General features: G+C 61.7%; 51 protein-coding genes and 3 pseudogenes. 41 read left to right on the top strand and 13 right to left on the bottom strand.

Going from position 1 to position 51,711, the window contains the following annotated elements; genetic code table 11:
• A pseudogene (locus tag ATY75_RS34070) lies at positions 1-129 on the top strand (trehalose utilization protein ThuA); the annotation flags it as partial.
• 104 nt (positions 130-233) lie between these two features.
• Complete coding sequence (locus ATY75_RS21140; RefSeq protein WP_088939060.1) at positions 234-1,271, top strand: Gfo/Idh/MocA family oxidoreductase; 1,038 nt, start codon at positions 234-236, stop codon at positions 1,269-1,271.
• 48 nt (positions 1,272-1,319) lie between these two features.
• Here the strand turns inward: ATY75_RS21140 and ATY75_RS21135 are convergent, their stop codons facing one another.
• The 6 genes from ATY75_RS21135 to ATY75_RS21110 all read right to left on the bottom strand — a co-directional run bounded on the left by ATY75_RS21135 (position 1,320) and on the right by ATY75_RS21110 (position 7,002).
• Positions 1,320-1,712, bottom strand: coding sequence for a DUF4112 domain-containing protein (locus ATY75_RS21135; protein ID WP_088939059.1), 393 nt, complete (start codon positions 1,710-1,712; stop codon positions 1,320-1,322).
• A 42-nt stretch (positions 1,713-1,754) separates the two neighbouring features.
• The gene (locus ATY75_RS21130; RefSeq protein ID WP_088939058.1) at positions 1,755-2,828 is read right to left on the bottom strand and encodes an alcohol dehydrogenase family protein; all 1,074 of its coding nucleotides are present in this window, start codon (positions 2,826-2,828) and stop codon (positions 1,755-1,757) included.
• 14 nt (positions 2,829-2,842) lie between these two features.
• Entirely contained in the window at positions 2,843-4,222 is a 1,380-nt protein-coding gene (locus ATY75_RS21125; RefSeq protein WP_088939057.1) for an aspartate aminotransferase family protein, read from the bottom strand.
• Positions 4,223-4,251: 29 nt separating this feature from the next.
• The gene (locus ATY75_RS21120) at positions 4,252-5,748 is read right to left on the bottom strand and encodes an NAD-dependent succinate-semialdehyde dehydrogenase (protein ID WP_088939056.1); all 1,497 of its coding nucleotides are present in this window, start codon (positions 5,746-5,748) and stop codon (positions 4,252-4,254) included.
• A 120-nt stretch (positions 5,749-5,868) separates the two neighbouring features.
• Complete coding sequence (locus ATY75_RS21115; protein ID WP_088939055.1) at positions 5,869-6,366, bottom strand: Lrp/AsnC family transcriptional regulator; 498 nt, start codon at positions 6,364-6,366, stop codon at positions 5,869-5,871.
• A 33-nt stretch (positions 6,367-6,399) separates the two neighbouring features.
• A complete protein-coding gene (locus tag ATY75_RS21110; RefSeq protein ID WP_088939054.1) occupies positions 6,400-7,002 on the bottom strand; it encodes an amino acid synthesis family protein in 603 nt (200 codons plus the stop codon).
• A gap of 307 nt (positions 7,003-7,309) precedes the next feature.
• On the opposite strand from ATY75_RS21110, the gene ATY75_RS21105 reads away from it, so the two are divergent.
• From ATY75_RS21105 to ATY75_RS21065, 9 genes and pseudogenes are all read left to right on the top strand, one after another.
• Complete coding sequence (locus tag ATY75_RS21105) at positions 7,310-9,112, top strand: helix-turn-helix domain-containing protein (RefSeq protein WP_088939053.1); 1,803 nt, start codon at positions 7,310-7,312, stop codon at positions 9,110-9,112.
• Between the two features lie 164 nt (positions 9,113-9,276).
• Positions 9,277-10,269, top strand: a complete 993-nt coding sequence (locus tag ATY75_RS21100; RefSeq protein ID WP_088939052.1) for a flavin reductase — start codon at positions 9,277-9,279, stop codon at positions 10,267-10,269.
• A gap of 1 nt (position 10,270) precedes the next feature.
• The gene (locus tag ATY75_RS21095; protein ID WP_088939051.1) at positions 10,271-11,785 is read left to right on the top strand and encodes an aldehyde dehydrogenase; all 1,515 of its coding nucleotides are present in this window, start codon (positions 10,271-10,273) and stop codon (positions 11,783-11,785) included.
• Between the two features lie 40 nt (positions 11,786-11,825).
• On the top strand, positions 11,826-12,908 hold the full coding sequence (locus ATY75_RS21090; RefSeq protein WP_088939050.1) for an LLM class flavin-dependent oxidoreductase: 1,083 nt from the start codon (positions 11,826-11,828) through the stop codon (positions 12,906-12,908).
• A 2-nt stretch (positions 12,909-12,910) separates the two neighbouring features.
• Positions 12,911-13,720 carry an alpha/beta fold hydrolase gene (locus ATY75_RS21085; protein ID WP_088939049.1) on the top strand — a complete coding sequence of 270 codons (810 nt, stop codon included), beginning with the start codon at positions 12,911-12,913 and terminating at the stop codon, positions 13,718-13,720.
• Positions 13,713-14,102, top strand: coding sequence for a carboxymuconolactone decarboxylase family protein (locus ATY75_RS21080; protein ID WP_088939048.1), 390 nt, complete (start codon positions 13,713-13,715; stop codon positions 14,100-14,102). The genes ATY75_RS21085 and ATY75_RS21080 overlap by 8 nt, the downstream gene beginning before the upstream one ends.
• Before the next feature lie 143 nt (positions 14,103-14,245).
• Positions 14,246-15,079 carry a transporter substrate-binding domain-containing protein gene (locus ATY75_RS21075; protein WP_088939047.1) on the top strand — a complete coding sequence of 278 codons (834 nt, stop codon included), beginning with the start codon at positions 14,246-14,248 and terminating at the stop codon, positions 15,077-15,079.
• A 61-nt stretch (positions 15,080-15,140) separates the two neighbouring features.
• Positions 15,141-16,115, top strand: coding sequence for an amino acid ABC transporter permease (locus ATY75_RS21070; protein ID WP_088939046.1), 975 nt, complete (start codon positions 15,141-15,143; stop codon positions 16,113-16,115).
• Positions 16,112-16,854, top strand: a pseudogene (locus ATY75_RS21065) (amino acid ABC transporter ATP-binding protein). The gene ATY75_RS21070 and the pseudogene ATY75_RS21065 overlap by 4 nt, the downstream one beginning before the upstream one ends.
• Before the next feature lie 179 nt (positions 16,855-17,033).
• On the opposite strand, the gene ATY75_RS21060 reads toward ATY75_RS21065, so the two are convergent.
• The gene (locus ATY75_RS21060; protein ID WP_088939045.1) at positions 17,034-17,531 is read right to left on the bottom strand and encodes an Lrp/AsnC family transcriptional regulator; all 498 of its coding nucleotides are present in this window, start codon (positions 17,529-17,531) and stop codon (positions 17,034-17,036) included.
• Between the two features lie 100 nt (positions 17,532-17,631).
• Between ATY75_RS21060 and ATY75_RS21055 the strand changes: the two genes are divergently transcribed.
• The 10 genes from ATY75_RS21055 (at position 17,632) to doeB (ending at position 27,237) form a co-directional block, all read left to right on the top strand.
• Positions 17,632-19,017 (top strand): PLP-dependent aminotransferase family protein, encoded by a 1,386-nt coding sequence (locus ATY75_RS21055; RefSeq protein ID WP_088939044.1) that lies wholly within the window; start codon positions 17,632-17,634, stop codon positions 19,015-19,017.
• A 122-nt stretch (positions 19,018-19,139) separates the two neighbouring features.
• Positions 19,140-19,925, top strand: a complete 786-nt coding sequence (gene ehuA, locus ATY75_RS21050) for an ectoine/hydroxyectoine ABC transporter ATP-binding protein EhuA (protein ID WP_088939043.1) — start codon at positions 19,140-19,142, stop codon at positions 19,923-19,925.
• A 59-nt stretch (positions 19,926-19,984) separates the two neighbouring features.
• Positions 19,985-20,833 carry an ectoine/hydroxyectoine ABC transporter substrate-binding protein EhuB gene (ehuB, locus tag ATY75_RS21045; protein WP_088939042.1) on the top strand — a complete coding sequence of 283 codons (849 nt, stop codon included), beginning with the start codon at positions 19,985-19,987 and terminating at the stop codon, positions 20,831-20,833.
• Between the two features lie 79 nt (positions 20,834-20,912).
• Positions 20,913-21,572, top strand: coding sequence for an ectoine/hydroxyectoine ABC transporter permease subunit EhuC (gene ehuC, locus ATY75_RS21040; protein ID WP_088939041.1), 660 nt, complete (start codon positions 20,913-20,915; stop codon positions 21,570-21,572).
• 4 nt (positions 21,573-21,576) lie between these two features.
• Entirely contained in the window at positions 21,577-22,236 is a 660-nt protein-coding gene (gene ehuD, locus ATY75_RS21035) for an ectoine/hydroxyectoine ABC transporter permease subunit EhuD (RefSeq protein WP_088939040.1), read from the top strand.
• 1 nt (position 22,237) lies between these two features.
• Complete coding sequence (gene eutA / locus ATY75_RS21030; RefSeq protein ID WP_088939039.1) at positions 22,238-23,017, top strand: ectoine utilization protein EutA; 780 nt, start codon at positions 22,238-22,240, stop codon at positions 23,015-23,017.
• A gap of 4 nt (positions 23,018-23,021) precedes the next feature.
• Positions 23,022-24,023 carry a hydroxyectoine utilization dehydratase EutB gene (gene eutB, locus ATY75_RS21025; protein ID WP_088939038.1) on the top strand — a complete coding sequence of 334 codons (1,002 nt, stop codon included), beginning with the start codon at positions 23,022-23,024 and terminating at the stop codon, positions 24,021-24,023.
• A complete protein-coding gene (eutC, locus tag ATY75_RS21020) occupies positions 24,020-25,012 on the top strand; it encodes an ectoine utilization protein EutC (protein WP_088939037.1) in 993 nt (330 codons plus the stop codon). The genes eutB and eutC overlap by 4 nt, the downstream gene beginning before the upstream one ends.
• A 28-nt stretch (positions 25,013-25,040) precedes the next feature.
• Positions 25,041-26,222, top strand: coding sequence for an ectoine hydrolase DoeA (gene doeA, locus ATY75_RS21015; RefSeq protein ID WP_088939036.1), 1,182 nt, complete (start codon positions 25,041-25,043; stop codon positions 26,220-26,222).
• A 7-nt stretch (positions 26,223-26,229) separates the two neighbouring features.
• Positions 26,230-27,237 (top strand): N(2)-acetyl-L-2,4-diaminobutanoate deacetylase DoeB, encoded by a 1,008-nt coding sequence (doeB, locus tag ATY75_RS21010; RefSeq protein WP_088939035.1) that lies wholly within the window; start codon positions 26,230-26,232, stop codon positions 27,235-27,237.
• 24 nt (positions 27,238-27,261) lie between these two features.
• Here the strand turns inward: doeB and ATY75_RS21005 are convergent, their stop codons facing one another.
• Positions 27,262-29,079, bottom strand: coding sequence for a methyl-accepting chemotaxis protein (locus ATY75_RS21005; RefSeq protein ID WP_088939034.1), 1,818 nt, complete (start codon positions 29,077-29,079; stop codon positions 27,262-27,264).
• A 265-nt stretch (positions 29,080-29,344) separates the two neighbouring features.
• Between ATY75_RS21005 and ATY75_RS35135 the strand changes: the two are divergent.
• The 11 genes and pseudogenes from ATY75_RS35135 to ATY75_RS20950 all read left to right on the top strand — a co-directional run.
• Positions 29,345-29,880: pseudogene (locus ATY75_RS35135) on the top strand (DUF1217 domain-containing protein); the annotation flags it as partial.
• A gap of 118 nt (positions 29,881-29,998) precedes the next feature.
• Complete coding sequence (locus ATY75_RS20995) at positions 29,999-31,750, top strand: PAS domain-containing methyl-accepting chemotaxis protein (protein WP_088939033.1); 1,752 nt, start codon at positions 29,999-30,001, stop codon at positions 31,748-31,750.
• 365 nt (positions 31,751-32,115) lie between these two features.
• Entirely contained in the window at positions 32,116-32,955 is an 840-nt protein-coding gene (locus ATY75_RS20990) for a transporter substrate-binding domain-containing protein (RefSeq protein ID WP_064844028.1), read from the top strand.
• A 66-nt stretch (positions 32,956-33,021) separates the two neighbouring features.
• Positions 33,022-33,684, top strand: coding sequence for an amino acid ABC transporter permease (locus ATY75_RS20985; RefSeq protein ID WP_064844026.1), 663 nt, complete (start codon positions 33,022-33,024; stop codon positions 33,682-33,684).
• 4 nt (positions 33,685-33,688) lie between these two features.
• Complete coding sequence (locus ATY75_RS20980) at positions 33,689-34,348, top strand: amino acid ABC transporter permease (RefSeq protein WP_071088179.1); 660 nt, start codon at positions 33,689-33,691, stop codon at positions 34,346-34,348.
• Positions 34,349-34,358: 10 nt separating this feature from the next.
• Positions 34,359-35,129, top strand: coding sequence for an amino acid ABC transporter ATP-binding protein (locus ATY75_RS20975; RefSeq protein WP_064844024.1), 771 nt, complete (start codon positions 34,359-34,361; stop codon positions 35,127-35,129).
• Positions 35,130-35,330: 201 nt separating this feature from the next.
• Positions 35,331-36,083, top strand: a complete 753-nt coding sequence (locus tag ATY75_RS20970) for a GntR family transcriptional regulator (protein WP_143535328.1) — start codon at positions 35,331-35,333, stop codon at positions 36,081-36,083.
• Complete coding sequence (locus tag ATY75_RS20965; protein ID WP_088939032.1) at positions 36,077-36,862, top strand: transporter substrate-binding domain-containing protein; 786 nt, start codon at positions 36,077-36,079, stop codon at positions 36,860-36,862. Before ATY75_RS20970 ends, ATY75_RS20965 begins: the two co-directional genes overlap by 7 nt.
• A gap of 79 nt (positions 36,863-36,941) precedes the next feature.
• Positions 36,942-37,613 carry an amino acid ABC transporter permease gene (locus ATY75_RS20960; protein ID WP_088939031.1) on the top strand — a complete coding sequence of 224 codons (672 nt, stop codon included), beginning with the start codon at positions 36,942-36,944 and terminating at the stop codon, positions 37,611-37,613.
• Positions 37,610-38,269: an amino acid ABC transporter permease gene (locus ATY75_RS20955; RefSeq protein WP_088939030.1), complete on the top strand. Its 660-nt coding sequence runs from the start codon at positions 37,610-37,612 to the stop codon at positions 38,267-38,269. Before ATY75_RS20960 ends, ATY75_RS20955 begins: the two co-directional genes overlap by 4 nt.
• Entirely contained in the window at positions 38,247-38,972 is a 726-nt protein-coding gene (locus ATY75_RS20950) for an amino acid ABC transporter ATP-binding protein (protein WP_064844014.1), read from the top strand. Before ATY75_RS20955 ends, ATY75_RS20950 begins: the two co-directional genes overlap by 23 nt.
• A gap of 139 nt (positions 38,973-39,111) precedes the next feature.
• Here the strand turns inward: ATY75_RS20950 and ATY75_RS20945 are convergent, their stop codons facing one another.
• From ATY75_RS20945 to ATY75_RS20930, 4 genes are all read right to left on the bottom strand, one after another.
• A complete protein-coding gene (locus ATY75_RS20945; protein ID WP_088939029.1) occupies positions 39,112-39,483 on the bottom strand; it encodes a type II toxin-antitoxin system RelE/ParE family toxin in 372 nt (123 codons plus the stop codon).
• Positions 39,483-39,740, bottom strand: coding sequence for a CopG family transcriptional regulator (locus tag ATY75_RS20940; protein WP_088939028.1), 258 nt, complete (start codon positions 39,738-39,740; stop codon positions 39,483-39,485). The genes ATY75_RS20945 and ATY75_RS20940 overlap by 1 nt, the downstream gene beginning before the upstream one ends.
• A 254-nt stretch (positions 39,741-39,994) precedes the next feature.
• Positions 39,995-40,729 carry a PspA/IM30 family protein gene (locus ATY75_RS20935; RefSeq protein WP_088939027.1) on the bottom strand — a complete coding sequence of 245 codons (735 nt, stop codon included), beginning with the start codon at positions 40,727-40,729 and terminating at the stop codon, positions 39,995-39,997.
• The gene (locus ATY75_RS20930; RefSeq protein WP_064844007.1) at positions 40,726-41,172 is read right to left on the bottom strand and encodes a YjfI family protein; all 447 of its coding nucleotides are present in this window, start codon (positions 41,170-41,172) and stop codon (positions 40,726-40,728) included. Before ATY75_RS20930 ends, ATY75_RS20935 begins: the two co-directional genes overlap by 4 nt.
• A gap of 105 nt (positions 41,173-41,277) precedes the next feature.
• Here ATY75_RS20930 and ATY75_RS20925 point away from each other — a divergent pair, with 105 nt between their 5' ends.
• From ATY75_RS20925 to ATY75_RS20900, 6 genes are read left to right on the top strand one after another with little or no spacing between them, the layout of a single operon-like run.
• Positions 41,278-42,333 carry an ion channel gene (locus ATY75_RS20925; RefSeq protein ID WP_064844005.1) on the top strand — a complete coding sequence of 352 codons (1,056 nt, stop codon included), beginning with the start codon at positions 41,278-41,280 and terminating at the stop codon, positions 42,331-42,333.
• Positions 42,330-42,989, top strand: a complete 660-nt coding sequence (locus tag ATY75_RS20920; protein ID WP_088939026.1) for a YjfK family protein — start codon at positions 42,330-42,332, stop codon at positions 42,987-42,989. The genes ATY75_RS20925 and ATY75_RS20920 overlap by 4 nt, the downstream gene beginning before the upstream one ends.
• A 33-nt stretch (positions 42,990-43,022) precedes the next feature.
• Positions 43,023-43,424 carry a DUF350 domain-containing protein gene (locus tag ATY75_RS20915; protein ID WP_054185218.1) on the top strand — a complete coding sequence of 134 codons (402 nt, stop codon included), beginning with the start codon at positions 43,023-43,025 and terminating at the stop codon, positions 43,422-43,424.
• A gap of 13 nt (positions 43,425-43,437) precedes the next feature.
• Positions 43,438-44,040, top strand: coding sequence for a DUF1190 domain-containing protein (locus tag ATY75_RS20910; protein WP_088939025.1), 603 nt, complete (start codon positions 43,438-43,440; stop codon positions 44,038-44,040).
• 1 nt (position 44,041) lies between these two features.
• On the top strand, positions 44,042-45,199 hold the full coding sequence (locus ATY75_RS20905; protein ID WP_088939024.1) for a glutathionylspermidine synthase family protein: 1,158 nt from the start codon (positions 44,042-44,044) through the stop codon (positions 45,197-45,199).
• Positions 45,200-45,240: 41 nt separating this feature from the next.
• Positions 45,241-46,122, top strand: coding sequence for an alpha/beta hydrolase-fold protein (locus ATY75_RS20900; protein WP_190241397.1), 882 nt, complete (start codon positions 45,241-45,243; stop codon positions 46,120-46,122).
• 26 nt (positions 46,123-46,148) lie between these two features.
• Here the strand turns inward: ATY75_RS20900 and ATY75_RS20895 are convergent, their stop codons facing one another.
• Entirely contained in the window at positions 46,149-47,243 is a 1,095-nt protein-coding gene (locus ATY75_RS20895; protein WP_088939022.1) for a LacI family DNA-binding transcriptional regulator, read from the bottom strand.
• A gap of 329 nt (positions 47,244-47,572) precedes the next feature.
• Between ATY75_RS20895 and ATY75_RS20890 the strand changes: the two genes are divergently transcribed.
• The 3 genes from ATY75_RS20890 (at position 47,573) to ATY75_RS20880 (ending at position 51,220) form a co-directional block, all read left to right on the top strand.
• On the top strand, positions 47,573-48,535 hold the full coding sequence (locus ATY75_RS20890; protein WP_064843990.1) for a sugar-binding protein: 963 nt from the start codon (positions 47,573-47,575) through the stop codon (positions 48,533-48,535).
• A 78-nt stretch (positions 48,536-48,613) separates the two neighbouring features.
• Positions 48,614-50,155 (top strand): sugar ABC transporter ATP-binding protein, encoded by a 1,542-nt coding sequence (locus ATY75_RS20885; protein WP_088939021.1) that lies wholly within the window; start codon positions 48,614-48,616, stop codon positions 50,153-50,155.
• A gap of 39 nt (positions 50,156-50,194) precedes the next feature.
• Positions 50,195-51,220: an ABC transporter permease gene (locus ATY75_RS20880; RefSeq protein WP_088939020.1), complete on the top strand. Its 1,026-nt coding sequence runs from the start codon at positions 50,195-50,197 to the stop codon at positions 51,218-51,220.
• Positions 51,221-51,711 lie beyond the last annotated feature (491 nt).

The following is a 51,711-nucleotide window of genomic DNA, read 5'->3' as shown; positions in this document are numbered from 1 at the left end:
GCCTTTAACCCGCAAGGCGCGTTGACTGGTATTACCGACGCCCCAAATGTGCCGGTAGAAAAGGCGCTGGAGCCGATCGTCGAACGCGGCCCGAAACTGCACCAGGCCGGCGAAGCCGGTTACCGCTAAGAGATGAGACGCCGTGGGCGCGAGCGGCCTCGCTCGGCCGCGCAAGACGCCGCGATGATCTCGCGGCCGCTCACGCTTTGATGGATAACCATGAGGATAAAAGAATGCGCTTGATCATTCTCGGTACCGGAGGATGGGCAAATACCCATGCCATGCATTTTTCGGAAATCGCCGGCGTCAAACTTGTTGCCGCCGTCGATACGGACGAGGTCCGGCTGCGGGCCTTCGCGCTCAGGCATGCTATCCCGCTGACGTTCACGTCGCTCGATGACGCCATTGCCTGGGGAGAGTTTGACGCCGTCACTAATGTCACGCCGGATCGCGCGCATTATTCCACGACGATGAAGTTGCTTGGCGCCGGCAAGCATGTGCTCTGCGAGAAGCCGCTGGCGGTCAACCATCGCGAAGCCAAAGAGATGGCCGATGCCGCCGCCGCGTCCGGCAAGGTCACGATGGTGAACCTGACCTATCGCAATGTCGCGCCGCTGCAAGCCGCGCGAAAAATGGTGCTGGACGGGCGTCTCGGCGCCATCCGCCATTTCGAAGCTTCCTACCTGCAGAGCTGGCTGGTCTCGAAGGCCTGGGGCGACTGGACCAAGGAATCGCAATGGCTCTGGCGGCTGTCGACGAAGCACGGCTCAAACGGCGTGCTGGGCGATGTCGGTATTCACATCCTCGACTTCGCGGTCTTTGCCGCCGGAAGCGACGTCAAGGCGGCGGCATCGCATCTCAAGGTGTTCGACAAGAGCCCCGGGAACCGGATCGGCGAGTATGAGCTCGACGCCAATGACAGCTTCCTGATGATGGCCGAACTCGAAAACGGTGCGGCCGGCGTCATCCATGCGACGCGCTGGGCGACCGGCCATCTCAACGAATTGCGCCTGCGTCTGCACGGGGACAAGGGCGCGCTGGAGGTGGTGCACACGCCTGAAGGCTCGACTCTCAGGGTCTGTGAAGGCGCCGATGCCGACAAGGCGATCTGGCGCACGATCGACGTCAAACCGGTCCTCACGAACTTCCAGCGATTTGCAAACGCCGTGCAAAAGGGGCTGCCGGACGAGCCGGGTTTCGGCCATGCCGCCAAGCTGCAATTCGTCCTCGATCACGCCGTGAAAACTGCGGGTGCTTTGACCGAGCTTTAGCCAAAGACGCTCCGGTTCAGCGCCGCTTCTGCAGATTGCTCGACTTCGTCAGATGTGCCGGTTCAACTCGTCCTCGCTCACGCCGAAGTGGTCGAGAATGATGCCGACGTTGCGGCGGTGAGACTTGAAATAGACATCGAAAATATCGCCGATCAGGGGAACGGTGCCGCAGGCGGCATCGACGCCGAGATTGACCGCCATGCGGGCGAGTTTCTGGGTGGGAAGGCCGAGCCGCCTTGCCTCGTCGATGATGAAAAGCCCGATCAGTGATCCGGCAATGTCGCCGACGGCCGGGATGAGACCGAGGACCGAATCCGCGCCGATCCGCACGCCAACGACCGGCAATCGAACCGCCGTATCCATCAGACGGGCTATGCCGGCGGCGCGCCGAATTCGCCCCAGTTCGGTAGCGGTGAGGTATGTCGTTTTGCCCGTGTCCATGGCCGTGAAACGCCGCAAAGCCGATAAGGTTCGCCTGCGCCGCTATCTCTGGTCGGGAACCACGACCAGTTTGCCGACGAAGTTCTTCGCCATGAAATCGGTCTGGGCGCGGTGGAATTCCGATAGCGGGTAGACGCCACCGACGAGGGGGCGAATTTTCCGGCTTTCGATATAACCGACGAGCCGGCGGAAATCGGCGCGGCTTCCCTGGCTCGAGCCGTGCAGCTCCAGCTGCTTCAGATACATGATCCTGAGGTCGAGCTGGACGACCGGGCCGGCGATGGCGCCGGCGGTGGTATAGCGGCCTTCGGGGCGCAGGATCTTCAGGAGGTCATTGAACAGCGGCCCGCCGACGAGATCGGCGACGACATCGATCGGCTGGCCACGGCTTGCCGAATGGACGGCTTCGACCAGATCACCCTTGCCGCGGGTCACCACAGCTTCGGCGCCGATCTCAAGCATCGCCGCCTCCTTGCCGGGACCGGCGACGGCGATCGGGATGGCGCCGCGGGCACGCGCAAGCTGGATGATGGCCGAGCCTACGCCGCCCGAGGCGCCGGTCACGAGGACGCGCTCGCCGGCGGCAAGCCGCGCCCGCTCCAGCATGCGCTCACCGGTCAGATAGGCGCAGCAGAAGGTAGCGAGTTCGACATCGGTCAGATCGGTTGCGACGACATGGGCGTTTTCGGCGGGCAGCGCCATATATTCGGCGTAGCCGCCGTCGCGGCCATGGCCCATGTAGTCGATGTCGGCGAGGCTGTCGTCGTCGCGGTTGTAGGTCGAGAAGTCGACCATGACGCGTTGGCCGATGCGTTTTGGGTCGATCCCGGCACCGACGCCGACGATGTGACCGACCGTATCGGTGCCCTGGATGCGCGGAAAGGTCAGCGTGTTGCCTTGCCGGCGCCAGCTGGAGACGGCGGAGGGATCGTCCTCGGTGCCGTAGGCGCCCTGGCGCACCCAGACATCGGTATTGTTCATGCCGCAGGCGGTGACGCGGATCAGCACCTCGCCCTCCGCCGGCGTTGGGACGGACACCTCCCTGTCATAGACGAGCTTGTCCAATCCGCCGTGGCCGGTCAGCAATACGGCGGCCATCTTTTCCGGGATCGTCATGCCGGCCGTTCTCCTCAGATGCTCTTGAAAACCGTTTCGATCGCGTCCGCTGCGGCCTTCACCACGATGTCGGCCTCCTCGCGCGTCAGGCAGAGCGGCGGGGCGAAGCCGAGAATGTCGCCCTGCGGCATGGCGCGGCCGATGACGCCGCGTTCGAGAAGGGCGGCTGCGACCTGCGGGCCGATCTTGCGACCGGCATCGAAGAGTTTTCGGTCGTCCTTATCTTCGACGAATTCGATTGCCGCCATCAGGCCGTCGCCACGGACGTCGCCGACGTTGCGATGGCTGCCCACCGCTTTTGCCAGTTCCGAGCGGAAATAGGCGCCGGTCGCGCCGGCATTCTCGACGATGCCGAGTTCATCGATCAGTTCGAGATTGGCAATTCCGGCGGCAGCACAGATCGGGTGGGCGGAATAGGTCCAGCCGTGGCCGATCGCTCCCAATTCATCGGAACCCCGCACCAGCACCTGCCACATCTTCTCCGAAACGATGCTGCCGGAGAGGGGAGCATAGGCCGAGGTCAGGCCCTTGGCGATGGTGATCAGATCCGGCTTCATGCCGTAATGATCCGAGCCGAACATCGTGCCGAGACGGCCGAAGCCGGTGACGACCTCGTCGGCGACGAGCAGGATGTCGTATTTGTCGAGCACCGCCTGGATCTTCTGCCAATAGCCTTGCGGCGGCGGCACGATGCCGCCGGTGCCGAGGATCGGTTCGCCGATGAAGGCAGCGATCGTCTCGGGACCTTCGGCGAGGATCATCTCTTCCAGCCGGTCGGCGCAATATTGCGAGAACTGCTCCTCGCTCATCGAACGGTCGGGCCGGCGGAAATAATAGGGTGCTTCGGTATGAAGGATCGGCGCGCGTGGCAGGTCGAAGGCATTGTGGAAGAGCGCCAGGCCGGTGAGGCTGCCGGTCATGACGCCGGAGCCGTGATAACCACGCCAGCGCGAGATGATCTTCTTCTTCTCCGGCCGGCCGAGGATGTTGTTGTAGTACCAGATGAGCTTGATGTTGGTCTCGTTGGCGTCCGAGCCCGCAAGACCGAAATAGACGCGGCTCATGCCAGCAGGCGCACGATCGATGATCATCTTCGAAAGCGCAATCGAGGCTTCCGTGCCGTGGCCGACATAGGCGTGATAATAGGCGAGATTCTTCGCCTGTTCGGCGATGGCGTCGGCAATCTCCTGACGGCCGTAGCCGACATTGACGCAATAGAGCCCGGCAAAGGCGTCGAGGCTTTTACGTCCCGTCGTATCGGTGATGTAGACGCCTTCGCCGCCGGCGACAACGCGGGTCGGCGTCTCGCCGCGCGCATGCATGCCCATGTGGGTCGAGGGATGGAAGAAGTGATCGCGGTCCCAGGCGGTGAGTTCGTTGCTTTTGTCGAGCATGTTCTATCCTCTTCTTAAAGTGCAGCGGATCAAGCCGCCGTGTCGATGCAGAGATATTTGAGCTCGGTGAAGGCTTCGAGCCCGTGGCGTGAGCCCTCGCGGCCGAGGCCGGACTGCTTCCAGCCGCCGAAGGGAATGGGGCCGCCGGTGATCTTCACGCGGTTGATCGCCACCATGCCATATTCCAGCGCCCGCCCGAGGCGCATCTGCCGGGCGCCGTTCTCGGTGACGATATAGGCGACAAGGCCGTATTCGCTATCATTGGCGCGGGCAACGACCTCGTCTTCGGTGTCGAAGGTGGTCAGTGCCGCCACAGGCCCAAATGTTTCTTCGCGCATGATCAGCGCATTTGCCGGCACATCCGTCAAAAGCGTCGGCTCGTAAAACAGCCGGCCGGCCGTGTGGCGGCTGCCGCCGGTGACGAGCCGGGCGCCGCGCGCCAGCGCGTCGGCGACCTGTTCCTCGACCTTGACGACGGCGCGCTCATGCATCAGCGGCCCGATCTCGCTTCCATTCTCAAGCCCGGCGCCGACCTTCAGCGCGGCGATGCGGGCGGCAAAGGCCTTGGCGAAGGCATCGGCGATCGGTCGCTGAACAAAGATGCGGTTGGCGGCAAGGCAATCCTGGCCGGATGTGGCGAACTTGGCGTCGATGGCGATCTCGACCGCCTTGTCGACGTCGGCGTCGTCGAAGACGATCAGCGGCGCGTGGCCGCCGAGTTCCATCACCAGCCGCTTCAGGGTGGGGGCGCATTGGCTGACAATAAGCTTGCCGATGCTTGTCGAACCGGTAAAGCTCAAAGCACGTACCCGGATGTCGTCACAGAGAGCGCCCACAATCGGCGCGGCTTGGCCGGTAACGACATTGAAGACACCGGCAGGAATGCCGGCCCGTTCGGCCAGTTCGGCCAGGGCAAGCGCTGAAAGCGGTGTCTCGGAGGAGGGGTGGGCGACGACCGTGCAGCCGGCTGCAAGGGCTGCGGCAGCCTTGCGCGTGACCATGGCGGAGGGAAAATTCCAGGGCGTGACGATGCCGACAACGCCGAGCGCCTCGCGCCGGACGATCATTTCCGCGTCCGGCAGATGGCTGGTGACGCCTTCGGCGTTCAGCCGCTTGCCCTCTTCGGCATACCATTCGAGGAAGGAGGCGGCATAGTCGATTTCGCCGCGCGATTCCGAAAGCGGCTTGCCCTGCTCGAGCGTCATGATCAGCGCCAGATCCTCCTTGGCCGCGAGCATCAGTTCGTGCCACTTCCGCAGGATCGCCGCCCGGTTCTGCGGCAGCATGGCACGCCAGGCGGCAAAAGCCTCTGACGCGGCATCGATCGCCGCCTCTGTCTCGTCGGTGCCAAGGCTTGCAACCCACGCCAGCGTCGCCGAGGAGGCCGGATCGGTAACCTCGAAACTTTCGCCGGTTTTGCCGGCGATCCAGCGGCCGCCGACATAGGCGAGATCGCGCAGGAGATGGCGGTCGGAAAGTCGCGACAGCGCATCATGGTAGGCGGGGCGGGCAAAAACGGCAGTCATGTCCAGTCTCCTCGTGGCGGTGACGTAAAGTGTTCCACAGGAGCGGACCAGAGATTGTCTTTTGGCGATGGCGAAAAGAGAGAAATGGTCTAAAGCACGGCCGCGGGATAGAGAGATTGTCTACGACGCGCTCCGGTCCTCGCCGGATGCGGTGAAGGAAGCGACCGGAAGCACTGTTTCCTCCTTCACCGTTTTGGTGACGATGTAGGTGAAGTAGCGGTCGATGCCGAGTTCGCGGTCGAGAAGCCCGTCGACCAGCCGCTGATAGGCGTCGATATCGGCCGTCATGATCTTCAGGATGTAATCGACACCGCCGCCGACCGACCAGCAGGCGACGATCTCCGGGATTGCGGCAACGGCGCGTTCGAAGCGCTCGAAATCGGCCTGGCGATGATTGGCGAGCGTCACCTCCATCATGACGCTGGCAACCGGCGCGATGCGCCGTGGAGCGATGCGGGCGTGGTAGCCGGTGATCACGCCTGCCTTTTCGAGCTTGCGCAGCCGCATCCAGCATGGCGTCGGCGACAGCCCGGCCTTTTCGGCCAGCGCCAGCTTGGTGATGCGGCCGTCGCGCTGGACGGCGTCGAGAATGCGCAGGTCGATGGCGTCGAGCTTCATCCCACCTCCCGCCAAGATCAGCACCTGCGCTCGTCAAATGCCCGAGAAGGTCACGGCCTTTTTCGCTTCCATCTCTGCGATATCCTGGAAGCGGTCGGCGATGCGCGCATGGGCGCGGCCGCTATCCGAAGCGCCGATCGCCACTATGATCTCGTCGGGACCAGGCGCATCGGCAATCTGGAAATTGGCAGTCAGAAAATGCGATCGCTTGCCGTTTTCGTTCTTGTGCATCATCGGCAAGCAAAGGAGAGCCCCCGGTGCATTGCGCGTGTTGGCAAATTCGAGATAGTTCGTGCCGCCGATCGCTTCGCGGAAAGGATTGCCGAAACGCAGCGTGTGGATCATTGCCGAGGCATGCTCGATTTCGCCATTGATTCCGACCGCCGCCGCTTTCCCACAAGCCTCTATCTGCTCGGGGCCTATCTGGCGCAACAGCCGACCGGTCATTTCGTGGCTGAGCTCCCCGGCAATGCGGATGATCTCTGGCCTGAGATCTTCGACAAAGCCGCGGCCGGCCCAGGGATTTTGGATCACGGCTGAGACCACGACGATATTGACGGGGCGTGACGCGGCCCTGCCGCCTTCGACGAGGGTCTCTTCCAGGAAGGTGGTGAATTTTCTGATGCCGAGAGTCATGTGAAAAACCGCTGAAAATGAAAACTTGCGCTAGGCTACAGCGGCGGCGGAAAATTTCTTCCTATGTCCGAAGGAAGAGCTTGCGGAAAGATCCTGCGAAAGGAAGCAGGACACCAGTCCCCAGACTTGCTGTGCCAGACAATGCCTTTGCGGAAATCGGCGGCGGCGCAACGGCGATGCTCAAGATTGCCGGGTATGACGTCCTATTTTTCGCCGGAAGACAGATCGATTGTTTCCTATGAAAGCAAGTAGCTTTGTCCGCTGGGGGCGCGCATAATCGCTGACGGATGTCAACGAGGCGAAACGATTGGATCAGAAGTCCCGTGTACTGTCGCTGCGAGACGTCGCCAGTCAGATCAACAGCGGCGGCGATCTCCAGGCCGTTCTGCAGCAACTGATTGCCGCCGCCTGCCGTCATGCCGACTGGGCGTTGGGATCGATCATGAGCATCGATGCCGCGCATGGTTACGCCTATGTCATCGTACGCTACGATCCGACACTGATAGAACGTCAGCTGCCGGACAAATGGGAACTGGCGACAAGCCCGTCTTTAATCGCGCTGCAGCGAAACGAGCCCGTCTATATCCCCGATGCGCGCGAGTCCGCCGAGTTTCCCGGCTATCGGGCGGAAGCCTTCGATCGCGACTACCGCACAGTCTTGGTCTTGCCCATGAACTGCAAGGATGCGGAAGGCCGGCCGATGGTCCTCAGCGTCATCGCCCGGCAGATCACCAAAGTGTCGGAGGACGATCTTGCCTTCCTCGGCACCATCATCCATCTGGGCGCAATCGCCGTGGAGCGCGAACACCGGCTTGAAGCCGAGAAGCAGTCGGCGCAGCGGCTCGAGCGAGCCCTGAAAGCGCATACGTCGCTGCTCGAGCATGTGCTAAGCGACGGCTCGGTCGCACCGCTTTCGGCGATGGTCGGAATGATGCTGCCGAACCCGACGGTGGTGATCGACTTCACCGCCAATCAGGTGATCGCCGGGCGCCCGCCGAACGCGCTATATGACGAGACCTCCTGGCCGGAAGCCGCTTCCACGACGCTCGCCCGGTCGCTGATGAAGGCGGCGCGTGATGCGATCGAACACGGCACGACGAATGCGGCCAACCTTTTTCTCGACGACGGCACACAACGTTGCCGGATCTCCGCTCGCATCGAGGCGCTGATGGTCGACAATCAGCTGGTCGGAGCGCTGATCATCTTCCCGACCTCCCGGGAATTCAGTGATCTCGACTTACTGATGCTTGACAGCGCCAAATTCGCGCTGAGCGTCCAGATGATGCGCAGCTTCATCCGGTTCCGTTTTGAAACCCGGACGCAGACCGAGCTGTTCTTCGAAATCGTCGAGGCCCGGTGGCGGGACGCCCGCGATGTCGCGCAACGGGCTCAGCGGCTCGGATTGAGCTTCGCCGTCCCGCAGCAAATGATCGTCGTCGATTTCCCCGATAAGACAAAGGCCTTCGGCGGGGCGTCCGTCGATGTCGAACACACGCTGACGCGCATTATGCAACAGGCCTCGGTGCAGGCGAACCTGATCGCGATCGACGGCGGTGTCGTTTGCCTCATGCCCTATGACACGAGCAAGCGTCAGGAGCGCACGGCCAAGCTCACCCGCCGCATCGCCGAGGAACTCGGCCGCTATTTCGGCGAGGCGCCCGTTGTCGTCTCAAGCAACCGCTGTGATACGCTATCCGACTACCCGGCGGCTTGGGAGCGGTGCGGCCGCATGATCCGCATCGGCCGTTCCTTTGGATTGACCGGTGCTATTTCAGCTCAGGACTTTGGGCCGCTTCCGATGTTGGTTGCGGCCTCGGAAGCCGGCGACGTGCGTAGTTTTGTCCAGGAAAGTGTCGGGGCTATCGCCGAGCACGATCGCGAAAACGGGACGCCCTATATGGAAACGCTCTCCACCTATCTGCAGGAGGGGTGCCGCAGCCAGGCCTGCGCCGATACGATGGGCCTGCATGTTACGACGCTGCGTTACCGGCTCTCGCGCATTCAGGAGCTTTTCGGCGTCGATGTCGAGACTCCAGAAAAGCGCTTTGCCGTCGAATTGGCAATCCGTCTGCACGGCGTAATCGACAATCGCTCGACCGCCCAAAGATAGTTCTCCACCCCTTTTATACGCTCGCTCGAGGCTCTGCCCCCTCGCACCGTTTTGTCTCCTCTGGATCGAGGCAGAAGTTTTCCACCCCATCCTACGAAGCCAGGGAAGAACGGCCGAAGCGGCAGCGATAGCCTTCTTTCAACAAGCAGAGGAGGCTCGAAGGCATGGTGGAGACAGCGGCAAGGACGGATGCCCCGATCGACCCGATCGCACTGCGCCGGGCCTTCGGAACCTTCGTGACGGGCGTGACCGTCATCACCACGCGCGACGAGGACGGGACCCCGCGCGGCATGACCGCGAATTCGTTTACCTCAGTGTCGCTCGATCCGCCGCTGCTTCTCGTCTGCGTCGCGAAGGCGGCCTCCAGCTATCGGGCCTTCACCAATGCCGGCTGCTTTGCGGTCAATATCCTTCATGAAGGTCAGGTCGATATCTCAGGCACATTCGCCTCGAAGTCTCCAGACAAGTTCCAGTCGGTCACCCACGATCACATCCATACCGGCGCGCCGGTTCTGACCGACAGTCTGACATGGTTCGACTGCACCAGCTACAGCGCCGTCGATGCCGGCGACCATACGGTTCTCATCGGCCAGGTCCGCGCCTTCGGCACCAGCCCGACCGCGCCGCTCGGCTTCTGCCGCGGCCGTTACGCCAGCGTCAAGGATCCGCTGCCGGCGGGCTGGCTTGCCTCGCACGGGATGATCATCGGCTACTTGATCGAGGCCGGCGACGGCCTGCTGCTGCGCTCGGACGGGAGGGGCGGCTGGGTGCTGCCATCGGCACGCCGCCGCAAGGCCGACAGCCAGCTGGTGGTCGAGGGCGGCGATGCGCTGCGCCTCGTACCGGAAGAGACCTTCCTCTATTCCGTCTTCGACGTTGCCGACAGCGATCCCGGCTATCTCGTCTATCGCGCCCGGTTGGCAGGCGAGGGGGAAGAGGTCAACCTGCCTGCCGATCTCCGCTTCTTCGGCATCGACGATCTGCCCTATGAGGCGATCGCCACCCATGAACTGCGCTCCATGTTGCGCCGCTATGTGCGCGAGCGGCAGGCGGGCCGCTTCGGCATCTACATGGATTCCGACGATGGCGGCCGCGTCGCGATGATCGACGGCGAAGCCCGTGCCTGGCTCCAAGCCTCCCAAGACCAAGGACAGTGAGATGAAGACGACAGTCAGCTCCATCGAAGGTTCGCGACAGGGCCTGTTCATCAACGGCGAATTCGTGGCGCCGAAGGCCGGCAACTACATTGCCAGCTACGACCCGACCACCGGCAAGCGCTGGTATGATCTGGCCGAAGCCGATGCCGATGATGTCGACGCTGCCGTTGCCGCCGCGAACGCCGCCTTCCGCAATTCCGCCTGGCGGCGGATGACGCAGACCGATCGCGGCGCGCTTGTCCGCCGCCTCGCCGAACTGGTGCGGGCCAATGCCGACACGCTCGCCGAAATCGAAACGCGCGACAATGGCAAGCTTCTCAAGGAAACCCGGGCGCAGATGCGTTCGATGCCGGACAGCTATCACTATTTCGCCGGCATGGCCGATAAGCTGCAGGGCGACACGATCCCGATCAACCGGATGGACACGCTGAACTTCAATCTGCGCGAACCGCTCGGCGTCATCGGGATGATCACGCCCTGGAATTCGCCGCTGATGCTGCTCACCGGCACGCTGGCCCCCTGCCTGGCGATCGGCAATACCGTCGTCATCAAGCCGTCGGAGCATGCCACCGCCTCGACGCTGGCGCTGGCCGAACTCATTCACGAGGCAGGCTTCCCCGCGGGGGTCGTCAATGTCGTCACCGGCACCGGCAAGAGTGCCGGTGAGACACTGACCCGCCATCCCGGCGTTTCGAAATATGTCTTCACAGGCAGCACCGCCACCGGCCGCCGCATCGCCGGCAACGCGGCGGCGAACCTCGTGCCCTGCTCGATGGAGCTCGGCGGAAAGTCGCCGCATGTTGTGTTCGGCGACGTCGAAATCGAGCATGCGGTCAACGGGGTCGTCTCGGGCGTCTTCGCCGCGGCCGGACAGACCTGCGTTGCCGGTTCGCGCTGCTTCGTCGAGGCCGGCATCTACGACAAGTTCATCGATGCGCTGGTCGCCCGCACGGGCCGCATCCGCGTCGGCCTGCCGACCGCTGACGATACCGATATCGGCCCGCTGGCGCTTTCCGACCAATTGCAGAAGGTCGAGGGCTATGTCGCCTCCGGCGTCAAGGAAGGCGCCAGGATCGCCGCTGGCGGACGCCGCCCGCAGAAGGAAGGTCTGGCGAGCGGCGGCTGGTACTACGAGCCGACGGTGATGGTCGATGCGCAGAACGATATGGGCTTCATGCGCGACGAGATCTTCGGCCCTGTCGTCGGCGTCATGCCGTTCCGCGATGAGGCGGAGATGATCGCTGTCGCCAACGATAGCCATTACGGCCTCGCCTCCGGCATCTGGACCAAGGATATCGACCGAGCGCTGCGCTTCGCCAACCAGATCGAGGCGGGCACCGTCTGGGTCAATACCTACCGCTCGGCCTCCTTCATGTCCGCCAATGGCGGCTTCAAGGAGAGCGGTTACGGCCGGCGTGGCGGCTTCGAGGTGATGCACGAGTTCTCGCGGTTGAAGAACGTCATCATCGATTATTCCGGGATAATGCAGGACCCCTTCGTCATCCGTCTGAAGTGACGGCACAGAAGAAAATACAGCCCGAACGGGAGGCTAGCAGATGAAATTCGCAGTATCGCTGACCATGGAGCGCTTCTCGCCCGATGTTTCGATGTCGACGGCCATGAACAACCTCCTTCACCTGGCACGGATGGCTGACGAGGGTGGCTTCGAGACCCTGTGGACCGCCGAACATCACACGATCGAATGCACGATTTCGCCGAACCCGTTCCAGACGCTGGTGTGGCTGGCGCAGCATACGCAGCAGATCCGCCTCGGCACCTCGACTCTGGTGGCGCCCTACTGGAGCCCGATCCGGCTGGCCGGGGAATCGGCGCTCTGCGACCATCTCACGAACGGCCGCCTGGAATTCGGGATCGCCCGTGGTTCTTACCAGTACGAGTTCGATCGGATGGCAGGCGGCATGCCTCAGCAGGAAGGCGTCGCCTACATGAAGGAGATCGTGCCGGCGGTGAAAAAGCTCTGGGCCGGCGATTATGCCCATGATGGTCACTACTGGAATTTCCCGACTGCCACCTCCGTGCCGAAGCCGCTGCAACGGCCGCATCCGCCGATTTGGGTTGCGGCGCGCGATCCCGGCACCTTCGACTGGGCGATCGCCAACGGCGCCAGCATCCTCTCGACGCCGCTTTCGGCGCCGGCAGCCGAGATCCAGGTTCTCTCCGACAAGTTTCACAAGGCGGTTGCCGATCATCCTGAGGTCCCGCGTCCGCGCTTCATGATGCAGCGCCGCACCTGCGTCTACGACAAGCCGGATGGCTGGGAGACCGCCGTCAAGCACAGCATGGATTACGGCCGTGCTTTCGAAAACCTGATGCAGAATATCGGCACGGTGCGCGAAGGTTTCCCCGAAGCCGTGCCCTACGAGGCTGTGAAGGGCAAGGACAACTACAATCCGGACAATATCCGCAAGAACCTGATGTTCGGTACGCCCGACGAGGCGATCGAGAAGCTGCTGGTGTTCGAAGCCGCCGGCGTCGATCAATATTGCCTCGGCCTGACCTTCAATCTGCCTTTCGAACTGCAGAAGCGGACGCTGGAGCTGTTCATCAGGGAAATCATGCCCTTTTTCGCGGCGCGCGAGCAAGAGAAGGAACAGAAGCGCAAGGCAGCGGCGAACTGATCATGGGAGAGGCACAGCGCCATACCGTCGGAGACGTGACGCTCAACTACCGCATCGACGGCAGCGGCGATCCGCTCGTCTGCATCCACGGCGTCGGATCCTATCTCGAAGCCTGGTCGGGTGTCGTTCAACGTCTCAAGGACCAGTTCACGGTCCTGACCTTCGATCTGCGCGGCCATGGCCATTCGAGCCGGATCAAGGGCCGCTATGAGATCGACGATTTCGTCGACGAGGCGCTGGCGCTGGCCGACAAGGCTGGGTTCCAGACCTTCAATCTCGCCGGCTTCTCGCTCGGCGGCCTGATCGCCCAGCGTCTGGCGCTGACCCACCTCGATCGGCTGCGCAAGCTGATGCTGCTGTCGACGGTCGCCGGCCGCACACCGGAGGAACGGACGCGAGTGCTGGAGCGACTGGCGGCACTGCAGGCAGGGACGCCTGCCGACCACCACAACGCCTCGCTGTCGCGCTGGCTGACCGAAGAATTTCAGGAGAACAACCCCGCGGTGATCGCGCGGCTTCGTGAGCGCGATGCGGAGAATGATCCGGACTGTTACGCCGCCGCCTACCGGGTGCTGGCGGAGACGGATTTCGGCGGCTTCCTCGACCAGATCCGCTGCCCGACGCTGATTGCAACGGGCGAGGAGGATGCCGGATCCAATCCACGCATGGCCCGCTACATGCACGAGCGCATCCCGGGCTCGACGCTCAGCATCCTGCCCGGATTGCGCCACTCCATCCTGATCGAGGCGCCGGAAACGGTTGCGAATTTGATGCGCGGCTTCCTGACCCATGAGGAGACGAACCATGGATGAGATGCTCAGAAAGAGCGGCGAGGCCGTCAGGCGCAAAGTTCTCGGCGACGACTATGTTGACCGGGCGATGAACAATGCCGACAGCTTTTCCGCTCCTTTCCAGGACGTTCTCAACGAATATTGCTGGGGTGCGGCCTGGACCGACCAAGGGCTCGATCTCAAGCAGCGTAGCCTTCTCAATCTCGGCATGCTGGCGGCGCTTAACCGCATGCATGAATTCGCCATCCACTTTCGCGGCGCCATTCGCAACGGGCTGACGGACGACGAATTGCGGGCAGCTCTCGTGCAAATCGCAGTCTATTGCGGCATTCCCGCCGGCGTAGAAGCCTTCCGGGTTGCCCGCTCCATTCGCGACGAGATGCGCCAGAAAGGAGAGTTCTGACTTCCCCGGTTTGAAGGAACGAGCGGTCTGCCGCTGCTTCCGATCGCCGGAAGACGAAAATGTCTCTTCGACTGCAAGATTGCATGACGGTGCGGGAATGAGCCCGGGCCAAAACCAAGAATGACAATAAAGGGAACTATCGCATGAACAGACTGACCAAGATGACTGCGGCCGCCGCGTCACTCGCTATTGTGCTGGCTGCCGTTCCGGCCAATGCCGGCGCCGTGCTCGACCGCGTGATGGCGGCCAAGGATCTGAAGGTTGCGACCGACGCCAACTGGGCGCCGCAATCCTTCATGAACGACAAGAACGAACTTGACGGTTTCGACATCGACGTTGCCAAGGATATCGGCAGGCGTCTCGGTGTGAAGGTCGAATTCGTAACCCCCGGCTGGGACATCATCACGGCCGGCAATTGGGCAGGTCGCTGGGACATGCATGTCGGTTCGATGACGCCGACCAAAAAGCGTGCCGAGATCTTCGACTTCCCGGCCGTTTATTATTACACGCCGGCTGCGGTTGCCGCGCACAAGGACAGCAAGGCGACCAAGCTCTCCGATCTTGATGGCAAGGTCGTCGGGACCACGGCCACCTCCACCTTCGAAGCCTATGCGAAAGGCGATCTGACGCTTGATGCCGCCGGTGCGCCTGCCTTCAAGTACGAGTTCAAGCCGAAGGAAGTGAAGTCCTACGCCAACTCGACCACCGCCTTCGATGATCTGAGACTCGGTGACGGCACCCGTCTCGATGCCGTCGTCTCGTCGCTGCCGAGCATTCTCGATGCCGTCAAGGCCGGTTACCCGATCAAGCAGATCGGCGACCCGGTCTTCTACGAGCCGCTCGCCGTTGCCATCGAACACGGCGATAAGGCGTTCAATGACAAGATCGCCGAAGCCGTGAAGGGCATGCAGTCCGACGGCACGCTGAGCAAGCTTTCGGTAAAATGGTACGGCGTGGACTACACGGTCGTAAAATAACCGCCGCCAGAATCAGACGGTCCGGACAGCCGGACCGTCGATTTGCCGCAAGGGGCAAGAAATGCTTTATCCCGATACAGTCGAATCCGAAGTACTCGTCCATAAGCCGTGGTTCGTCGCGACGCTGTTTGCCGTGGCGCTGGCGTTTTTCCTGATGTTCAATATGACCGGTACAACGATGGGCGAATTGATGCGTCCCGTCATCGGCGATCCCGCTGCCAGCGGCTTTTACGGTCGTTTCGCCATCGCTTTCGTCATCGCCTTGCTGTTCGTTTTGAATGTCGTGCTGATCGGCTTTGCGTCCCTGCGGGTGCAGATCGCCATTGTCTGGCTGGAACTGCTCGGCCTCTTTTTGGCGTTCTTTGCGACATTCCATCTGAGCCTGCCGTTCATCGCCGAAAAACTGCCGTTCATGATCACCCAGGGCCTGGTGACGACGATCTACGTCTCTGCGGTCTCGATCGTGATCGCCTCGGCAATTGCCATATTGGGTGCTGTCGCCAAGCTCTCGACCAACGGCTTCGCCTATGCGATTGCCAGTTTCTACACCTCGTTCTTCCGTGGCCTTCCGCTGTTGATGCAGGTCTATCTGATCTATCTCGGCTTGCCGCAGCTGGGCTTCGTCATCGACGCAGTGCCCGCCGGTATTCTTGCGCTCTCGCTCTGCTACGGCGCCTATATGACCGAGATCTTCCGTTCGGGCATTCAGAGCATCGATCGCGGCCAGTGGGAGGCCTCACGCTCGATCGGCTTCGGCTTCGGCATCACCATGCGCAAGATCATCCTGCCGCAGGCGCTGCCCGTCATCATTCCGCCGACCGGCAACCAGTTCATCTCGATGCTGAAGGACAGCTCGCTGGTCTCCGTCATCGGCGTCTGGGAACTCATGTTCCTGGCCCGCACGCTGGGCCAGAAGACCTTCCAGCACATGGAAATGCTGATTTCCGCCGCCATGCTCTACTGGATCATGTCGATCTGCCTTGAGCTTATCCAAGCGCGTATTGAACGTCATTATGCCAGGAGCAAAGTCCGATGAACGGCGACAAGATCATTGAAGCGAAAAACGTTTCGAAGTGGTACGGCGCCTTTCAGGTGCTGAAGGATATCAATCTTACGGTCAGCAAGGGCGAGCGGATCGTCGTCTGCGGTCCTTCGGGATCCGGCAAGTCAACGCTGATCCGCTGCTTCAACCGGCTGGAGGCGCATCAGGAGGGGGAGATCACCGTCAACGGCATCACCCTGCACAACAAGATGCGCAATGTCGGCGACGTCCGGAAGAATGTCGGCATGGTGTTCCAGCACTTCAACCTCTTCCCGCATATGACGGTGCTGATGAACTGCATGGTCGGGCCGATGTGGATCAAGGGCGTGCCGGCGGCCGAGGCGAAGAAGACGGCGCTGAAATTTCTGGAGCGCGTGCGCATCCCCGAACAGGCCAACAAATATCCGATCCAGCTGTCGGGCGGCCAGCAGCAGCGCGTCGCCATTGCCAGGTCGCTCTGCATGCAGCCGGCAGTCATGCTGTTCGACGAGCCGACCTCGGCGCTGGATCCCGAAATGGTCTCGGAGGTGCTCGAAACCATGACCGGTCTTGCCAAGGACGGCATGACCATGGTTTGCGTCACCCACGAATGGGCTTTGCCCGCGCCGTTGCGGATCGGGTGATCTTCATGAACACAGGCCAGATCGTCGAGCAGGGGGCGCCAGAAGAATTCTTTGACAATCCGCAGCATGAGCGCACCAAGCTGTTCCTCAGTCAAATTCTTAAGCACTAGCAACATGCGGCGGAAGCGCGGCTGGTCCGAAGACTGTTGAGCGATCATCCTGTGCCGCGTTCCTCGCTGCAGATTACGCCACGCTCAGGCAGCGTCGGCAGATTATAGGATCTCTCGTCGCGATGTAACTTGGCGACGGACACGCCTGCAGTTCCCATCCGGACTGGCAGAGAGATTGTCTACGACACGCTCTGGTCCTCGTCGGATCCGGTGAAGGAAGCGACCGGAAGGACTGTTTCCTCCTTCACCGTCTTGGTGACGATGTAGGTGAAATAGCGGTCAATGCCGAGTTCGCGGTCGAGAAGCCCGTCGACCAGCCGCTGATAGGCGTCGATATCGGGTGCGATAATTTTCAGGATATAATCGACGCCGCCGCCGACCGACCAGCAGGCGACGATCTCCGGGATTGCGGCGACGGCGCGCTCGAAGCGTTCGAAATCGGCCTGGCGATGATTGGCGAGCGTCACCTCCATCATGACGCTGGCAACCGGCGCGATGCGCCGTGGAGCGATGCGGGCGTGGTAGCCGGTGATCACGCCTGCCTTTTCGAGCTTGCGCAGCCGCATCCAGCATGGCGTCGGCGACAGCCCGGCCTTTTCGGCCAGCGCCAGCTTGGTGATGCGGCCGTCCCGCTGGACGGCGTCGAGAATGCGCAGGTCGATGGCGTCGAGCTTCATGGTGCTTTCTTTAGAAAGAAATCATTTCAAACGCAGCGAAAAGACAATGGGAGCGCATTTTTGCATTGTCAATTGAACTGATTTTTAGCAGTGTTAAATCATGACAAAGTGGCGCCCCGATCCCTCGCAACTCCGCCGGCCGGCCTACCTCTCGCTCGCCGAGCAGATCGCCAATGCGATCACTGACGGCAAGCTCTCCGACGGGGCGCAATTGCCGCCGCACCGCAAGCTGGCGGATGAGTTGCATCTGTCCGTGCAGACGGTGAGCCGCGCTTATGACGAGCTCAGCCGCCGCGGGTTGATATCGGGCGAGATCGGCCGCGGCAGCTTCGTCCAGACCAGGCCGCGCGAGCCGGAGCCGCCTTATCTGCCGGAACGGCTGGGCGAGGTGATCGATCTGTCGATCCTCAAGCCGGTCTGCGAACAGATCCATCTGGAAAGGCTGCGCCAGGCCTTCGGCTGGCTTTCGGAAAACCTGCCCTCCAGCTCGGCCCTGTCGTTCCGGCCGAACATGGTCTTTCCCCGTCACCGCGCTGTCGCCACCGAATGGCTGGCGCGTTGCGGGCTTGACGCATCGCCGCTGAACATCAGCGTGACGAATGGCGCGACCTCGGGCATGACGGTGGCGCTGATGAGCGTCGCGCCGCCCGGCTCGACGATTGCGACCGAGGCGGTCAGCCACCATACGCTGGTGCCGCTCTGTGGTTATCTCGGCCTACACCTCGAAGGGCTGGCAATCGACGAGCAAGGCATGATCCCCGAAGCGCTGGATGAAGCCTGCCGCACGGGGCCGATCCGGGCGATCTTCCTGCAGCCCTCGGTGATCAATCCGATGGCGGCGCTGATGAGCGCCGAGCGCCGGCAGGCGCTCGCCACTATCGCCGCCAAGCATGACATTGCGATCATCGAAAACGATATTCTCGGTCCGCTGATCGAGGACCGGGCGCCGCCAATGGCGGCGTTCGCGCCGGAGCGGACGCTCTACGTCACCAGCTTCACCAAGATCACCGTTCCCGGTCTCAGGATCGGCTACCTCGTCGCCCCCGACCGCTATGTCGCCGCCGTCGCCAACCGGCATCTCGTTTCCAGCTGGATGGCGACGCCCGCCATGGCCGAGATCGCCACCCGCTGGGTCAGTGACGGCACGGCGATGGAACTGGTCAACTGGCAGCGCGGCGCCCTTGCCGACCGCCACGCAATCGCGGCGGAGATGCTGGCTGGTCTCAGCCACCGGGCGCATCCGCAAAGCCTGCATGTATGGCTGCCGCTTTCCGGCAGCCATACGGAGGAGGGCTTCGTGTCGCAGGCGCGGCTGCGCGGCGTGGCGATCGCGCCGGGCAAATCCTTCCACACGGCCGATCACGGCTGGACGCCGGCAGTGCGTATCTCGCTCGGTTCGACGACGGAGGGCGAGCTGCGAACCGGACTCGGGATCGTCGCCTCGCTGGCGCAGGGAAATCCGGAAGAGCTGCTGCTCGCGATCTGAGGTGGCCGCCGCATTCTCCAGCAGGCGCAGAATAATTGTCATGATATTATTTTGCGAATTGACATGATTTCGATGGGCCGTCATCGTTAGGACATTGCTTGTCTCAACAAGGAGAGACATGAATGCCTCAGCCCATCATCCGCATCGACAACATCGTCAAGAAATACGGTCCGCTGACCGTGCTCGACGGGCTGTCGATGAATGTCATGCCGGGTGAGAAGCTGGCACTGATCGGGCCGTCCGGCTCCGGCAAGACGACGATCCTGCGCATTCTGATGACGCTGGAGACGATCAGCGGCGGCCATATCGAGGTCGACGGCGAACAGCTCTACCATATGCCGAATGGTGGCGGACTGGTGCCGGCCGATGAGCGGCATCTGCATCGCATGCGCGAGAGGATCGGCATGGTCTTCCAGCACTTCAACCTGTTTCCGCACAAATGCGTCCTCGACAACGTGACGCTGGCGCCGATGCTGACCAAGGGCATCAAGCGGCAGCAAGCCGAGAAGCGGGCGATGGAGCTTCTCGAGATGGTCGGTCTTGCCGACAAGGCGAGAAGCGTTCCGGCGCAGCTTTCCGGCGGGCAGAAGCAGCGTGTCGCCATCGCCCGGGCCTTAGCGCTGTCGCCGAAGATCATGCTGTTCGACGAGGTGACCTCGGCGCTCGATCCGGAACTGGTCGAAGAAGTGCTGAACGTCATGCGGCGGCTGGCTTCGGAGACCGACATGACAATGCTTCTCGTCACCCACGAGATGGGTTTCGCCCATGATTTCGCCGACCGCGTGCTGTTCTTCGATCGCGGCAGGATCGTCGAGGAAGGCAAGCCCGGCGACATCTTCCGCAATCCGACGCAGGAGAGGACGCAGACCTTCCTGCGCAAGATCATCGCGGCGGGGCACCGCGTCTGACCTCAGACATTGCCCGCGGACAACAAAACTCAAAGAGAAAGCCAGAGGAGTTGGGAACGATGAAAGCAGGACATGTTTTAAGCGCCGTCAGCCTGTCGGTGCTTCTGGTGACGGCTGGAGCTCCGGCATCCGCCGCCGATGAAAAGCTCGAACAGCTGAAAGAACAGGGCTTTGCCCGCATCGCCATCGCCAACGAGCCGCCATTCACCGCCGTCGGTGCCGACGGCAAGGTTTCGGGCGCTGCTCCCGATGTCGCGCGTGTGATCTTCGAAAAGCTCGGTGTCAAGGAAGTGGTCGCCTCGATCTCGGAATATGGCGCGATGATCCCCGGCCTGCAGGCGGGCCGCCACGACGCGATCACCGCCGGCCTGTTCATGAAACCCGAACGTTGCAACGCCGTTGCCTATTCCGAACCAATCCTCTGCGATGCCGAAGCCTTTGCCCTCAAGAAAGGCAATCCGCTGAAGCTGACGAGCTACAAGGATATCGCCGACAATCCGGATGCCAAGATCGGTGCGCCGGGCGGCGGCACTGAGGAAAAGCTGGCGCTCGAGGCCGGCGTGCCGCGCGACCGCGTCATCGTCGTTCCGGATGGGCAAAGCGGCATCAAGATGCTGCAGGACGGCCGCATCGACGTCTATTCGCTGCCGGTCCTGTCGATCCACGACCTGATGGCCAAGGCGAAGGATCCCAACCTCGAAACCGTCGCCCCCGTCGTCAATGCGCCGGTGTATTGCGACGGCGCCGCCTTCCGCAAGCAAGACGTCGCACTGCGCGATGCCTTCGACGTCGAGCTGAAGAAGCTGAAGGAATCGGGCGAATTCGCCAAGATCATCGAGCCCTACGGCTTCTCGGCCAAGGCGGCGATGTCGACCAGCCGCGACAAGCTCTGCGCCGCGGCCAAGTAACTGATGTGAGCACGCCGGCCATGGGCAGGGCGGATGGCCGGCGTGCTCCTCAAACGATCTCCAGAGAAGCGAGTTGCCGATGGCGGTATGGTCCGGCTATCTGACACTGATCCTAGAGGGCGCCCTGGTGACGCTCCAGCTGACGGTCATGGGCTCGGCGCTGGCGCTGGTCATGGCCTTCCTGGCGGGCCTCGGCCGCCTGTCGCGCTTCTTTGCCGTGCGGGCTCTGGCGACCGCCTATATCGAATTCTTTCGTGGCACCTCGATCTTCGTGCAACTCTTCTGGGTCTATTTCGTGCTGCCTTTTGCCGGCTTGACCCTGACGCCACTGCAGGCGGGCGTCCTGGCGCTCGGGCTGAACGTCGGCGCCTATGGCGCGGAGGTGGTGCGCGGCGCCGTCAAGGCCGTCGGACGCGAACAGTCGGAAGCCTGTGTTGCGCTCAATCTGTCGCGGTACCAGCGCATGCGCCACGTCATCCTGCCGCAGGCGCTGCCGCTGATGCTGCCGACCTTCTGCAACAATGCGATCGAGCTCTTGAAGGGCACGGCCGTCGTATCGCTGATCTCGCTGACGGATATGACCTTCCAGGCGCAGGTGGTGCGGGCGCAGACCGGCAGTACGCTGGTGCCCTTCGCGACCATCCTCATTCTCTATTTCCTGATGGCCCTGGCGATTTCGGCGGCGATGCGCTGGCTCGAGCGGCGCATGGCCCGCAGCCTCGACGGCATAAGGACCTGATCGGATGGAATGGGATTGGGACTTCGTCTGGCAGATCATGCCGACCCTGCTCGAAGGGTTCAGGATCACTATTCTTGCCACTGTCCTCGGCGCTGCCGTCGCCATGGTCGTTGGCCTCGGTCTGGCGATTGCGCGACGGTCCCCGGTCGCCGCCATTTCCAGGACGGTCGGTTTCGTCTCGGAATTCATCCGTGGCACGCCGCTGCTGGTGCAGCTCTACTTCATCTTCTACGTGCTGCCGGATATCGGCATCCGGCTGTCGCCGCTCACCGCCGGCGTCATCGGCATGGGCATTCATTATGCGACCTATACCGCCGAAGTCTATCGCGCCGGCATCGAGAATGTGCCGCGCGGGCAATGGGAGGCCGCCAAGGCCACCAATCTGACGACGCGCCAGGCCTGGATCCACGTGGTCCTGCCGCAGGCCATCCCGCCGATGATCCCGGCGCTCGCCAATTATTTCATCGCCATGTTCAAGGAGACGCCGCTGCTGTCGGCAATCACCGTGCTCGAGCTGATGAACCAGGCAAAGAGCATCGCCAACAGCAATTACCGCTACATCGAGCCGATGACGCTGGTCGGGGTCTTCTTCCTCATTATCAGCCTGATCTCGGTCGTGGGCTTGCGCTGGCTCGAGGAACGTTACGCCAGGATGGATGACTGAGATGACAGCAAAGATCGAAATCATCCCCGCCGGCCGGCTGCCGCGACTGGACGACCGGCCGCTCGAAAAGCGCATCGGCCTGATCATCCTGGCGACGGACCATACGACGGAAGTCGATTTCCGGCGCATGGTCGCCAGCGACCGCATCGGCGTCTATGTCAGCCGCATCCGTTACGCCAATCCGGTCACACCTGAGAATCTTCTGAAAATGCAGCCGTCGCTGACGGAAGGTGCTGCGCTGATCCTGCCGGGTGAGGCGCTCGATGCCGTCATGTATTCCTGCACTTCAGCCTCGGTGGTCATCGGCGACCGCAATATCGAAGCGGCCATCCACGCGTCCAAGCCGGGTGCTGCCGTCGTAACGCCGACGGCGGCGGCGGTAAGAGGCCTGCGGGCGCTCGGCGCCAAGCGGATTTCGGTGCTGACGCCCTATACGATCGCGACCAGCCGGCCGATGGCGGATTATTTCGCGGATCTCGGTTTTACGATCGATCGCTTCACCTGCCTCGGTCTGAGCGACGACCGCGAGATGGCGCGGATCGCGCCGGATGAGATCGCATCCCTAGCGCGCCAGGCGCTGGCGCCGCAATCGGATGCGCTGTTCATCTCCTGCACCGCCGTGCGCGCCGCCGAGGTCGCGGTCCGCATTGAAGCAGAGACCGGCAAGCCGGTGGTTACCAGCAATCTCGCGACCGCCTGGGCCTGCCTAAGGCTTTGCGGCGATGATCGGCCGCGGCCCGAACTCGGTCAGCTGATGGCCAAGCCCTATCGCGAGGGCTGAGATCATGGTGAGCACCTTGCCTGTTTCGCTGGAGGACATACGCGCGGCGGCGCGGCGGATCGCCGGCCGGGTTCTCGCAACGCCGATGGTGCAATCCGCAGCGCTTGGCGACATTGCCGGCGTTCCCGTTTGGCTGAAGCTCGAACACCATCAGACGACCGGCAGTTTCAAGCTGCGCGGGGCGACCAACGCAGTGCTCGCGCTGTCGCCGGCAGAACGTGCGCGCGGCGTCGTCGCCGCCTCGACCGGAAATCACGGCCGGGCGCTTGCCCATGCGGCAAAGGCTGAAGGTGCCGTCGCGACGATCTGCATGTCGCGGCTAGTGCCGGAAAACAAGGTTGCGGAAATCCGCCGGCTCGGCGCCGAGATCCGCATCGTCGGGCAATCACAGGACGAGGCGCAGCGGGCCGTCGATCGGCTGGTGCGAGAGGAGGGGCTGGTGATGGTGCCGCCCTTCGACCATCCGGCTGTGGTGGCCGGGCAGGGGACGCTGGGGCTCGAGATCATCGACGCCTTGCCGGAAGCGGCCACGGTGCTGGTGCCGCTCTCGGGCGGTGGCCTGGCGGCAGGCGTCGCCGCCGCGATCAAGGGCGTCAATCCGAAGGTGAAGGTGGTCGGCCTGACGATGGAGCGGGGCGCGGCGATGAAGGCGAGTCTCGATGCCGGCCGGCCGGTGCAGATCGAGGAAGTACCAAGTCTTGCCGACTCGCTCGGCGGCGGCATCGGCCTTGACAATCGTGTGACGTTCGCCATGTGCCGCGCCCTTCTCGACGACGTCATCCTACTGACGGAGTCGGAAATCGCTGCCGGCATGCGCCACGCTTATGTCAGTGACCGCGAGATTCTGGAGGGAGCGGGCGCGGTCGGCGTCGCCGCGCTGCTTGCGGGAAAGATCGCCTCCAACGGTCCCGTCGTTGCGATCCTGTCCGGGCGGAATGTCGACATGGAACAGCACCGCCGGGTGATGAACGGCGAGATGGCAATGTTCCGGGAGGGTGGCCGATGAGCCGGATGATCATTCTGACGGAAGCGCAACTGCGAGAGATCGTCGGGCTCGACCGCGATGCGGTCGCCTGCATCGAAGAGGCTTTCGCAGCGCTCGCGACCAAGGCGGTGGCCATGCCGCCGATCCTGCGGCTCGACATTCCGGACTATCGCGGCGAGGTCGATGTGAAGACCGCTTATGTCCCCGGCGTCGACGGCTTCGCGATCAAGATCAGCCCCGGTTTCTTCGACAATCCGAAGATCGGCCTGCCGAGCACCAACGGCATGATGGTGCTGCTGTCGAGCCGGACCGGTCTGGTGCAGGCCCTGCTCTTGGACAATGGGTATCTCACCGACATACGCACCGCGGCAGCCGGTGCCGTCGCTGCCAAACATCTGTCGCGGCACAATGCGTCGGTGGCTGCCATCTTCGGGGCAGGCATGCAGGCGCGGCTGCAGCTTGAAGCGCTGAGGCTGGTGCGGCCGATCCGCGAAGCGAGGATATGGGCGCGGGATGCCGCAAAGGCCGAAGCCGCCGCGGGGGAATTGAGCGGAAATCTCGGGTTCCCCGTCACTGCGATGTCGGACCCGAGAAAGGCAATCTCCGGCGTCGATCTCATCGTCACCACCACGCCCGCGGAAAGCCCCGTCATTAAGGCCGGGTGGCTGGAATCCGGGCAGCATCTGACGGCCATGGGCTCGGATTCGGAGCACAAGAACGAGATCGATCCAGCGGTCATCGCCGGCGCCGGCCTCTATGTTGCCGACAGCCTGAAGCAGACGCGGCGTCTCGGCGAGCTGCATCACGCAATCGATGCCGGGCTGGTCGCGGCCGACGCGGTCTTCGCCGAACTCGGCCAGGTCGTCGCCGGCAGGGTGCCGGGGCGGACGAGCGACGACCAGATCACCATCGCCGACCTCACCGGGACCGGCATCCAAGACACCGCCATCGCCACCCTCGCCTTTGCCCGCGCCGGCGCGGCGAATGCCGGGACCCCATTCGAAAGCTGACCGGCATTTGCCGGAGAAGGGAAGAAACATGACCCAGCCCAATCTCAAATTCTCGCTCGGCGAATATGCCGCGCGGCTGGAAAAGACGCGGCGCGCCATGGAGGCGAAGGGCGTCGACCTGCTTATTGTCAGCGATCCGTCCAATATGGCCTGGCTGACCGGTTATGACGGCTGGTCCTTTTACGTGCACCAGGCGGTGATCGTGCCGCCGCAGGGCGAACCGATCTGGTTCGGTCGCGGCCAGGATGCCAACGGCGCCAAGTTCACCGCCTATCTGAAGCACGACAACATCGTCGGCTATCCCGATCACTACGTGCAGTCGACCGAGCGCCACCCGATGGACTATCTCTCCGGCATCCTGACCGAGCGCGGTTTCGGCAAGCTGACGATCGGGGTCGAGATGGACAATTACTGGTTTTCGGCGGCTGCCTTCGCGGCGCTGCAGAAGCACCTGCCGAATGCGCGCTTCGTCGACGCGACCGCGCTGGTCAACTGGCAGCGCGCGGTCAAGAGCGAGACCGAAATAAAATATATGCGCAATGCCGCCCGGATCGTCGAAGCCATGCACGCGCGCATCTTCGACAGGATCGAGGTCGGCATGCGCAAATGCGATCTTGTGGCGGAAATCTATGATGCCGGCACCCGCGGCGTCGATGGCATCGGCGGCGATTATCCGGCGATCGTGCCGCTGCTGCCGTCCGGTGTCGAAGCATCCGCGCCGCATCTGACCTGGGACGACCGGCCGCTGAAGAAGGGCGAGGGCACCTTCTTCGAGATTGCCGGCTGCTACAACCGTTATCACCTGCCGCTGTCGCGCACCGTCTTCCTCGGCAAGCCGACCCAGGCTTTTCTCGACGCCGAGAAGGCGACACTCGAAGGCATGGAGGCCGGTCTTGCCGTCGCCAAGCCCGGCAATAGCTGCGAGGACATCGCCAATGCTTTCTTCGCGGTTCTGAAGAAATACGGCATCGTCAAGGACAACCGCACCGGTTACCCCATCGGCCTGTCCTATCCGCCGGACTGGGGCGAGCGCACCATGAGCCTGCGCCCGGGCGACCGGACGGAGCTGAAGCCCGGCATGACCTTCCATTTCATGACCGGCCTCTGGCTCGACGACATGGGTTTCGAGACGACCGAAAGCATTCTCATCACCGAAAGCGGCGTCGAATGCTTCGCAAACGTGCCGCGCAGACTGATGGTCAAGGATTGAGGCTGTCATGACTGATATTGGCTTGCGACCGTCGCCGATCAGCGCGACGGTGGATTTCGCCGCCGAGGGCGTCCAGCACGGTTTCCTCAGGCTGCCCTACAGCCGCGACGATTCCGCCTGGGGCTCGGTGATGATCCCGATAACGGTCGTCCGGAACGGCAAGGGACCGACAGCGCTTCTGACCGGCGGCAATCACGGCGACGAGTATGAAGGACCGATCGCGCTCTTCGATCTTGCCCTAACGCTGAAGGCCGAGGAGGTGAGCGGCGCTGTCATCATCGTGCCGGCGATGAATTATCCGGCGTTCCTTGCGGGAACCAGGACGTCGCCGATCGACAGGGGCAACATGAATCGCAGCTTTCCGGGCCGGCCGGACGGCACGGTGACCGAGAAGATTGCCGACTATTTTCAGCGTGTGCTTCTGCCGATGGCGGATCTCGTGCTCGACTTTCATTCCGGCGGCAAGACGCTCGACTTTCTGCCGTTCTGCGCAGCCCATATCCTGCCGAACAAGCAGCAGGAGGCGAAGGCTTTCGATTTCGTCACGGCCTTTGCCGCACCCTATTCGATGAAGATGCTGGAGATCGATGCGGTCGGCATGTACGACACTGCCGCCGAGGAGATGGGCAAGGTCTTCATCACCACGGAACTCGGTGGCGGCGGCACCGCCACGGCCAAAACTGCGGCGATCGCCAAACGCGGCACCATCAACGTGCTGCGCCACGCCGGGATCGTCGCCGGCGCTGTCGATGCCGGTCCGACGACCTGGCTCGACATGCCGGACGGCCGCTGTTTCTCCTTTGCGGAGGAGGGCGGATTGATCGAACCGGTTATCGATCTCGGTGAGGCCGTCACGGAGCATGCCGTGATCGCCCGCATCTATCCGACCGGAACAACCGGCATGCCCCCCCACGAAATCCGCGGCGGCATGGACGGCATTCTCTGTGCTCGGCATTTCCCGGGCCTGGTCAAATCGGGCGATTGCGTTGCCGTGGTTGCAACTGTCGACAAGTGAGGTGAAAGGATCTCGGCCGAGTGGTCAAGCGGCTTGACGCGGCCTTGACATGCTGCTTGCCGCATCGATCTGAAAGCGCCTGACGACGCCTTCCAATCTCTGCGTTTGGGCGCCGAGCGCGCGGCAGGCAGAAGCGGTTTCGACGGCCATGGCCGCATTGTGTTGCGTCACCTGGTCGAGGGCGTTGACGGCGGCGTTGATCTCGCGGATCGCGACCGCCTGTTCGGAGGATACCGAAACGATCCGGGCGATGAGCCCGGCAACCTGCTCGACCTGTCCTTCGATTTCCTGAAGCGCCTTGCCGGTGCGGTTGACAAGCTCCACGCCGGTGGAAACCTGAGATGAGGACGTGGAAATCAGCGCCCTGATCTCCTTGGCGGCGTTGGCCGAGCGCATGGCGAGTTCGCGCACCTCCTGCGCCACGACGGCGAAACCCTTGCCGGCCTCACCGGCGCGGGCAGCTTCAACGCCGGCATTGAGCGCCAGGAGATTGGTCTGGAAGGCGATTTCATCAATGACGTTGACGATGTCGCCGATCTGCGACGACGAGCCTTCGATCCGTTCCATGGCGGCGATCGCTTCGCGCACGACGGCCGCCGAACGTTCGGCGCTGGTGCGGGTCTCAGTCATCATCCCGGTTGCCTTGCCGGCATGTTCGGCGGCGTCTTTCGCCTTGGCATTCATCTCGTCGAGTGCGGTTGTGGCCTCTTCGAGCATGGCAGCCTGCTGTTCCGTGCGCGAAGCGAGACTCTCGGTTGCACCCGTAATGTCGGCCGAGGAGCTATCCACTTGTTTGGAGGTCTGGGCGATTTCGGCCATCGAGGCGCAAAGCGCGTCCATACTGTCATTGAACTTGGCGCGCAAAGTCTCGTAAGCGGCGGCAAAAGGTGTGGCGATCCGGCAATCGAGATTGCCGTGTGATAGCTGGTCCAGGCCGTGGGTCAGCTGAGCGATCACCGTTTCGCGGACCTGCTCGTCGGCGGCTTTGTCGGCCATCTGGCTGCGTTCGCGCTCAAATTCCGCATCGCGAAGCGCCGTCTCGCGCTTCTGCGCGTCCTGCCGCTCGAGCGCGTTGCGACGGAAAACCGCCACGGCCTTGGACATGGCGCCGATCTCGTCGGAGCGGCTGGCATAGGGAACCTCGGTCGAAAAATCGCCGTCTGCGAGGTTGCCCATATAGGCCTTCATACCGTCGAGCGGCACGATCGCCCGGCGGCGCAGCAGATAGAGCCCGACCAGCAACAAAGCGAAGGATCCGAGGCCGGCGCCACCGGCGTAGATCGTCCAGGTGACGATTTCCGAGGCGGCATTGTGTTCCTCGCCCTTCAGGAAGGCGTCGGAATTGGCGACGAGTTTCTCGACCGCGTCCTGGTGCGAATGAAAGGCGACGCGCAACTGCTCGATCGCCCCGTGCGCCTTGTCCTCGTCCTTGGCGGTCAGCGCCGGGATGATTTCGCGGTCCATCACGTCCCAGAATCTATCGCCCTTGGCAAGCACATCGTTTTCAAGCTCGTCCTTCAAAGACTGCGGCAGACGGGTGGTTTTCCAATAGGCGCGGCGGTCGTCGTAAGCCGCCTTGAGATTGGCGATCTTGGCAAGATTGGTGTCGGTGAGTTCGGGAAATTTGCTCGCCTCGAAGGAAAGCATGTAGGATTCGACCACAAACAGCGGCGGCGGCAGAATATCGGCGATCAGGTCCTTGCCATAGACGACCTGCTCGTAAACCGGGCCGTTGACCTTCAGCCGTTCGAGCGCCGATTGCTGCAATCCGATCGACATGAAAAGGCCTGCTGAAACGGCGACACCAAACGCCACCAGGCTACGAGCAATAGTAAAAGCCAAGGCTATTCTCCAAATAACTTGTGGCCTTTCCGCGTCGAGAGGCCTGATCTACGTACCGCATTATTTCGCACGAACGCTGAAATATGGTTAATTCTTTTGGGTATCAGAAGTTGATCGGCCTGCCTGGGGCGGAGGCAGGCGTCCAAAATTGGGGTGATTCGAGGCCGTGGCTGTTTTAGTCTCGCTGACGCGCTGAAGCGGATGATGAGCGGTATATAAATTGATTCGGACACATGAAGGCGGCTGCGCATCGCCATGACCGGCGAACTATGTGCTGACCGCTTTCGGCCTCAGCACCGACTACACCTCGACCAGCTTCCTGAAGGACGTTCTGACGAGCGATCTCGACGATGCCGACAGTTTCGTCAACCAGCTCGGCGACGACGTCTATATCAGCCTGGCGAAGGCCTTCAACTTCAACGAGGACGGCTCGACCGACGGCGACGTCATGTCGGAAGACCAGATTTCGCTGGTGACCAGCGGTTATCAGGTGGCCTCAGCGACGATTGCGTCTTCCGAAACCGGAGAGGCTTAAGACATCTATTACGCCGCGGAAATCGGCAACATCACCTCCGTCGATCAGTGAGCGACGACAAGCTGGTTTCCTATCTCAGGACTGCCTACGGGCTGACCGACGACGAATCCGATACCTTCATTTCCGCGGCACTGAAAAGCGCCGACATCGCCGACGCGATCGGTCTGTCCGATCTGCACGGCGCCTTCAATTTCGACGAGGACGGCGCGCTTGCCGATGGCGACATTGCCCAGACCTCGGACCAGGCCGCCGCGACCACGGCGGCCTCAGAACGAACGCAGACCGCTAAACCTTATATTAATCATTAAATCCCCATTAATAAGCATGGGCAAATATTCGCGACCTGTCCGAATTGACTGCGATGAAATCTGGGGGGATTTACGAGTGAGCATTCTTGATCGTGGTGCAAATGCTGTCGCGGCTCTTGCCGCTCTATCGAACTCGCAAGCCATGATCGAATTCGACCTGTCCGGCACGATCCTCACCGCGAACGAAAATTTCTGCAGGGCGCTCGGCTATGAGTTGCGGGAGATCGCGGGACAACATCACCGCATGTTCGTTGAGCCCGCCTATGCGTCCTCGGCGGAATACAAGGCCTTCTGGACGAAGCTGTCAGCCGGGAAATTCGATCAGCAGCAATATAAGCGGCTCGGAAAAGGCGGCCGCGAGGTCTGGATCGAAGCATCCTACAATCCGGTGTTCCGGCGCGGCAGACCGGTCAAGGTCATCAAGATCGCAACCGATATCACTGCGCAGAAGCTGAAATCCGCCGAGGATGCGGGCAAGATCGACGCATTGTCGCGCGCTCAGGCGATCATCGAATTCACGCCGACCGGCGAAGTTTTGAACGCCAACGAAAATTTCCTCGCCGCCCTCGGCTATTCGCTTTCTGAGATCCAGGGCAAACATCATTCGATGTTCTGCGAAGCCGACTATTCGAGATCCGAGGCTTACAAGGAATTCTGGCGCAAGCTTGCGAGCGGCCAGTTGATCGCCGACGAATTCATGCGTGTCGGAAAGGGCGGACGGAAGGTCTACATCCAGGCCTCCTACAATCCGATCTTCGACCTCAACGGCCAAGTGTTCAAAGTCGTCAAGTTTGCCACCGATGTCACGGCGCGCGTCGAGAATGTCGAACAACTTGCCCGTTGCCTGACGAACTTCGCCGACGGCGACCTGTCGCAGGCGATCCGGATGCCCTTCATTCCCTCACTGGAGCGGCTGCGCACCGACTTCAACAGCGCCTCGGAAAAACTGAAGGACGCAATGGCAACGGTCGCCGAAAATGCCAAGGCGATTTCGGCTGGTTCCAACGAAATCCGCACAGCAGCCGATGACCTGGCAAAACGCACCGAGCAGCAAGCGGCATCGGTCGAAGAGACGGCGGCCGCGCTTGAGGAAATTACCACCACGGTCAAGGATTCGAGCCGCCGCGCCGAGGAAGCCGGTCAGCTGGTAGCGCGTACCAAACACCATGCGGAGCATTCCGGCCAGGTGGTGCGGGATGCGATCGGAGCGATGGATCAGATCGAAAACTCGTCACACGAAATTTCAAACATTATCGGCGTCATCGATGAAATCGCCTTCCAGACGAATCTTTTGGCGCTCAATGCCGGCGTAGAGGCGGCGCGGGCAGGGGAGGCCGGCAAGGGGTTTGCGGTCGTTGCTCAGGAGGTCCGTGAGCTGGCCCAGCGGTCGGCGAAAGCCGCGAAAGAGATCAAGAGCCTGATTACCGCGTCCGGTTCGCATGTCGCCAACGGTGTCGCTCTCGTCACGAATGCCGGATCGGCGCTGCGGGAAATCACGAGCCAGGTTCACGACATCAATACCAATGTCACGGCGATCGTCGAGGCGGCGCGCGAACAATCGACGGCGCTCGGCGGTATCAGCCATGCCATCAACACTGTCGATCAGGGAACGCAGCAAAATGCCGCCATGGTCGAGGAGCAGACTGCCGCAAGCCATGGCCTTGCCAGGGAGGCTGCCGCACTCTTCAAGCTTCTCGAGCAGTTTCGTTTCGAGGACGCGCCGAAATCACGGTCTTCGTCAACGCCGGCGGTTTTGAAAGTCGTCCGCACGGCCTCGGCTCACGGATCAGCGGCTGGCGCACTGAAGTCCGATTGGGAAGAATTCTGATCCAGCTCAAATCAAAGCTACAGCGTCCTTTGCACGTCTGAAAAGGGCGTGGCGCTGAGGGGCTGAGAACCGTTTCGCGGGATGTCGGTTTCTTCCTCGTTTCCAACAACGAGGAGATCGCCGACGGCTACGACGCGGCTTCCCTATCCATTCACCGAAACGATGGAGCGCAGCTAGGCGACCAGCCTGTAGGCGGGTGGAAAAATGCTGCACTGCCAAAATTATCGCCACGCGCGTTTCTGCGCGTTTTTTCGGCATGGCCCATTGACAATTCATCCCTGATGGCACTTGATACGTTATTCCAGTAAAACAGACATGCGTCCATTATACTGGAATAATCGGAAAGTATCCATAAGGGGAACGCCATGACCATTTCCTTTCGCACCGGCGTGATGTCGCTGGTCGCCGCCGCCTTGTTGTCCACGCCTGTGCTGGCCGAGGGCAGCAAGCTCGATGAAGTGCTGGCCCGTGGCCACCTCGTGCTCGGCACGGGCAGCACCAATGCGCCCTGGCACTTCAAGAGCGCCGACGACAAGCTTCAGGGTTTCGACGTCGACATGGGCCATATCATCGCCAAGGCACTCTTCGGCGATCCTGAGAAGATCGAATATGTGAACCAGTCCTCCGACGCCCGCATCCCGAACATCACCACCGACAAGGTCGACATCACCTGCCAGTTCATGACCGTGACAGGCGAACGCGCCCAACAGGTCGCCTTCACCATTCCTTATTATCGCGAGGGTGTCGGCCTGATGCTCAAGGCGGACGGAAAATATGCCGACTTCGCGGCGCTCAAGGCCGCCGGTTCCTCCGTCACCATCTCGGTTCTGCAGAACGTCTATGCCGAGACGATGGTGCATGCGGCCTTGCCGGAGGCGACCGTCGATCAGTATGATTCCGTCGACCTGATCTATCAGGCGCTGGAGTCGGGACGTGCCGATGCCGTCGCCACGGACCAGTCGTCGCTTGCCTGGTACATGACGCAGAACCCGGGGCGCTACAAAGATGCCGGCTACGGCTGGAATCCGCAGACCTATGCCTGCGCCGTCAAGCGCGGCGACCAGGACTGGCTGAACTTCGTCAACACCGCCCTGCATGAAGCCATGACCGGCGTCGAATTCGACTTTTACGCCAAGTCCTTCAAGACCTGGTTCGGCAAGGATCTGACGCCGCCGCAGATCGGCTTTCCTGTTGAGTTCAAGTAAGGGTCATGCGGAGCGGGATTGTTCTCCCGCTCCGCTGACGCGCCGTATTCTGAAAGGGCGGCCCGCATGGGTTACACGCTGAATTTTGCTGCCGTCTGGCGCAACTTCGATTTTCTTTTGAGCGGGCTTGCGCTCAGTCTCGGCCTGGCCGTGATCTCGATCTTGATCGGGGCCGCGATCGGTCTCGTCGTGGCCTTCGCGCTGACCTCCAAAAACCGCTTTGCGGTGGTGCCGGCGCGGGTCTATGTCACGGTCATTCGCAACCTGCCGATCCTCGTCCTGGTGCTTTTCGCCTTTTTCGCGCTGCCGCAGATGGGGGTGCGCCTCGACAAGATAAAAAGCTTCGTGCTGGTTCTCTCCCTCTATTCCGGCGCCTATCTGGCCGAGGTGTTCCGCGCCGGCCTGTTGTCGATCCCGCGAGGGCTGACCGAAGCCGGCCTCGCCATCGGTCTGACGGGAATGCAGATCCGCAGCTCGATCATCGCGCCGCTGATGCTGCGCAACGTGCTGCCGTCGCTGTCTTCGACGATCATCTCGCTGTTCAAGGACACCTCGCTTGCCGCCGCCATCGCCGTGCCGGAACTGACCTTTGCTGCCCGCAAGATCAATGTCGAAAGTTTCCGCGTCATCGAAACCTGGATGGTCACCTCGGCCCTCTATGTCGTGACCTGTTTCCTCATCGCCGCCGTGATGCGCTTCGTCGAGCGCCGTCTGGCCCTGCCGAGATAGATCAATGTCCCACACCTTTCTCGAACAGCTCTGGATCGCCCGCTACGTCATCATCAACGGCATCGGCGTCACCGTGTCGATCTCGCTGTTGGCCATTCTGGCCGGGTCCGTGCTCGGCGTTTTCGTCGGCCTGGCGCTCGTCTATGGCGGCGTTGTTTTGCGTCTGATCGTGCGCGCCTATACGGATATCATCCGCGGCACGCCGGTGCTCGTGCTGGTGCTGGCAAGCTATTATGTTTCCGCCGCCGTCGGGCTCGATCTCGGGCCGTTCTCCGCCGGCGTGCTCGCCCTGGCGATCTTCTGCTCCTCGCATGTCGGCGAGATCGTCCGCGGAGCGCTTCAGGCGATCCCGAAGGGGCAGACCGAAGCCGCCAAGGCGATCGGCCTGACCTTTACCCAGACCTTCACCTCGGTGCTGTGGCCGCAGGCGATGCGCCAGTGCCTGCCGGCCTGGGTGAATACGGCGGCCGAAATGGTGAAGGCCTCGACGCTGCTCTCCGTCATCGGCGTCGCCGAGCTTTTGCTGCGCACGCAGGAGATCATCTCCCGCAATTTCATGAGCCTCCAGTTCTATTTCCTGGCCGGCGGTCTCTATTTCCTCGTCAATTACGGTATCGAGCACTTCGGCAAATATGTCGAGCGCAAGACCGCCCTGCCGTCCTAAGGAGCCCCCGATGGCCAAGACCATTCTCGACATCAAGGGTCTGCGCAAGACTTACGGCATCCACGAAGTCCTCAAAGGCGTCGATTGCGCCGTTGAAGAAGGCGAGGTCATTTCCATCATCGGCTCGTCCGGCTCCGGAAAGACCACCTTGCTGCGCTGCGTCAACATGCTGGAAGAATTCCAGGGGGGCACGATCAGCCTCGACGGCGAAGAGATCGGCTACCGCGTCGACGGTGCAACACGCCGCCGCAAGGGCGAGAAGGAGATTGCCCGCCAGCGCGCGCTGACCGGCATGGCCTTTCAGCAGTTCAATCTCTTCCCGCATATGAGTGCCGCCGAAAACGTCATGCTCGGCCTCGTCAAGGTGAAGAAAATGACGAAGCCGGATGCCCGCGCCGTCGCGGAAAAATGGCTCGATCGCGTCGGCCTTTCCGCCCGCGCGAACCATTATCCCGGTCAGCTTTCCGGCGGCCAGCAGCAGCGCGTCGCCATCGCCCGCGCCATTGCCATGTCGCCGAGACTGATGTTGTTCGACGAAGTGACCTCGGCGCTTGACCCGGAACTGGTGGGCGAAGTGCTGCAGGTCATCAAGGGGCTTGCCGCCGACGGCATGACCATGCTGCTCGTCACCCATGAAATGCGCTTTGCCTACGAGGTTTCGTCGCGCGTCATCTTCATGAACCAGGGCGTCATCTGCGAAGAGGGCGATCCGAAGGAGATGTTCGTGCGGCCGAAGACCGAACGGCTCGCGGAATTCCTCAAAACCTCAAGTTTCAACTAAAAGCGCGAAGACGATCGGCGCGGCTGTTCGACCGCCGATCTGAAAGATCGCGGTCGCACCAACCGGCGTCTTCGGGCGCCGACGCCCGCACAAATTACATTCAATCTGCATTCCCGGCAGGCAAATTTCCCGCACAGCATTCGCGGCATCTTGAAAATCCTGAACACAGGATTTTGGCATGCGCTTTGCTTTCTGTCTTGTATGCAAGATAGCCACACATCCGAGACCACGCAGAAATCCATCGAGGCGACGATCGTCTCCGGCATCCTTTCTGCCAAGATCCGGCCTGGTATGCGTCTTGGCGAAAACCAGCTGGCAGCGCTCTTCGGCGTGTCCAGAACCCGCGTCCGGGAAGCGATGATGCGGCTGGAGACACGCGGCATCGTGCATGTAAGCCCTCGGCGTGGCTGGTTTGTCGTCGAGCCGTCCGCCGAAGATGCGATCGCGGTCTATGAGGCGCGGCGGATCGTCGAAGCCGGGCTGCTGCGCAGCATGCGGACGCTGACGGACGAGGGCAGCAAGGCGCTCGACGCCCATCTCACCGAGGAGCGAAATGCCATGGCGGCGGGCGACCGCCAGCGCCTGACCTATCTGATGGGCGATTTCCATATCCGCATCGCCGAATTGAGCGGCAACGCCATCATCGTCGATATCCTGCGCGATCTGACCGCGCGGACGATCCTCATTTCGATGCTCTATCAATCCGAATTTCACGCCACACAATCCCACGAGGGGCACTGCCGCATCTTCGAGGCCATGCAGGCGGGCGATTTCGTCAGAGCTGCGGAACTCTCCGTCGAGCATCTCGACGACGTGGAAATGGGCCTCGACCTCACCGCCCGCCCGGATCCGCTTTCAGATCTGCGCAATTCCCTGTCGCTCCCGACCCAGGACCGTGTCCCCACCTCTCAGCCCCCAAAACGCAACTTCAAAGGAGTAATGAACGCATGCTGACAAGACGAGTTTTCTTCGCAATCGCGACCCTGGCGGCAGGCCTCGGCTTCGGCTCCGCTTCTCATGCCGATGCGCTCGCTGACATCACGGCGCGCGGTACGCTGCGTGTCGCGGTCCCGCAGGATTTCCCGCCGTTTGGCAGCGTCGGCACCGATATGGCGCCGATGGGCTACGATATCGACGTCGCCAATCTCATTGCCGAAAAGCTGGGCGTCAAGACCGAACTCGTGCCGGTCACCAGCGCCAACCGCGTGCCCTATCTGCAGACCAACAAGGTCGATCTGGTCATATCGAGCCTCGGCAAGAATGCGGAGCGCGAAAAGGTGATCGATTTCTCCGCAGCCTACGCTCCCTTCTTCAACGGCGTGTTCGCGCCGGCCGATGTTTCGATCGCCAAGGCGGAAGATCTCGCCGGCAAGAGCATCGGCGTCACGCGCGGCTCGGTCGAGGATCTGGAGCTGACGAAGATCGCGCCGGGCGACGCGACGATCAAGCGTTACGAGGACAATAACGGCACGATCTCGGCCTTCCTCTCCGGCCAGGTCGACACTATCGCTACCGGCAACGTCGTGGCGGCGGCGATCCTCGCCAAAAATCCCCCCAAGCGCCCGGAGCTCAAATTCCTGATCAAGAACTCGCCCTGCTATATCGGCCTCAACAAGGAGCAGGCGGCTCTTCTGGAGAAGGTGAACGGCATCATCGCTGCCGCCAAAACCGATGGCGCGCTGACCGCCATATCGCAGAAGTGGCTCGGCACCGATCTCCCGTCGGATCTCTGAACGACCCGGTCTTCCGGATGTCATCCCGCGCCCGCAGGCGGGATGACATCCGCTCGTCACCGCAAGAGGGGACAATTCCTTGAGCTATCATTTCGAATTCGGCTGGCTGCTTCAATATTACCCTGAGATCATCAAGGGCATACTGGTCACTCTGGAGCTGATCGCGATCGGCGGAGTGCTCGGCATTTCGCTCGGCATCGTCTGTGCGTGGGTGCGCGCACTCGGCCCGGCCTGGCTGAAACCTGTCGTTGCCGCCTATGTCGAATTGATCCGCAACACGCCATTCCTGATCCAGCTGTTTTTCATCTTCTTCGGCCTGCCGTCGCTCGGCCTCCAGCTTCCCGAATTGACCGCCGCCAACCTCGCAATGGTCATCAATCTCGGCGCCTACAGCTGCGAAATTATTCGCGCCGGCATCCAGGCAACCCCGAAGGGTCAGTTCGAGGCAGGCGATAGCCTTGCCATGACGCGCTTCGAAACCTTCCGCCATGTCGTGCTCGTGCCGTCACTGCAGCGCATTTGGCCGGCGCTGTCGTCGCAAGTCGTCATCGTCATGCTCGGCTCGTCGGTCGTGTCGCAGATCGCCGCCGAGGATCTGACCTTTGCCGCGAACTTCATACAATCGCGAACCTTCCGCGCCTTCGAGGCCTACATCGTCTCGACAGCCATCTATCTGGTGATGGCGATCCTGCTTCGGCAGGTGCTGGGCGTGGTCGGCGGCTTGATTTTCCCGAGGAGAAAAGCACGATGATCGAGTTCACCCTCTGGGACATCCTGCGCAACCTGCTGCTCGCCACCCGCTGGACGATCCTGCTTTCGCTCGTCTCCTTCGTCGGTGGCGGCGCGGTCGGGCTGGGGCTGCTGTTTCTGCGCATCAGCAAGCGCACGCCACTCAGGCTGCTTGCAAAATATCATATCGAGCTGTTCCAGGGCACGCCGCTGCTGATGCAGCTCTTCATCGCCTTTTTCGGTCTCGGCCTCTTCGGCATCGACGTGCCGGCATGGCTTGCCGCGGGATTGGCGCTCACCCTGTGGAGCGCTGCCTTTCTCGCCGAGATCTGGCGAGGCTGCGTCGAATCGGTCGCCAAAGGCCAGTGGGAAGCCTCCGCCAGCCTCGGCATGGTTAGGCTGCAGCAGATGCGCTACGTCATCCTGCCGCAGGCGCTGAGGGTCGCCATACCGCCGACGGTCGGCTTCTCGGTCCAGATCGTCAAGGGAACGGCGCTGACCTCGATCATCGGCTTCGTCGAACTGTCGAAAGCCGGCACCGTCGTCACCAACGCCACCTTCCAGCCCTTCACGGTCTACGGCCTCGTCGCCCTTATTTACTTCGCCCTCTGCTGGCCTTTGTCGAAAAGCAGCCAGATCCTGGAAAGGAAGCTCAATGTCGCTCATCGAAATCACTGAAGTTCGCAAGAGCTTCGGCGCCACCGAGGTGCTGAAAGGCATCAATCTCGATGTGCAGGCCGGCGAGGTCATCGCCATCATCGGCAAAAGCGGTTCGGGCAAATCGACCCTGCTTCGCTGCATCAACGGCCTGGAGACCATCACCGACGGCTCCATTTCCGTGGCCGGCGCGCAGCTCCTCGATGACGAAGTGCATCTGAAGGCCCTGCGCCTCAAGATCGGCATGATCTTTCAGCAGTTCAACCTCTTCCCGCACCTGACGGCGGGCGGCAACGTCATGCTGTCGCAGACGGTGGTCAAGAAGACCCCGAAGGCCGAAGCCGAGGCCATCGCCCGCAAGATGCTGGAGCGGGTGGGGCTGGGTCACAGGTTCGACGCCTATCCCGACGAACTCTCGGGCGGCCAGCAGCAGCGCGTCGCCATCGCCCGCGCGCTCGCCATGCAGCCGGCAGCCCTTCTTTGCGACGAAATCACCTCGGCGCTCGACCCGGAACTGGTCGCCGAGGTTTTGGCCGTCGTGCGCGAGCTTGCCGCGGAAGGGATGACGCTGCTGATGGTCACCCACGAGATGAAGTTCGCCCGCGACGTCTGCAGCCGGGTCGTCTTCATGCATCAGGGCAGGGTCCACGAGGTGGGCCGGCCGGAGGAGGTCTTCGCCAATCCGCAGACCGCAGAGCTGAAGCAGTTTCTCGGCGTCAATTAGAAACGACGACATACTCTCGCTTATGCCCGCCGGCGTCGTCGTCGGGGATGGCGCGCGGCTTTCCCGTGCGGAAGAAGACGAGGAAGAGGCCGCGAATGCCAGACTATTGTGTCCGGTGGGCTGCTCATGTCGACCGTGCTCAGGACTTCGACCGAGGATATCCCATCAACGCTTCATACTCTCTGTCGGTCACTCGTTCGGTTGTCCGCAACTGTGCGGGAATATCCATCCGCTCGTGCAAGACTGCGGCAATGACGAAGGTTGCATCGTCAGCGACAATGTAGACTGCGTAATGGTGCTCGATTTTGTGCAATCGGAAGAGCGAATTCCCGACGCGCTCGTCGCTCTTTGTCCTCATGCGGGCATAGGCTTCGGGAATGTCTTCAAATCCCGTCCGCAGCAGGCGGCCGTACACCTTTGCCTGTTCGGGGGACCATTTGCGTGCCGTTTCACGGATCGCCAGCCGATAGTTATCAAGTGCGGTCGGCAGGATGAGAATGCGCGGAGCCACTAGCGCGATTCTTCATCCAGTTCCGCGTCGACGGCATCCAGTGCCGAAAGGGGCAGCAGCTCTCCGCGCCGGAATTCGTCTTCCGCCCGCAGCAGCGAGCGAATGGCATAGCGGCGGTCTTCTTCCCGTGCCATATCTTCGCGAATAAGGGCACGCACATATTCACTCGGCGTTGTGTACTGGTTCTTCCCGTTGGCGCGCATATCGACGAAGGCGCGCATTTCATCGGGCAAGCTCACATGCAGGCTGCTGGCCATGCCGTGCCCTCCTCAAATTTCTGAATAATTGTTCTGTATCCATCCCTCAATGTCAATATTTGACATTGAGGGATGGATCAGAGTCTCTTGCAGGTAGGAACTCGTCAAAAGGTACCGCAAGCCGTCTGACATGGGCATGGGCATCCAGCCGCGATAACGACGATAAACTCTCCCGCTGCCAGAACCAACAAGCCCGCGCTCGAATCCGCAGACGTGCTGGGAACGGCAGGCAAGGCTGCCGTTCGCAGGGATTGTCAGTCTTTCTTGCCGGTGGGGCCGGGCAGCAGGACGGGCTCGGCCTGCTGTCTCGGCAGCATCAATTGAGCCAGAATGTCGTCGGCCGAATGGCTGGAGCCGCCAATGCCGGCTTCGCGCAGCTGACGATCGAGATCGCCGCCATTTTCCAGTGCGGCGAGCTCGGCACCGGCTTCGATGCGGCCGGCAGTGACTTCCTGGCGTTTCTTGATGCGTTCGAGACTTTCGACGGCGCTCCCGAGACGGGTGTTGATGCCCGACTGGTTGTGGGCGATCGCCGACTGAGCGCGCAGCAGTGACTCGTTGGCTTTGACGTTCTCCACCTCGCGCTTCATCTGCGCAATGCGGGCTTCGGTGTCCTGGATCGTGCGCAGCATCTGTTGCTGGCGGGGCAGCAGCCGATCAAGCTCTTCCTGGTCGCGCTGCACTTCCGCACGGCTGGTGGCGATGCGCTGCGCCAGACCCTGGGCGAGATCCGTACGGCCCGCCGAGATCGCAGCGCGAGCGCTGTCGGTATCCTTGGTCTCCTTGGCGCGGTTTTCTTCAAGCCGGCGCATGACGCTCTTGTTGGAAGCCATGATGCCGGCCAGATCGGATCGCGCCCGGCGCAGCGACTGTTCGGCGTCGCGGATTTCCTGGTCGAGAATGCGCATCGACTGGTTGTCAGCGGCGGCTTCCGCTGCCTCATTGATGCCGCCGCGAATGGCGGTGAAAATCTTTCCCCAGGTGCTCACGCTGCAATCTCCCCGCTTTTCCATTCTTCAATCATGTGTGCCGCATCGACGGCATTGGCCGCGAGAATCGCCACCTCTTCGACCACCGTGTCGGCGGGCGAATGTGCCGACAGCGAACCGAACAATTCATACCATTCCTCACCGTCGATGGTGGTGATGCCGAAGCTGGAAAGCGGCACGAATTTGTGCGTCTTGAGCACCATGCGTTCGAAGGCCTGGCGATTGGGTACGTCCTTGCACGGCAACAGAACGGCGCTGACAAGGATGTCGCGCTCACCGCTCACCGCGACGAAGACGTCGAGATCGCCTTTTTCCTTGAGAGTGACGCATATCACGTCGCCCTGTTCGGGCACGGCGACGTCGACATCGCCGAGTGCCTCCGGATCGGCGGCGAACAGGCGCGTTAAGGTGGTCAGGTTCCAGGTCTCCAAAAAGTCCTCCATCGGTTAGAATTTCGAAAAATATCTGGGTATTCGATATGCCACTTAAAGGGGTGGCGCGCTAAATAAATTTCGCTAGGTTACGCATCGGGAACGGGGGCGAATCGGGTGCCATTTATCGCTTCATTACTGCGGCGTGTATATCTCTCGCTCAGCGAATTGGCCTGGTCCGCCCTTTTTATTCTTCTCGTGATCCACCTGGCCGCCTCCTACCTGCTCTTTGTGCTGGTCGGCGAAGGCGATCTCGTCGGCAATCCGATCGATTTTATTTACTACTATATGGTGACCGCAACGACTGTCGGCTATGGAGATCTTTCCCCCAAATCGGGTTTTGGCCGGATCATTGCCGTCCTGTTCGTTCTTCCCGGCGGTATTGCCATCTTCACCGCCGTTCTTGGCAAATTGTTGACAACGATCGGCACGATCTGGAGGAACCGTATGCGCGGATTGGGTGACTACAGCGAACGCACCGGCCATATCATCGTCCTCGGTTGGCAGGAGGGGCAGACACATCAGACGCTGAGGCTGCTGCATGCCGAACGGCAGGCCAACGAACCGATGAGCGTTCTGGTTGCCAAGGAGCTTTCCGAAAATCCCGCCAGCGACTACGCCGACTATATCAGAACCGAGCGGCTCGCCGATGCAGACGCTCTGATGCGGGCCGGGGTAGCGCAGGCCCGCGCGATCATCGCGCGCGGAGCAAATGACGACGAGACGTTGGCCGCCGTGCTGATTGCGGAAGACCATGCGCCCAATGCCCATATCGTCGCTTATTTCGCCGATGACCGCACCGCCCAGATGGTCAAACAGCTCCGGCCGCGCGTCGAGGCGGTGGGTTCGCTCGCCGAGGAGCTGCTGTCGCGTGCAGCCCGCGATCCGGGCTCTTCGGAGATCACCGCACGGCTGCTGTCGGCCGCCTCCACCGACACGGCCTTTTCGCTGCCGGTGCCGCCTTTGCAACGGCCGCTGCTCTATGGAGACGTGTTTTTAAGCCTCAAGCGTGAGCATCACGTGACACTGGTGGGTTTGATGAGCCAGGGCATCACCGATCTCAATTGCCGGGACGAGGTGTTGATGCGGGGCGGCGAGACCCTTTACTACATCAGTGGAATGCGGCTAGATCCCGCTGCCATCGCTTGGGCTCGAATGGGAGACGCATCATGATCGGCTGGTTCGGCAGAGACAAGAACGAAAAGCCCTTGCCCAGAGAACTCGGCCCCTTGGGCGCTGCCATCGGCGGGGCTCTGGAGATCGATTTCCTCTCCCTCGAGGCCGAGGCTTTAGGGGGCGAGCCGGCCATGCCACTGCCGCGGAGCGGCCCCTTCATCATTGCCGGCTATGGCGAGATTTCGCTCGATGCCGCAACGGTTCTGTCACGTTACTACGATGAAGACCACCGGATGATCCAGGTGATGTCGGCGTCGGGCCAGCCGGGCGACGCCGTCGACGACATCAGCTTTTATCAATCCTGGGACAGCGTCGTGCCTGCCGGGCAGAGCGAATGGAATCGCTGGACCGGGCCGGGCGGCCTGATCGGCCAGCCATCCTACGATGCCGACGGTATCCTCTATAGCCGCTTCTGGAGCGAAGGGCCGGAACGCGCGCAACTGGTGGAATTTGTCGAAAAGGTCGACGACGGCGACGTGCAGCGCTCCATTCACCAGACCTGCATGCTGTATTATCGCCCGCTTGGCTCGACGCGCGAAATGCTGCTGATCAACGTCGAGCGCGACCTCGACCTCGGACAAAGCCAGGCGGGAAGCTCGGTGGAATTTCTGATCGGTTACGGACTGGCTCCCGCCGATGTCCGCCGCGTCTGACACCCTATCAATTTTTGACGGAGGAGTTTTTCAATGCTCGATTACGTGGCGGGTCTGCCTGCCTTCCTTGGTTATTTCGCCATCGGTCTCGGCGCCTACGCTGTTTTCGCGGTGATCTACACATTCCTGACGCCGCAAAAGGAAGTCGAGCTCATTCGTGCCGGCAACCTCGCCGCCGTCACGGCATTCCTGGGCGCGCTTGTCGGTTTCAGCCTGCCGCTGGCGTCGGCCGCGGCCAATTCGGTCAGCATCATCGACTACATCATCTGGGCGGCGATCGGCATTCTGGCGCAGATCCTTGCTTTCTATATTGCGAATTTCACCATGCCGGACCTGCATGAGAAGATCACGGCCGATAATATCGCCGCGGGCATATGGGGCGGCGGCATCGCACTGGTCATCGGTATTCTCAATGCCGCCTGCATGACCTATTGAGGGGAGGGGAACGATGCGCAGACGTAAGAGCGGGCACAGACGACCTTTCCTCGCCCTTGGCACTATCGCTGCCTCGACTCTGGCGCTATCCGGTTGCGGCGACCAGACGCCTTCGGAGGTCATGTTCACCTCCGTCGACCAATGCGTGACCTCAGGCATGGACCGGCAGGTCTGCCAGGCCGGCTATCAGGATGCCATGCGGGCTCATCTCGCCACCGCGCCACGTTTCAACGGCATGGCGGCCTGCGAGGCCGAATACGGCGTGGGCCAATGCACGGAACAGCCGGCCAATTCAGTTCCCAACAATAGCGGCGGCAGCGGCAGCTTCTTCACGCCGTTCCTGGCAGGCTACATGCTGTCTTCGGCACTGAACAACATCACCGACTATTCCGATTATCGCCGGCGCCAGGAGGCGAACGGCTACTACTACGGTTCGACGCCGATTTATCGCAATCGCGCAGGGCAGACGTTGACAACGACGGTTCGCTCAGGCGGGGCGGGCAGCGACAGTGTGACCGCGCCCTCGCGCCAGAGCGTCAAGCCTGTCAACGTCAACACCCGCACCGTCGCCCGCCAGGGCTTCGGGGGCCGTTCGTCGTTCAGTTTCGGCGGTTGACATGAAGCGTATCACCCTTCCGGCCCGTCCCGACTGGCGTGACAAGGCGCGGGCCGTCGGCTTCGGTTTTCACGTCATGTATGGCGAGCCCTACTGGCTCGACGATGCCGCCTATACGTTTACGCTCGATGAGATCGAGACGCAGATCGAAGAGCCGAGCCAGGAATTGCACGACATGTGCATGGATATGGTCGGTGATATCGTCGGGAGCGAAAAGGCGCTCGACCGGCTGGCCATTCCGGAGGATCTGCGCGATGTGGTGCAGCGCTCCTGGCAGCGCCGCGACCGGCACCTCTACGGCCGGTTCGATCTTGCCTATGACGGCACCGGTCCGGTCAAGTTGCTCGAATATAATGCCGATACCCCGACCTCGGTGTTCGAGACAGCCTATTTCCAATACAATTGGCTGACCGACCAGATGGCTTTGGGTACCCTGCCCAAGGATGCGGATCAGTATAATTCCCTGCAGGAAAGCCTTGTCGAGGCGTTCGAACAATTTCCCAAAGGGCCGATCTTCCACTTCGCCGTGATGACCGACAATGAGGAGGATCGAGGCACGACCGTCTATCTGATGGACTGCGCAGTGCAGGCCGGTCATCGCGTCGAGCTTCTCGACATAGGCGAGATCGGCATCGATGCGGAGGGCCGCTATACTGACCTGCAGGATCGGGTGATCGACCGCTGCTTCAAGCTCTACCCCTGGGAATTCATGCTGCGCGAGCCGTTCGCCCGCGAACTCGCGCGCTCCGGCGATGTCTTCATCGAGCCCGCCTGGAAGGCCGTGCTTTCCAACAAGGGGCTTCTGCCGCTGCTCTGGCAGCGCCACCCCAATCACCCCAACCTGCTGGCGAGCTATTTCGCCGACGACCCGGCGGCTTCGGCCTTGACGGATTATGTGCGCAAACCGCTGTTGTCACGGGAGGGCGAGAACGTCACGATATTCCGCGATGGCCGGGAATTTGTTTCCGCTCCCGGCGATTACGGCGACGAAGGCTTCGTCGTCCAGGCCTATGCCCCGCTTTTCGAAAGCGAAGGCGGCTTCGCCGTGCTCGGCAGCTGGGTCGTCGGTGATCGCGCCTGCGGCCTTGCCGTGCGCGAAGACCGCTCGCGCATTACCGCCAACCTGTCGCGTTTCGTGCCGCACGTCATTATCGATTGAGAGGGACAGATCCTCTTATGCAAACATCAGAAACCGTTCTCATGACTGATCTCGTCGGCGCCTATTCAATGCCCGGAACCTGCTTTTTCGATCTGGCTCCGGCTGCAGGCGGCGAGCCCTATCGCATATTCCTGTCCATTCCGGCGCAGACGCCGCCGCCGGCAGGATGGCCGCTTCTGGTGATGACCGACGGCAACGCTACTTTCCCCTTCGCGGCTGCCAGCCTGGTCACGCAGGCGCCTTATCCCACGGGAACGAATGTCGGTTGGGGGGTGATCGCGGCGATCGGCTATCCCATCGACCAGCCCTATGATGCGCTCCGCCGGTCTTGGGACCTCGGTCCTCCACCGGTCAAATCCTATCCGCCCTTCGTTGAGGGCGGCCCCCCGGTGGTCATCGGAGGGACCGGCAAACTGGTGGATTTCATCGAGAACGAGTTGATACCGCGGATTGCGGAGATGGTGACCCTGGATCCGCAGCGCCGATCGCTTTTCGGGCATTCCTTCGGCGGCCTCTTTACCCTCTATGCCCTGTTCGAGCGTCCGGGTCTGTTTGCCAATTGGATCGCGGCGAGCCCGACCATCTATTGGGAGAACAGTGAAATCCTCAACAATGAGGCGCAGCGTCAACCCATCCCGGGAAATGCCGCCTTCCTGCATTTGTCCGCCGGGGAACACGAAGGCGACGAACTGGCCCCCTTTCAGTATCGCAACGACGATGCAGCCATACGGCTGGAGAAGAGGAAGACGGAGCGGACGATCCTCCTGGCGCAGGAGATGGCGGAGCGATTGAGCAGCACGGCCGACGGATTGCGTGCCGAATTCGAACTTTATGTCGGCCAGACCCACATGTCGGTTCTTGCCGCGGCTGTGAACCGTGCGGTCAGCATCGCGTTCGCCGTCGAAGGGGTGCCCGACACGTGAGTCTTCCCGGCTCCTGCTGCCGGCGCCTATGGCGAGGTCTTTAAACCATCGAGGATCTGGCGCGCCTCGGTCCGCGGTGTGGCGACCGAATGGCGTTTGACGAGCGAGCATTCGAGCTTGGCAATTGGATAGCGCTTGCCGGGTATGGTTTCCGGGTTGAGATGTTCGATCGCCCATTGGCCCATGGCAAGATGGGGGAGGACCGATGTCGTTAAGGGGGGGACGAGGTGGCGTGAAATTTCTTCATCGTCATACCCTATCACCGACATGTCCTGCGGAATGCGAAGCCCCGCATCCTTGAGCGCTTCGTAGCAGCCGATGGCAGTGCGGTCGTTCTGGCAGAAGATCGCGGTCGGAGGCTCTTTCAGCGCAAGCAGTTTCATCGTGGCGGCATAGCCGGCGCCGGCCGACCAGTCGCCTTCGATGACCAATTCCGGATCGAAGGGAATATCGGCGGTCGCCAGCGCCCGGCGATATCCCGTCAGCCGGTCCTGTGCAGCCTGCATCCAGATTTCGCCGGTGATCGTCGCGATGCGATGGTGTCCGTGCGTGATCAGATGCCGGGTGGAACTCTGGCCTCCCGCGATCTCGCTCGGCACGACGGCCGGAAAAGCATGGTCCGCCGTATAACAATTCAAGAGGACCGTCGGGATGTTGAGCTTGCCGATATAGGAGGGAAGCTCGACCTGGCGGGTATAGATCGTCATATAGATGAGCGCCGATATGCCGCCGCTCGTCAACGCCTTGATGGCTTTCGGCTCCATGACCGGATCACTGAGCGTCTGGGCGACCAGCAAGACATTGCCGGCATTCCAGGAGGCTTGCCGCGCGCCTTCGATCGCAACGATCGCTTCCGGGCTGGTGGCAAGCTGATCCACGGCGAAACCGATCACATTGTCCAGCCCCGAATAAGAGGCCTTCGCCGTATAAGTCGTCCCGGTATAGCCGAGCGCCCGCGCTGCCTCCCATACGCGGTCGCGGGTCTGCTGCGAGATACGGGTGCCGGGTGTGTCGTTGAGAACGAAGGAGACGGCCGCCTGCGAGCAGCCGGCCGCGGCGGCGATATCCATCATCGTCACGCGGGCCGGCTTATTGCTCTTTGGGCTCTTGGCTTGTCGCATTCGCGGAAAGCTTGTCTCTGCTTGGATTTGCTGATTTGGTAATGAGTATTAGCATCTATCTGAAAGCGTTGGCAATTGCATCACTTTGCTGCAATGCCGTCATTTGCTGGGATGTTTCCAGTACAAAATTGCATCCTGATCCGGATATGATGAAATGTTTTGATCTGCATTGATAATACTATTTACTAATTAAAATTCTTCTATACCGTCACGGAGCGATCGGAACCAATGCCACTCGTCGCTGTGCGACGGCCCTGGGAGGGGGCGCATCCGGCCGGCCGTAAGTCGAAAACGGGCCCATGCGACTGCGGCCCCTCGGGAGGTGTATTATGAAACAGCTGAAACGCAATGCAGCCCTGTTCTTCGCCGGTTTGATGCTGAGCGCGGCGCCGGCTGCCGTATCGCATGCCGCCGACAAGCCGACACTTGCATTCGTCGTCAACGGAGCGTCCGACTTCTGGAAGGCCGCAGAGGCGGGCGTGAAGAAGGCGCAGGGCGAAATGCCGGACTACCAGATGGAACTGAAATATCCAGAGCAGGCGGCTGTCGCCATTCAGCAGCGTCTGATGGAAGATCTCGTCAGCGCCGGCGTCAAGGGAATTATGGTCTCCGCTGTCGATCCCAAGACCCAGACGGACGGCCTCAATAAGATCGGCTCGCAGACGGCTCTGTTCACCACTGACAGCGACGCGCCGAAGACCAACCGCGTTGCCTATATCGGTTCCTCGAACGTCGACGCTGGCAAGCAGGCCGCCGAAATCGCTAAGAAGGCGATGCCGGACGGCGGTAAGTGCATGGGTTTCGTCGGTCTGCTCGGCGCCGATAACGCCCGCGAACGCATCGAAGGGATGAAGGAAGGGCTCAAGGGTACCAAGATCGAGCTTGTCGATGTTCGTGGTGACGACATCGACCAGACGCGCGCCAAAAAGAACGTCGAGGATGCGCTGGTGGCCAGCCCCGACCTGACCTGCATGGTCGGCTTCTACTCCTACAACACGCCGCGCATCTATGAGGCGCTGCGCGATGCCGGCAAACTCGGCCAGATCACCGTCGTCGGCTTTGATGACGATCCGATCACGCTCGGCGGTGTCAAGGAAGGCACGATCGCGGCAACCGTCGTACAGCAGCCGTTCGAATGGGCCTATCAGGGCATGAAATTGATGGCCGCCTACCTCAAGGGCGACAAATCCGGCGTTCCCGCCGATGGCCTGATCATCATCCCGACGGTGATCATCGGCAAGGATGACGTTGACAAATATGCTGCCAACCTGAAGGCCATGGCTGGAAAGTAACCTCTTTCGCGGCGGCGGCACTCACCGCCGCCGCGAAAGGCATTTCATGCCGACGGCATCAGCAGCCATGGACAGCCGATGAACCATAGTTCCGACATCCCGTCACCGGGCGCGCCCGGAACGCCATTTCTGTCGCTTTCCGGCGTTGGCAAGACCTATCCGGGCGTCGTTGCGCTCGAAGGCCTGTCAATGGACATCATGCCAGGCGAGGTCATCGGCCTTGTCGGCGAAAACGGCGCTGGAAAATCGACGCTGATGAAGATTCTCGGCGGCGTGATCGCCCCCGACCGAGGCACGATCCTGCTCGACGGGGCGGAGCTTCGCTCCCTCACGGTGGAATCGAGCATTTCATCCGGCATCGCCTTCGTGCATCAGGAACTCAATCTCTTCGACAATCTCGACGTGGCGGCCAATATTTTCCTCGGTCGCGAGCCGCTGAAGGCCGGACCTTTCAAGCTCGTCGATCGCGATCGGCTGCGAGGCATGGCGAAGCCGCTCCTGAAGCGCGTCGGGGCTCATTTTTCCGCCGACACGCCGGTGGCGTCGCTTTCCCTTGCCGAGCAGCAGATGGTGGAAATCGCCAAGGCGCTGTCCATCAACGCCAGGCTCGTCATTTTCGACGAACCGACGTCCAGCCTGCCGCTGGCCGAAACCGAACGGCTACTCAGCATTATCAAATCGCTGAAAGCCGACGGCATCAGCGTCATTTTCGTCTCGCATCGCCTCCACGAGGTTGAGCGTGTCGCCGACCGCGTCGTCGTGCTGCGCGACGGCACGCTTGTCGGCACGCTCGCCAGGAAAGACATCGGCCACGACCAGATGGTCAAACTGATGATCGGCCGGGTGCTTGCGGCCCGGACCGCAAAACCGCAGCGCTCGCCGGGCTCGGTGGCGCTGAAGGCAAGCGGCGTGCGCACCGAGGCCTATCCCGGCCGTCCCGTCGATCTGGAAATCCGCTATGGAGAAATCATGGGGCTTGCGGGCCTCGTCGGGTCGGGCCGTACCGAGCTTGCAAGGGTATTCTTCGGCATCGACCGGAGCTACGGCGGAACCATCCTGCAGGACGGGCAGGAAATTTCTGTCCGTTCCGCCCGCGACGCCGTCGCTCGCGGCATTTTCCTGGTGCCGGAGGATCGCAAGCGCAACGGCATTCTTCTCGATTTTCCGATCGCCCAGAACATAACCCTTGCCGATCTTCCCAAGCTTTCCAGCCGTTTCATGCTTTCTGCCGAACGGGAAACGGCGGCGGCCGAAAAGCAGCGGGTTCGCCTCGGGATCAAGGCGCCCTCCGTTTCGGCGCGAACCGGCACGCTATCCGGCGGCAACCAGCAGAAGGTGGTGCTTGCCAAATGGTTGTCGATGAACCCGAGGGTGATGATCTTCGACGAGCCGACGCGGGGCATCGACATCGGCGCGAAGAACGAGATCTACGGCCTGATGCGGGCGCTTGCCGATGCCGGGGTGGCAATCCTGATGATCTCCAGCGACATGGAAGAGGTGATCGGCGTTTCCGATCGCATCGCCGTCATGCACGAGGGCCAGATAGCCGGCATATTGGAAGAGGACGAATTCAGCCAGGAAAGCGTGCTTTTGCTTGCCGTCGGCAAAAGGGTAAAGTAGCGGCTGCGGCCAACACAAGTATCGGGGAATGGTTCTCGAATGATCAAAAAAGATCTCGGACTGCTGCTTTTGATCGTCGTCGTCGGCATCGTCGTCGCCATCATCAACCCGCGCTTCCTGCTGCCGATCAATCTTGCCAACACCGCCAACCTGATCGGCCTGTTCGGCATCCTGTCGATCGGCCAGGCCTTTGTCATCATAACCGGCGGTATCGAGCTTTCCGTAGGCTCGCTCGTCGCCCTTCTCGGCGTGCTGTTCGTCGATTTCATCGCCGTCCAGGATATGCCCTGGATGCTGGCGCTGCCGCTCATTCTCGCGCTTGGCGCGGTCATCGGCGCCGTCCACGGCTGGCTGATCACCCGGCTCAACCTGCAGCCCTTCGTCGTCACCCTCTGCGGCCTGCTGATTTATCGCGGCGCGGCGCGCTTCTATACCGCCGACGGGACGGCGGGCTTTGCCTTCGGCCAGAATTTCCCGGACCTCGAATTCCTGACCGCCGGACGGTTCTACGGCGTTCCCAACACCTTCATCGCCCTCGTCATCATTGCGGTTGTCATGTGGATCATGCTGCATCGCTCCGTTTTCGGGCGTTATCTCTACGCGATCGGGAAGAACGAGGAGGCGGCCCGCTATTCCGGTATCCGCACCGGCCGCATGATCATGTCGGCCTATATCATTTGCGGGCTGCTGACGGCGCTTTCGGCGATTTATTTCGCCATGTACACACGCTCGATCTCACCGGCGAGCCATGGCCAGTTCTACGAACTCTACGCGATTGCCGCCGCCGTCCTCGGCGGCTTTTCGCTGCGCGGCGGCGAGGGCTCGATCGTCGGCGTGGTGCTCGGCACGGTCCTGCTCCAGGAGCTGCAGAATCTCGTCAATCTGCTTGGCATCCCGTCGTCGCTGAATTTCGCCGTCATGGGCGGCGTGATCCTCATCGGCGTCCTGATCGACCAGCAATGGCACGCCATCCGCGTACAGCGCCGCCTCATCTCCGCCGCCCGGCAGACCGAAGCCCGTCATTCGAACGAAGGCAGCGTGCCGGTCGCTGCCAACCAGGATTAGGCCGTCGGCTGCAGATCGCGCTCGCTCATCGCAATCAATCCCATCCGCTTGTCTCCCGCGCCATCAAACGCGGGGAGAGTGACATTCCAACTTTGCAGAAACAGGACACTTCAACTTTGCGGCTACAGTAGTTGTCAAAGCCGAATAGGGCTGCGACGCTGTCGGCCAGTTAGAAACGCGACACTGGCACCGATGATCAGCCCCCGATCCGACCGGCTGGGCCGGGTTGAAAGGGCGGAGCGGGGGCGGGTGAAAGAACACCTCTTCGGCTTTAGCTTTCTCAATAGCAATTGTTCAGTCGCCGGCTGATACTCGCTTTTATCTGAATTGAGCGGGTAGGGATCAAAGCTGCACGATGCTTCCGGAAATCAAGCTGCAGGGTGACGTCGATGTCGCCGCGCTGTCACCTCTTCTTCGCGGCATGCTTCTGTCCGTTGCCTATGCTGACGGTGAGGGTGGCATAGGATTGACCGCGACCGGTGCTATGAACC

It is taken from the genome of Rhizobium sp. N122, from assembly GCF_002211295.1.
Classification (GTDB): Bacteria; Pseudomonadota; Alphaproteobacteria; order Rhizobiales; family Rhizobiaceae; genus Rhizobium.
Note: the sequence above shows the minus strand (reverse complement) of the source record. Positions and strands in the feature narration are given on the sequence as shown.

What these genes read in the sequence shown, in the direction of transcription:
- ATY75_RS21080 (WP_088939048.1), top strand. Translation starts at nt 13,713, where the DNA reads ATGGATGAGATGCTCAGAAAGAGCGGCGAGGCCGTCAGGCGCAAAGTT.
- ATY75_RS20975 (WP_064844024.1), top strand. Translation starts at nt 34,359, where the DNA reads ATGGCCAAGACCATTCTCGACATCAAGGGTCTGCGCAAGACTTACGGC.
- ATY75_RS20955 (WP_088939030.1), top strand. Translation starts at nt 37,610, where the DNA reads ATGATCGAGTTCACCCTCTGGGACATCCTGCGCAACCTGCTGCTCGCC.
- ehuB (WP_088939042.1), top strand. Translation starts at nt 19,985, where the DNA reads ATGAAAGCAGGACATGTTTTAAGCGCCGTCAGCCTGTCGGTGCTTCTG.
- ATY75_RS20930 (WP_064844007.1), bottom strand. Translation starts at nt 41,172, where the DNA reads ATGGAGGACTTTTTGGAGACCTGGAACCTGACCACCTTAACGCGCCTG.
- ATY75_RS21090 (WP_088939050.1), top strand. Translation starts at nt 11,826, where the DNA reads ATGAAATTCGCAGTATCGCTGACCATGGAGCGCTTCTCGCCCGATGTT.
- ATY75_RS21075 (WP_088939047.1), top strand. Translation starts at nt 14,246, where the DNA reads ATGAACAGACTGACCAAGATGACTGCGGCCGCCGCGTCACTCGCTATT.
- ATY75_RS21120 (WP_088939056.1), bottom strand. Translation starts at nt 5,748, where the DNA reads ATGACTGCCGTTTTTGCCCGCCCCGCCTACCATGATGCGCTGTCGCGA.
- ATY75_RS20905 (WP_088939024.1), top strand. Translation starts at nt 44,042, where the DNA reads ATGAAGCGTATCACCCTTCCGGCCCGTCCCGACTGGCGTGACAAGGCG.
- ATY75_RS21125 (WP_088939057.1), bottom strand. Translation starts at nt 4,222, where the DNA reads ATGCTCGACAAAAGCAACGAACTCACCGCCTGGGACCGCGATCACTTC.
- ATY75_RS20920 (WP_088939026.1), top strand. Translation starts at nt 42,330, where the DNA reads ATGATCGGCTGGTTCGGCAGAGACAAGAACGAAAAGCCCTTGCCCAGA.
- doeB (WP_088939035.1), top strand. Translation starts at nt 26,230, where the DNA reads ATGACTGATATTGGCTTGCGACCGTCGCCGATCAGCGCGACGGTGGAT.
- ATY75_RS20985 (WP_064844026.1), top strand. Translation starts at nt 33,022, where the DNA reads ATGGGTTACACGCTGAATTTTGCTGCCGTCTGGCGCAACTTCGATTTT.
- ehuD (WP_088939040.1), top strand. Translation starts at nt 21,577, where the DNA reads ATGGAATGGGATTGGGACTTCGTCTGGCAGATCATGCCGACCCTGCTC.
- ATY75_RS20880 (WP_088939020.1), top strand. Translation starts at nt 50,195, where the DNA reads ATGATCAAAAAAGATCTCGGACTGCTGCTTTTGATCGTCGTCGTCGGC.
- ATY75_RS20900 (WP_190241397.1), top strand. Translation starts at nt 45,241, where the DNA reads ATGACTGATCTCGTCGGCGCCTATTCAATGCCCGGAACCTGCTTTTTC.
- ATY75_RS21115 (WP_088939055.1), bottom strand. Translation starts at nt 6,366, where the DNA reads ATGAAGCTCGACGCCATCGACCTGCGCATTCTCGACGCCGTCCAGCGC.
- ATY75_RS21130 (WP_088939058.1), bottom strand. Translation starts at nt 2,828, where the DNA reads ATGACGATCCCGGAAAAGATGGCCGCCGTATTGCTGACCGGCCACGGC.
- ATY75_RS20910 (WP_088939025.1), top strand. Translation starts at nt 43,438, where the DNA reads ATGCGCAGACGTAAGAGCGGGCACAGACGACCTTTCCTCGCCCTTGGC.
- ehuA (WP_088939043.1), top strand. Translation starts at nt 19,140, where the DNA reads ATGCCTCAGCCCATCATCCGCATCGACAACATCGTCAAGAAATACGGT.
- ATY75_RS20970 (WP_143535328.1), top strand. Translation starts at nt 35,331, where the DNA reads ATGCAAGATAGCCACACATCCGAGACCACGCAGAAATCCATCGAGGCG.
- ATY75_RS20940 (WP_088939028.1), bottom strand. Translation starts at nt 39,740, where the DNA reads ATGGCCAGCAGCCTGCATGTGAGCTTGCCCGATGAAATGCGCGCCTTC.
- ehuC (WP_088939041.1), top strand. Translation starts at nt 20,913, where the DNA reads ATGGCGGTATGGTCCGGCTATCTGACACTGATCCTAGAGGGCGCCCTG.
- ATY75_RS20915 (WP_054185218.1), top strand. Translation starts at nt 43,023, where the DNA reads ATGCTCGATTACGTGGCGGGTCTGCCTGCCTTCCTTGGTTATTTCGCC.
- ATY75_RS20965 (WP_088939032.1), top strand. Translation starts at nt 36,077, where the DNA reads ATGCTGACAAGACGAGTTTTCTTCGCAATCGCGACCCTGGCGGCAGGC.
- ATY75_RS20895 (WP_088939022.1), bottom strand. Translation starts at nt 47,243, where the DNA reads ATGCGACAAGCCAAGAGCCCAAAGAGCAATAAGCCGGCCCGCGTGACG.
- ATY75_RS21060 (WP_088939045.1), bottom strand. Translation starts at nt 17,531, where the DNA reads ATGAAGCTCGACGCCATCGACCTGCGCATTCTCGACGCCGTCCAGCGG.
- ATY75_RS20980 (WP_071088179.1), top strand. Translation starts at nt 33,689, where the DNA reads ATGTCCCACACCTTTCTCGAACAGCTCTGGATCGCCCGCTACGTCATC.
- doeA (WP_088939036.1), top strand. Translation starts at nt 25,041, where the DNA reads ATGACCCAGCCCAATCTCAAATTCTCGCTCGGCGAATATGCCGCGCGG.
- ATY75_RS21085 (WP_088939049.1), top strand. Translation starts at nt 12,911, where the DNA reads ATGGGAGAGGCACAGCGCCATACCGTCGGAGACGTGACGCTCAACTAC.
- ATY75_RS20950 (WP_064844014.1), top strand. Translation starts at nt 38,247, where the DNA reads ATGTCGCTCATCGAAATCACTGAAGTTCGCAAGAGCTTCGGCGCCACC.
- ATY75_RS20890 (WP_064843990.1), top strand. Translation starts at nt 47,573, where the DNA reads ATGAAACAGCTGAAACGCAATGCAGCCCTGTTCTTCGCCGGTTTGATG.
- ATY75_RS21140 (WP_088939060.1), top strand. Translation starts at nt 234, where the DNA reads ATGCGCTTGATCATTCTCGGTACCGGAGGATGGGCAAATACCCATGCC.
- eutB (WP_088939038.1), top strand. Translation starts at nt 23,022, where the DNA reads ATGGTGAGCACCTTGCCTGTTTCGCTGGAGGACATACGCGCGGCGGCG.
- ATY75_RS21095 (WP_088939051.1), top strand. Translation starts at nt 10,271, where the DNA reads ATGAAGACGACAGTCAGCTCCATCGAAGGTTCGCGACAGGGCCTGTTC.
- ATY75_RS20885 (WP_088939021.1), top strand. Translation starts at nt 48,614, where the DNA reads ATGAACCATAGTTCCGACATCCCGTCACCGGGCGCGCCCGGAACGCCA.
- ATY75_RS21070 (WP_088939046.1), top strand. Translation starts at nt 15,141, where the DNA reads ATGCTTTATCCCGATACAGTCGAATCCGAAGTACTCGTCCATAAGCCG.
- ATY75_RS21055 (WP_088939044.1), top strand. Translation starts at nt 17,632, where the DNA reads ATGACAAAGTGGCGCCCCGATCCCTCGCAACTCCGCCGGCCGGCCTAC.
- ATY75_RS20990 (WP_064844028.1), top strand. Translation starts at nt 32,116, where the DNA reads ATGACCATTTCCTTTCGCACCGGCGTGATGTCGCTGGTCGCCGCCGCC.
- ATY75_RS21110 (WP_088939054.1), bottom strand. Translation starts at nt 7,002, where the DNA reads ATGACTCTCGGCATCAGAAAATTCACCACCTTCCTGGAAGAGACCCTC.
- ATY75_RS21100 (WP_088939052.1), top strand. Translation starts at nt 9,277, where the DNA reads ATGGTGGAGACAGCGGCAAGGACGGATGCCCCGATCGACCCGATCGCA.
- eutC (WP_088939037.1), top strand. Translation starts at nt 24,020, where the DNA reads ATGAGCCGGATGATCATTCTGACGGAAGCGCAACTGCGAGAGATCGTC.
- ATY75_RS21135 (WP_088939059.1), bottom strand. Translation starts at nt 1,712, where the DNA reads ATGGACACGGGCAAAACGACATACCTCACCGCTACCGAACTGGGGCGA.
- eutA (WP_088939039.1), top strand. Translation starts at nt 22,238, where the DNA reads ATGACAGCAAAGATCGAAATCATCCCCGCCGGCCGGCTGCCGCGACTG.